This window comes from Pseudomonas sp. B21-028 (assembly GCF_024749045.1).
Lineage (GTDB): Bacteria > Pseudomonadota > Gammaproteobacteria > Pseudomonadales > Pseudomonadaceae > Aquipseudomonas.
This window is the reverse complement of the sequence record NZ_CP087184.1, coordinates 1-57,671: the sequence shown is the minus strand read 5'-3', so window position 1 is coordinate 57,671 and position 57,671 is coordinate 1. Positions and strand designations below refer to the sequence as shown.

Below are 57,671 nucleotides of genomic sequence, written 5' to 3'. Positions count from 1 at the left end.
CGGCGATCATCGTCGCCGTGCTGGTGATGATGCTGGCCTCGGGTACCATCAGCGAGTTCATCGACAAGCATCCATCGCTGAAGATGCTGGCGCTGTCGTTCCTGCTGGTGGTCGGTACCGTGCTGATCGCCGAGTCGTTCGACGTCCATGTACCCAAAGGCTATGTCTACTTCGCCATGGCGTTCTCCCTGGCCGTGGAGGCGATCAACATCAAGATGCGCACCGCGATTGCGCGCAAGCGCAAACAGCAGGACCCGGTGAAACTGCGCAAGGACGTTCCGGGTCAGTAACGGGACGGAGCAATGCACGAAGGGGCTCTCGGGAGCCCCTTTTTTCATGCCCGCAGGAAAGTGCCCTGGATCCCGAACCTGTGGGAGCCTGCTCGCGATAGCGTCCTTTCAGTCACAACAGTATCGATTGATAAACCGCTATCGCGAGCAGGCTCGCTCCCACAGGGCTTGCAATGTTTTTCATGACAGTTTTGTTTCAATCAATTCTTTAGCTGTGCAATGCTGGCGTTCGGACCGTTCGCCAACTACAGCTTAAGTACAAAGAAGAACGATGTGGCATCGACAACTTGTCTCTTTGAGACGCTAACAGGGGGCCTCTCATGCTGACCCTGCTGAATCTACTCTCTGCCGTGGCCCTGCTGATCTGGGGCACGCACATCGTCCGTACCGGCATCCTGCGGGTCTATGGCTCCAACCTGCGCCACGTCATCGGCCAGAACATGTCCCGGCGCTGGCTGGCATTTGTCGCCGGCATCATGGTTACCGCCATGGTCCAGAGCAGCAACGCCACGGCCATGCTGGTCACCTCGTTTGTCGGCCAGGGGCTGATGGCGCTAACCCCTGCCCTGGCGACCATGCTCGGCGCCGACGTCGGCACGGCGTTGATGGCCCGGGTGCTGACCCTCGATTTGTCGTGGTTGTCGCCGCTGCTGATTTTCCTCGGGGTGATTTTTTTCCTGTCGCGCAAGCAGACCCGCGTCGGGCAGATGGGCCGTGTCGCCATCGGCCTGGGCCTGATCATCCTCGCGCTGCAATTGATCGTCGAAGCCGCCGCACCCATCACCCAGGCCCAAGGCGTGAAGGTAATCTTCGCCTCGCTGACCGGCGACATCCTGCTCGATGCGTTGGTGGGTGCGCTGTTCGCCATGATTTCCTATTCGAGCCTGGCCGCCGTGCTGCTGACCGCAACCCTGGCCGGCGCGGCGGTGATCAGCCTGCCGGTGGCCATCGGCCTGGTGATCGGCGCCAACATCGGCAGCGGCGTGCTGGCGTTCCTCAGCACCAGCATGCAGAACGCGGCTGGACGTCAGGTGGCGCTGGGCAGCCTGCTGTACAAGCTGATCGGATTGTTGTTGATCATTCCAGCGCTCGACCCGCTGGTGGGGTGGCTGGACAGCCTGGACTTCAGCCCTCAGGAAACCGTCATCGGTTTTCACCTGCTCTACAACTCCGTGCGCTGCCTGGTGCTGCTGCCCAGCGTCGCACCGATGGCCAGGCTGTGTGCCTGGCTGCTGCCGGAGCGCGCGGAAACCAATGGCACGATCAAGCCCCGGCACCTGGATCCCACGGCCCTCGCCACACCGAGCCTGGCCCTGGCGAATGCGGCCCGGGAGACATTGCGCATCGGCGACCTGATCGAAAACATGCTCGAAGCCATGCTCGATGTGCTGCGCGGCCAGCAGACGGCGCTCACCCAGGAGGTGCGGCGCGTAAGCGATGACGTCGAAATACTGTGCAGCGCCATCAAGTTATACATGGCCCAAATGCCCCGCGAAGACCTCAGTGAGCAGGACAGCCGTCGGTGGGCGGAAATCATCGAGCTGGCGATCAACCTGAAGCTCGGCAGCGACCTCATCGAACGCATGCTGCGCAAGGTCCAGCAGCAGAAGACCTCGCAGCGCCTGTCCTTCTCCGAGGTGGGCCTGGAGGAGCTGGCGGGGCTGCACGGCCATTTGATCGCCAACCTGCGGCTGGGCTTGTCGGTGTTCCTCAGTGGCGATCGGGAAAGCGCCCGTCAGTTGCTGCGCGAGAAACGGCGCTTTCGTGCCCAGGAGAGACGGATGGCCCATGCCCATGTCAGCCGCTTGCAGCGCAAGATCGTCCAGAGCCTGGAAACCAGTTCCCTGCACCTGGAGCTGATTGCCGACATGCGGCGTCTCAACTCGCTGTTCTGCGGCAGCGCCTATGTGGTGCTGGAAACCGCCGAAATCGGTGCCCTGGCGGCGGATGAAATATCCGACATCACCCATTCGCCTTGAACATCTGGCGCATTGTTCAGTCAGTAGGGTTGGACTGTCAGTCGCCAGGAAGCCGTTTATGCGTGGTCTGTTATTCACTCTTTTCTTGTTCGGTGCGCTACCCGCGGTGGCCCTGGACCGGTTCCAGGTCGAAGGCTACACGCTGCCCAATGGCATGCAGCTGCTGCTCAAGCCCGGCAGCGAACGCGGTCACGTCGCCATCCGGCTGGTGGTCGGCGTAGGCCTGGACGACTTCAGCTGCGCCGACAAGGAACTGCCGCACCTGCTCGAGCATGCGCTATTCAGCGGCATCGATGAGGGCGGCGAAGGCGTCCTGGAAGAACGGATGCAGGCGCTGGGTGGCGAGTGGAATGCCTTCACCAGCAATGCCGACACCACCTTTGTCATCGAGGCACCGGCGAGCAATCAGCGCAAGATCCTCGACCTGCTGCTGGCGGTGCTGACCCGCACCCGCATCGACGAGAAGGCCCTGGAGGCGGCGAAACGGGTGGTCGAACGCGAGGACGGCGGCCACTACACCCACCTGCAACGCTGGCTCGACCGCCAGGACCTGGGACACAAGGCCAGTAACCAGTTGGCAGTGGAGTTGGGCTTGCGTTGCGCGGAACGGGCCGAAGTCGAGCACCACACCCTCGCCCGCCTCGAACAGGTTCGCAAAGCCTGGTATGCACCGAACAACATGACGCTGATCGTGGTCGGCGACCTCGATCGCTTGCTGCCGGCCTACCTGGAGCGCACCTACGGCAAACTCAAACCGGTCGAGCCCACCGCCCACGAGGCATTGCCACAGATCCGCTACAGCGCCGTGACCAAGCGCAACCTGATCCGCAGCCTGGTGGGCGATGGCGCCAAGCTGCACTGGTTGTTCCCCGAGCCAGTGCTGGAACAGCAACACGACGAAACCTTCGACCTGCTCAAGAATTATCTGGACTGGGCCCTCTATCGCCAGCTGCGCCTGGCCCGCGGCCTGTCCTATGGGCCGTGGGTGGAGCGGGAGGTGTTCGGCGGCGTCGGCTTCCTCAGCCTGAACGCGGACCTGGCCCGCGAAGACCTGCCGCAAGCCGAACAGGCCCTCGAAGAATTGCGCATGACGTTGCTCAAGGACGGGCTGGACCCCGACAGCTTCATGCGCATCAAACGCGCAGCCATTGCCCACCAGACCTGGGCGGTTCAAGGTAACAGTGCGCTGGCCGATTATTACTGGGGCGCCCTGGGCGACTACGAAGACGGCCGCTTCGCCAACCCGGCCGTGCGCTTGCAGGCAGTGAGCCTGGAACAGGCCAACCAGGCCCTGCGCGAACTGCTCAAGGACCCGGGCTACCTGCGCATCGAGAAACCGCTGCTCAGCGACGATGAGTTGGTGTGGGGGGGCGGCGGTTTGCTGGGGTTGTTGCTGTTGGGGTTGCTGGTGTGGCGGTTGCGTCGCAAGACCTGACCTGCCGGGCTCCTGTGGCGAGGGGATTCATCCCCGATGGGCTGCGGAGCGGCCCCAAATCAGACAACTCGATCAGTCAGGCACACCGAGGCGCCAGGTTTTAAGGGCTGCTTCGCAGCCCAGCGGGGATGAATCCCCTCGCCACAAGAGCCGATGCGAACCTCGCCATGCAGGTGTCCGGACGATACTCTGTCAGGGATATTTCCTACAACTTACTGTGAAACCGCCCAATGCAGACCCTGACCCATTACATCCAGCGCATCCTTGAATTGATGAAGCGCTACCCAGGGGTCATTGCGCTCGGCGGTTTCATCTCCGGCGCCGGCAGTTTCGTACTGGTGGACCGCCAACAGGGCCTGGCAACCTGGATCGCCATCCTGATGCTGGTGAGCTGGCTCTGGCTGATGCTGGAGAACAGCCTGACCCGGCTGTTCACGCGGATTTTCAAACGGGAAATACCGCAGCCGTTGCTGCGTTACGCCACGCAGATGATTCACCAGGAAAGCCTGTTTTTTGTCCTGCCGTTTTTCCTGGTCACCACCACCTGGAACAGCAGCCAGCTGATTTTCACCGGATTGCTAGGGGCCTCAGGGCTGATTTCGATCACCGATCCGCTGTATTACAAATGGTTGGCGCCCCGACGCTGGGCGTTCCTGGCGTTGCACACGCTGACGCTGTTCGCCGCCCTGCTCACCGCGCTGCCGATCATCATGCACCTGACCACCGACCAGAGCTTCAAACTGGCGCTGGGCATCTCCATGCTGTTGTCGTTTCCGAGCCTGGCCTCGATCTTTCCGATCCGCACCGTGCGCAACGCCCTGGCGATTCTGTGCATCACCCTGGGCATTGGCGCCGCCGGATGGCTGCTGCGCTCATGGGTACCACCGGCCACGCTGTGGATGAACGAAGTGGCGATCAGCACCCAGTTGGAGGATCGCACACCCGGCGACAGCCTTAAGGAAGTCAGCGCCGCGCAGATCCGCGGCAACGGCCTGTATGCCTATACCGCCATCAATGCACCGCGCGGGCTGGATGAGCGGATCTATCACGTCTGGCAATTCAACGGCAAAGAAGTGGACCGCATCGCTTTGGATATTCACGGTGGACGCAAGGAAGGCTACCGCGCCTGGACCCACAAGCAGAACTTCCCGGACAAGCCGGCGGGCAAATGGCAGGTACGGGTGCTGACGGAAAACGGGCAGATGATCGGGGTGCTGCGGTTCAACGTAACCGAATGAGCAAGGCAAGCCCTGATACCAGTCAGTTAAAGATCAAACGACGCAAAACCCGTGGGAGCAAAGCTTGCTCGCGATAGCGACAGACCCGTCACATGGTTGCTGACTGACTTACCGCAATCGCGAGCAAGCTTCGCTCCCACACCAGGTTTGTGGCTTGGCAGACTGGCATTAAGGCAAGCCCGCCCCCACAGAAACTCGTTGTCAGCCAAAGAACCAGTAGCAGACCCCGATGGCTCCCAGCACGCCGGCCAGCTCCGCCAGCAGCGCACAGCCCACCGCGTGCCGCGCTCGCTGGATGCCAACGGCACCGAAGTACACCGCCAGTACATAGAACGTAGTCTCGGTGCTGCCCTGGACGGTCGCCGCCACCAGGGCCGGGAAACTGTCCACGCCGGAAGTCTTCATGGTTTCGATCAGCATCGCCCGGGCGGCGCTGCCGGAGAACGGTTTGACCATGGCCGTCGGCAAGGCGTCGACGAAACGGGTGTCCCAGCCGGCCCACTGCACCAGATGCCGGAGACCGTCCAGACCGAAATCCAGTGCCCCCGAAGCCCGTAGCACGCCGACCGCACACAGCATCGCCACCAGGTACGGCAGCAGGCTCTTGGCAACGTCGAAGCCTTCCTTGGCACCCTCGACGAACGCTTCGTACACCTTGACCTTGCGCAGGGCGCCCACCACCAGGAACAGGATGATCAGACCGAACAGCGTCAGGTTGCCGAGGATCGAGGACAGGCCCGCCAGGGCAGTGGCCGAGAGCGTGGCCAGCAACGCCATGAACCCGCCCAGCGCCAGCGCACCGGGAATCAGGTAGGCCAGCACCACCGGATCCCACAGGCGCAGGCGCTGCATGAAGGCCACCGACAGCAGCCCTACCAGGGTCGAGCAACTGGTGGCGAGCAGGATCGGCAGGAACACCAGGGTCGGGTCCGGCGCGCCTTGCTGGGCGCGGTACATGAAGATCGTCACCGGCAGCAGCGTCAACGACGAGGCATTGAGCACCAGGAACAGGATCTGCGCGTTGCTGGCGATGGTCGGGCTGGGGTTCAGATCCTGCAGGGCGCGCATGGCCTTCAGGCCGATGGGGGTGGCGGCGTTGTCCAGGCCCAGGCCGTTAGCGGCGAAGTTGAGGGTGATCAGGCCAATGGCCGGATGGCCCGGCGGCACTTCCGGCATCAACCGCAGGAACAGCGGGCCGAGGGCCTTGGCCAGCCAGTCGACGATGCCGGCTTTTTCGGCGATCCGCAGGAATCCCAGCCACAGGGTCAAGGTGCCGAACAGCAGGACCATCACCTCCACCGACAGCTTGGCCATGGCGAAGATGCTTTCCACCATCGCAGCGAAGATGCCGGCGTTGCCACCCACCAGCCACTGCATCAGCGCCGAGACGGCCGCCACGATAAAGAAGCCAAGCCACAGGCCATTGAGCATCGGTTAAATCCCCCGGAAGATGCCGCGAATGATAGCGGGGCCGGCAGAAACGACAAACCCCGGATTTCTCCGGGGTTCGACAGGGTACACAGAGCATTCCCTGTGGGAGCCAAGCTTGCTCGCGATCAGCGAAAAAACTGCTGGCTCAATGTGGCTGACAGATTGCTATCGCGAGCAAGCTTTGCTCCCACAGGTATTTTTGCCCCTCACCAACATTTCGGATCAGCGACTGGAAGGTTCGCCGGCCGGCAGCGGCTCCTTGCTGCGCCAGTGCGGTAGGGAATTCCAGTAGCGCTGGCCCTTGGCGTCATCGTACATGCCTTCCCAGCGCGAGATTACCAGCACGGCCAGGGCGTTGCCGATCACGTTCAATGCGGTACGGGCCATGTCCATGACGCGGTCGACACCGGCGATGAAGGCCAGGCCTTCCAGCGGGATACCGACACTGCCCAGGGTCGCCAGCAGGACCACGAAGGACACGCCCGGCACGCCGGCGATGCCCTTGGAGGTGACCATCAGCGTCAGCACCAGCAGCAATTGCTGGCTGATGGACAGATCGATGCCATACAGCTGGGCAATGAAAATCGCCGCGATGCTCTGGTACAGCGTCGAACCATCGAGGTTGAACGAGTAACCGGTAGGCACCACGAAGCTGCAGATGGCTTTCGGAGCTCCGTAGGCCTCCATCTTCTCGATCACGCGTGGCAACACGGTTTCGGAGCTGGCGGTGGAGTAGGCCAGTACCAGTTCGTCCTTGAAGATGCGCATCAGCTTGAGCACCGAGAAGCCGAACAGGCGGGCGATCAGGCCCAGGACCACGAAAGCGAAGAAAGCGATGGCGACGTAAACCAGGATCACCAGTTTCGCCAACGGCAGCAGGGAAGCGAAGCCGAAGTTGGCCACGGTCACCGCGATCAGCGCGAAAACGCCGATCGGCGCGTACTGCATGATCATGTGGGTGACCTTGAACATGCTTTCGGACACGCCCTGGAACATCTTCACCAGCGGCTCGCGCAGGTCCGATTGCAGGCTGGAAAGACCCAGGCCGAACAATACGGAGAAGAAAATGATCGGCAGCATCTCGCCGCGGGTCAGCGCCGCGAAGATGTTCGACGGGATCAGGTTGAGAATGGTCTGGACAAAAGCATGCTCGTGCTGCACTTCGGCGGCCGTGGCCTGGTACTTGGAGATATCCACCGTGCCCAGGGTGCTCATGTCGATGCCGCTGCCCGGATGGAAGAAGTTTGCCAGCAGCAGCCCGACGACAATGGCGATGGTGGTGACGATTTCAAAGTAGAGGATCGTCTTGAGGCCGATCCGTCCGAGCTTCTTCGCGTCACCGACCCCGGCAATGCCGACGATCAGCGAGGAAATCACGATCGGGATCACGATCATCTTGATCAGACGGATAAAGATATCGCCCGCTGGTTGCAGCACGTTGCTGATCCACCAGGCCTTCTCGGCACTGAAGTGGTTGAGCAGCGCGCCCAGTGCAATACCGAGCACGAGACCGATGAGGATCTGCCAGGCGAGGCTTAACTTTGCCTTCTTCATATCATTACCCTTACTTCGTTTGGACTCGGACAGAAGCGCAAATCGAACCGCCATGGCGATATGAGTCGTGCTCCCGCCCCCGTATAAGGTCACCCCGAGCGCACGCTGGCGGCTTACTGGCGGGCGAAAAAAGGCGCAACTATTGCGATGCGAGGGGGGCTCGTCTAATGCCGTAAACGCCTACCCTATGCCGAATCGGCATGAGATTTTCAAAACAAAACCCGCGTCCCAAGCGGTTCAAATGCGACATTTCATCTGGCATAAATGCCGTGAACCGGCGGTTTCAGCGTAGCCTGGCGTTATTTCATCTGCCTGGAAAACCGATGAAACGGGTATCCACAGGTGAGCCGAGGGCAGCAGCGATGGCTGGAAGGCTCTCCGATATACGGTCAGACGTCAGTAAAAAGATCGAAGTGACGGGGCAACATGCCGCGTCGGGCTGGCGGTCATGCAGGCTGAAGAGTCGGCCGCTCTGGAATGGGCTTCTTGCTGGTTAAGCTCTACGCAGGTTCGCCAAGCCGTTGCGGTTTCGCGAACCTGCGTCGCAGCTTTTTCCTGACCCGGCCCTTTCGCAGGCACCCCTTGTGCCCGTAGGTCACTCCGACCCTGAACGGTCAGAACGTCCCGGCCCCCTGGTCATGCAACGGCCCTCCTCGGGCTGTGCAGAGGGAAAAACAAGGATTGTCTTTCCCGTTATCCAGATTCAGTACCAGTTGGGATCTTTCTTGAGTTGTTCCATTAACAGTTCTTGCATACCTTCATCGGGATTGCCGAGGAAGCGGTAGTTGGCATGACGGGTCGGCGACTTGTCGGCGGGCAACCCGGCGGGCACCTCGACCAGCAAGGCGTAGGCCTCATCCTTGTCGAAACTGAAAGCGACGAACAGGCGCTCGTTGCGGCACGTCGCGTGGGTTTCACACAGCGGGCCTACCAGATATTTGTCGCCATCTTCCTCGACAGCGTTCATTTGTTCCGCATCGCCCGTCAGATTCATGACCCATTCCGGCAGACGCTCTTCTTTCTTGACGACGTGCTGCCAGGTTTCACGGTATTGCGCGTCAGCCTGAAGCAATTGATTCACCCGCATCTGTCCGTCATTGGCAGCCATTGCCGTGGCACAGCCGCCCAGTAGCAGAGCGGCGGCCAGTCCTTTCAGTGCAGCGTTCATGGTCAGCCTCGGCCGCGACGGCCAAAGAAGAAGGAGGCGATGAACATCACCAGGAACACGACAAAGAGAATCTTGGCGATGCCCGTGGCGGTGCCGGCGATACCACCGAAGCCCAGGACTGCGGCGATGATGGCAATGATCAGGAAGGTAATTGCCCAGCTCAACATGGTGATTCTCCTTACGCTTTTCTATTTAGTGAGGGACTGGTTGGAATGGTTCCGGACGTGTCGGACGCACGGTCATCGCGTTAAAACACCCAGCGTTCCTGGCGGGGCATGTCGGTCACCGACTGAATCTGATCGACATCCATCATCCGCATCGAAGCGGATGCTTCCGCTACGCTGCTTACGGCGCTGAAGTGGGTTTGAGTAGCGTGATGAATCGATACCGGTGCTGGCTCGGGCTGCTGGCTGTAATGCCAAAGGAGCAGTTGCTGACCCACCACAAGGGTTATCAGCAATGCCAGAACAGCCCATAAGCCCTGCTGAATCTGCAGGGAGGTGATGGGTAATCGGGCGGCACGTTGCAAATTCATCCTGGAATTCCTCCCCACCCCGGGTGGTGATCTGGTTAGGCGCTCTAAACGCCACGATGACCAAACCATTGCAGACGGCATGCCAAAAATTTAACGATAAAAAACCTTTAACAATCAGTTACTTATGATTGATCAATCAAACAACGAAATCGCATCCTGCACGATGGCCCTGGGCGAAGTCGTGCGTATTGCACGAATGAAGGAAAGAAAGGCGAGCAGATTCTTTTTGAATTGCTGTTGGAAAACGGCGGTCGGAATGAGCAGGCCTGACCGCTCATCGCGAACGAGACGAAAAAAATACACGTAAATCAGGTCTTTAGGCTTCTACAGCTCACTGCGGTGTTTTCTATAGGTAATATTCCCTCAGAATCGACCATGCAACTTGCCCGATTTTTCTGACACTAACCAACATCATTCATTAAAGGAGCGTAGGAAAAATGGAATCAGCCACTGAGCATCAAGGCCGCATTCTGCTGGTAGACGATGAGTCCGCCATCCTGCGTACGTTCCGCTATTGCCTGGAAGACGAAGGCTATACCGTTGCCACCGCCAACAGCGCCGCACAGGCCGATACCTTGTTGCAGCGCCAGGTATTCGACCTGTGTTTTCTCGACCTTCGCCTGGGGGAGGACAACGGCCTCGATGTACTGGCCCAGATGCGCATCCAGGCACCTTGGATGCGCGTGGTGATCGTCACCGCCCACTCGGCGGTCGACACCGCGGTGGACGCGATCCAGGCCGGTGCCGCCGACTATCTGGTCAAGCCATGCAGCCCGGACCAGTTGCGCCTGGCGACCGCCAAGCAACTGGAAGTCCGCCAGTTATCGGCAAGGCTGGAGGCACTGGAAGGCGAAATGCGCAAACCCAAGGACGGCCTCGACTCCCACAGTCCGGCGATGAAGGTAGTCTTGGAAACCGCCCGCCAGGTGGCCAGCACCGATGCCAATATCCTGATCCTTGGCGAGTCCGGTACCGGTAAGGGGGAACTGGCCCGGGCGATCCATGGCTGGAGCAAACGCGCAAAAAAATCCTGCGTCACCATCAATTGTCCGTCGCTGACGACCGAGCTGATGGAAAGCGAGTTGTTCGGTCACAGCCGCGGCGCGTTCACCGGCGCCAGCGAGAGCACGCTGGGACGGGTCAACCAGGCGGACGGCGGAACGCTGTTTCTCGACGAAATCGGCGATTTTCCCTTGACGTTACAGCCGAAGTTGTTGCGTTTCATCCAAGACAAGGAATACGAACGGGTCGGCGACCCGGTCACCCGCCGAGCCGATGTACGAATCCTTGCCGCGACCAACCTGAACCTCGAAGACATGGTCCGCGACGGACGTTTTCGGGAGGACCTGCTGTACCGGTTGAACGTCATTACCCTGCACTTGCCGCCGCTGCGCGAGCGCGCCGAAGACATCCTGACCCTGGCAGACCGCTTCCTGGCCCGCTTCGTCAAGGAATATGCCCGTCCGGCCCGGGGATTCAGCGATGAGGCCCGTGAAGCGCTGCTAGGCTATCGCTGGCCGGGCAACATCCGGGAGCTGCGTAACGTGGTGGAGCGCGCCAGCATCATTTGTCCCCAGGAAAAAGTCGAGATCAGTCATTTGGGCATGGCCGAGCAACCGGTCAACAACGCACCAAGAATCGGCGCCGCGCTGAGCCTCGACGAACTGGAAAAGGCCCACATCGGCGCCGTGCTGGCCACGGCCGATACACTGGACCAGGCGGCCAAGACCCTGGGCATCGATGCTTCCACGCTGTATCGCAAACGCAAGCAATACAACCTGTGAGCGGCACCTTATGAAACTGGCGATGAAGCTGCGCACTCGACTGTTTCTCAGTATCTCGGCCCTGATAACCGTGGCTTTGCTGGGATTGCTGCTTGGTTTGGTCAGCGTGATGCAAATGGTCAATACCCAGGAACAATCGGTACGCGACAACTTCATCCTCCTGGACCTGGGCCTCAAGCTGCGCCAGACCCTGGGCGACCAGTTGATGATCATGCTCAATGACAAGCCCGACCTGGCCGCGCTGGAAGATTCCAAGCGGAAATATTTCGGCCTGCTGGAGGAGGGCATTGCGCACGAACAGGGCCTGGACGAGCCGACGGCCAACTTCACCCGGGCCAAGGCCGACTACCTTGGGTTTCTTGAGGCCTTTACAACCTCCCGCCAGCAGCCATCTCAACTCACGGGCATCCAGGACCTCACCGAGAAATTCAATGTATTGCGTAACGGCCTGATCGAAGGGTATCGGCACGCCTTGAACAACATCAGCGACACCCAGACCCACTCCCGTGACCGGGCATTACTGATCTCCGGCCTGCTGGGCCTGGTGGCGGTGGCGGTACTGGTCATCGGTTTCATCACGGCCCATGGCATCGCCCGGCGTTTCGGAACGCCGATCGAGGCGCTGGTTTCGGCTGCGGACGATATCGGCCAGGGCAATTTCGAAGTGACGCTGCCGATTTCCTCCTCCCCTGAACTGAACCTGCTGACGCGTCGTTTCGGAATCATGGCCCAGGCACTGCGAGAGCACCAGGCCACCAATGTCGATGAGCTGCTGGCCGGCCAGCAGCGCTTGCAAGCGGTACTGGACAGCATCGACGATGGCTTGCTGATGATCGACCGCCAGGGCCGGCTGGAGCACCTGAACCCGGTGGCTCAGCGACAACTGGGCTGGGACGAGGAGCGCCTGGGCCAGGGCTTGGGCGAGGCACTTGGACGCTCTGATCTGGATGAGGAATTGCACCTGGTACTGCGCGGCGGGACACTGGAGCGCGCACCGGACGATCTGAGCATTGACGTGGATGGCGAATCCCGACTGCTGACTTACAGCCTTACGCCTGTCAGCCATACCCAGGGGCATATTCTCGGGGCTGTGATGGTGCTGCACGACGTCACCGAACAACGTGCCTTCGAACGGGTACGCAGTGAGTTCGTGCTGCGGGCTTCCCACGAGCTGCGCACGCCGGTGACCGGCATGCACATGGCGTTCGGCCTGTTGCGCGAGCGCGTCCATTTCCCTGAAGACTCCCGCGAAGCGGACCTGCTCGACACCGTCAATGAAGAAATGCAGCGGTTGATGCAGCTCATCAATGACCTGCTGAACTTCTCGCGCTACCAGAACGGCTTGCAAAAGCTGACCCTGGCCCCTTGCTCCATCGAAGACCTGCTGGAAGCGGCCCGCTTGCGATTTGCCGCCCAGGCCCAAGCCAAGGGCATCGAGTTGCTCGTGGCGATCCAGGGCCCGCTGCCACGCCTGCACGCCGATGCGGCGCAGCTGGAGCGGGTGCTCGATAACCTGATCGACAATGCCATGCGCCACACCGGCGACAACGGCCAGATCCGCCTCCAGGGCCGGCGCCACGGCGAGCGAGTGATCATCAGCGTTGAGGACAATGGCGAAGGCATTGCCTATGGGCAACAGGGGCGGATCTTCGAGCCTTTCGTCCAGGTCGGACGCAAGAAAGGCGGCGCAGGCCTCGGGCTGGCCCTGTGCAAGGAGATCGTGCAGCTCCATGGCGGGCGCATGGGTGTTTATTCAAGACCGGGGCAGGGCACGCAGTTCTACATGGCACTGACGGTTTGAGGCCGTACGCGTCTAGGCTCTGTACGAAAAGTCTTGAGACGAAGGTCAGGCAAGGCGAAAACAGCCGAGGAAGCGCAGTGTACTGGAGTACATGAGCATTCCGAGGCTGTTTTCAACGCAGCATGAACGAGTCTCAAGGCTTTTCGTACAGAGGCTAAGCCTCGTCATCCAGGCGCCGTCCAAGCAGTCGCCGCCCGCGGGTAATCAGCTCAATGAGCTGCACGGCACTGAGGGCATGGGCAAACAGCCAACCCTGGCCGAACGTGACACCTTCGCTACGCAGGTATGACGCCTGAGCCTCGTGTTCGATACCTTCGGCAATCACCTTGAGCTCCAGCGCATGGGCCATGCGAATGATGTGCGGCGCCACGCCGCTGCTGGCGGCGTCGTGGCCGAGGGCATCGATAAAGGCCTTGTCGATCTTCAGGCAGTCCACCGGCAGGGTTTGCAGGTAAGCCAGGCTGCAATAACCAGTGCCGAAGTCGTCGATCAGCACCTGATGGCCCACATCACGTAGCGCTTGCAGGTTATCCCTGGCAACCAGCACATCGATCAGCCCGCGCTCCGTCACTTCAAAGGCAATCTGCCGCGCCGACACGCGATGCCGCGCCAGCAACCGGGCGATCACTTCGCCGATGCGCGGCACCATCACGTCGCATGCCGCCAGGTTCACCGAAATATAAAGCTGCGGATTGGCCCGCAGCAGCTGGCCCAACTGGTCAAACAGCCGCTGCAAGACGAAGTCGGTAATCTGGCGGATCTGCCCGGTATCTTCCGCCATCGGGATGAACAGATCCGGGCTGGTCAAGGTGCCGTCCGGTCGTCGCCAGCGCAACAAGGCTTCGGCACCGACACAGTTGCGGCTGCGCAGGTCGAAAATCGGCTGATACAGCACTTGGAACTCACCGCGCCGGATGGCCCCGTGCAACTCGACATCCATGGATTGGCGCTGGCGGGCCAGGAGAAATACCAGGAAGCCGATCCCCAGGCCCAATATCAGGCTGGTGGGCAGCATCCACCAGGCATTGGCCGGAATATGAAAGCTGTTGCGCTGGGCTATCAGCACCAGTTGATATTCCGGACTGTCGGTCTGCATGCGATAGATCAACCGGTTCGCTGTCACCTGCAAGGCATTGCGGTTTTTCGGCGGCCAAGGCTCGGTGGGCGGCCAATATTGATCGGTACCCAGCACGGGAATGGCGCGCTGGCCATGATCCAGGACCACCAGCAGGCTGCTGCCGGGCGACAGGTCCACCACGTCGGTCAGATGCCCTCTGGAGGTGGCGACCCGAAAATTGCCACGCCCCAACATCAATGCCGCGCGGTTTTCGTCGGGCTCAGTGGTGGTGTTCAGCCAGTAACTGTAGGTCGGCCCCCGCAAGTCGGGCGCACGGGCAAGGGACAATCCGCTCTGGCGTGGACGGCTGGAGCAGGCACCGCGACTGTCGATATACACCGCCTCGTAGACGAAGCGGTAGTTGAAGCTGACCTGTTGCAAGGTCGCGATCATCTCCTCGTCGCACCCGCGCAGCGGTTGGTTCTGCAGGTCATCGAGGCTTTCGCGCAATTGCCCGAAAAGCTGTTCCAGCCTTTGCAGGAAGCGTTCACCCTGGGCGTTCATCTGGTCGCTTTCGCGCTGCTGGGTCTGCTGCATGACAACGAACAGACTCCCCGCCAGCAACAGCAGCGTACTCAGGACAGCCGCCATCATCGCCAGGAAAAGAGGGCGATGGAGCCAGCTTTGCAGAGTTTCACGGGCAGCCTTCATCGATTGGTAATCCGAAAGTTACCAATGAGTTATAGCCGCTGATTTGGATTTGGCCCTTATCGTCAGACAAGCGTCATTATTTTGTCTGGTTGAGTACCTGCAGGATCGCCGCAGTTTGCGCGTCCGGCGTACCGTCGAACCGGGTCGGTCGATAACGCATCTGGAAGGCAGCGAGCACATGGTGGGTAGCCACGTCCCAGTCGCCGGTGCGGGGTGTCGGATAACCGAGGCGGGCCAACTCCGTCTGAAACCAGGTGGCGCTCGGCAGCTGCGTCATGAAAAAAGCCTGCTGGTTCGCGACTGCCTGTTCGTCCGGCCAGACCCCCAGACCCGCTTCCGCCAGGCGCTTCCAGGGGAACAACGGACCCGGATCAAGCTTGCGCAGGGGGGCGATGTCGCTGTGTCCGATGATGTTGATCGGGTTGATCGCGTTGCGCCGGGTGATGTCCTTGAGCAGTGCGATCAAGGATTGGACCTGGGCTTCGCTATAGGGATACCAGAGACGCCCGGTGAGGGTGTCGACGTACCCCGGGTTGACGATCTCGATGCCGATGGAGCTGGAGTTGAGCCAGGTTCGACCCTGCCATTCGCTATCCCCGGCGTGCCAGGCGCGTCGACTTTCATCCACCAGCTTGTAGATGGTCGCGTTCTTGTCGTCGCCGATCAGGTAATGGGCACTGACTTCGCCATGGGTCAGCAGCGCCAGGGACCGCTCCAGGGAAGCCGAGGTGTAATGCACCACGACGAACTGGATACGGCTGTCCTGGTTCGCCGACGGGTGGCTGGTATCGAGCCGCGGGCCGCTGGCGCAACCGGCCAGGGCCAGCAGAAAGATAATGATCGAGACAGTTTTCATGGCGCGAAGGCGTTTACGAATGACGAATAATGCAACAGTGTAACGTATCACTGTGCAAGGGTCCGGCTTGCTTTGCGCGATTAAACAAAATGGAACAATTGACCTCAGCCCAGTTCCACTCGGTTACGCCCGGCAGTTTTTGCCCGATATAGCGCCTGATCGGCTCTTTTAAGCACATGATCGCTGTACTCACCCGGCTTGAAGGCGGTCATGCCCATGGACACGGTAATCGTCACCGGTTCGCCCTTGAAGTGAAACGGGCAAGCTTCGATAGCCGCCCGCAGGCCCTCAGCCAGTTTGGCGCCCGATGCCAAAGGTGTGTCAGGCACGAGCAGGACGAACTCCTCTCCGCCAAAACGAGCGATGAAGTCGCTGCCCCGCAGGCGTTTACGCAGCACGGTAGCGATGATCTTCAACACCCGGTCGCCGGCCAGGTGACCGTAGTTGTCATTGATGCGTTTGAAGTGATCGAGGTCGAGCATCGCCAGCAGCAAGCTGTTGCCGTGTCGCTGCCACTGAGCGACCTCGTGTTCGAGACGCTCGGTCCAGGCAGCGCGGTTGGGCAAGCCGGTGAGCGGATCAATCAAGGCCTTTTGTCGTTGCTCTTCAAGGTTCTCGCGCACGACCTGGGCTTCCTGCTCCATCACCGCGACGCGCTCGGCCAGGCTCTTGAGGCGGCTGGAAACCTCCTGCTCGCGCTGATCACGCTGCTTCTGATGCTGGTCCATCGTCCCGAGCAGACCTTCCAGATGGTTCTCCAGCACCTGCTTGAGACCTTCCAGGTCGTCGGCTTCCTGCATGCTGCTTTGCAGACCATCGACCTGTTCGCGAATCTGGGTGTCCATCTCCCTGGCGGCCGAGAGATTGTCCGCATGGCCTGCACTGGCAGCGCGCAAGCTGCTCTGGAACGACTCCAGCCGATCATTGAGGCGTTGCAGATACGCTTCGAATTCAAGCTGGCCGCTGTCGGTGATAGCCAGCATGAGCGTTGCGAAATCGTCGAGAATCGGCAGCAATTCATACCAGTTCAAACCATTTCGAAGACGCTCGCCCATGGCCTCGGCTTGAGGGCGATGCCGCTCGGGCAGGGTCAGGTCACCCAGAAGGCCCAGCAGAGTGTCTTCGATGTGCTTCGCCACCGAACTGTAGGACGGTTCCGGGGAGTCGGGCAGGGCGTAATGGGCCTCATCCGGATCGGCGGGCAGTGGCTCGACGGTTGTCGAAGGCTCCTCAGGTTCTATCTCGAGAGACGGTGCTTCTTCCAGCACTGGTAGTGGCGCTTCGGGTACCAGCTCGTCGGGATTCTCCTGCGCGGCGGCGACCGCAGGCTCCGGGATAGTCGGTGCGGGCCCGTCGGCTTCCTCCGACTCGAGGAGCGGTGCCGCGTTATCGGCCGCTGACTTCGGCGCGAATTCAACCATGGGCGGAATGAAGGCAACCGGTTCGAGCGTTTCATCGACGGGCCGGGCCCGTTCCACCGTCGGCAAGACAGGGGCAGAAACGGTCGTCAGCTGCATCGACGCTGGCGGTGGCGCTTCGGTCGGGGGCGTCGGGGGCACGGGCGCACCGCTGTCCGGGGCGGGTACGTGGGGCCGAGGGGCCGTCTCTTCGTGACCATGACCACCAAACAGCCGTTGCAGCAGGCCGGGGCGGCTCTCCTCGACAGGCGTCTCCAATGCACTCAGCGCCTTGCCCTGCAAATCGCTCAACTCGCTGAGCAACAGGGGAATTTCCCGGGTCTGGTCGACCCGCGCCTCCAGATGCTTGGCAAACCTTTTCAGCGGCCGACGGACTTCTTTGGGCAGCGGCAGGGTCTGTAGCTGAGCGACCAGCGCGGTCAGTGCGGTGCTCATCTGTTCGACCCGGGTCTCGCGACGCTGCTCGGAATCCAGCACGGCTTTTTCCAGGCGTGGCAACAGGGCGGCGAGGGCGGCATCCATGTCATCGGTGCGCACCACTTCGCGCATCTCTTTCATGCACTGATCAACGGCCCGGTCCGTACCCTCGGCGGCCAGGGTACTGCGCACCAGGCCACGACGCAGCAAGTCGAGCCGGGCATCCCAGCGGCGCTCGAGCTTTTCCTGCTGTTCAATGCTCTTGAGGTACTTCTCTCTCCAGCGTTCGGCGTCGTCGCTCATTCATCGGGTCCGCAAGGGGCAGAACTCAGCACAGGAAATGCGTCGGCCGTGAGCGAACCCGGTAAACGAATTTCGACTGCAACCGGCAGGTGATCGGAAATGGGCTGGGCCAGGACCTCGACACGTTCGAGGGTCAGGGTCGGGCTCAGCAGAATATGGTCCAGGCAGCGCTGGGGGCGCCAGCTGGGGAATGTTGCTTCGAGTTGGGGCGCGAGCAGGCCGAGGTCGCGCAGGGGCGAGGTCTGCAACAGGTCGTTGGCGTGTGTGTTCATGTCGCCCATCAGCACCTGGTGCTTGTACCCACCAATCAACTCCCGGATATAGGCCAGTTGCATCGTCCGGGTACGCGCCCCGAGGGCCAGGTGCATCATGACCACGACCAGTGCCTCCGGACCTTCGCCGAAGCGCGCCAGGATCGCTCCGCGCCCTTTGGGGCCTGGCAGCGGATGGTCTTCGATCGCCCACGGGCGCAGGCGACTCAACACACCATTGCTGTGCTGGGCGAGACGGCCGAGGTTGCGATTGAGTTGTTGATACCAGTAGGGAAACGCACCCAGTTGGGCCAGGTGCTCCACCTGGTTGACGTAGCCCGACCTCAGACTGCCGCCATCGGCCTCTTGCAAGGCCACCAGGTCGAAGTCCTTCAGCAGATCACCGATTTTCTGCAGGTTACCGGCGCGTCCGGTGTGGGGCAGCAGATGTTGCCAGCCCCGGGTCAGGTAATGTCGGTAGCGTTCGGTGCTGATGCCTACCTGGATGTTGAAGCTGAGCAGTCGCAGACGATTGTCGGCGGGCAGGCCCGTGGACGCGACATGATGCTCGTTGACCCGCGGCTCATGCAGGCCAACGATGCGTTCGGTGCTCCAGCGAGCCATGGCGTGGGGCCGCGCTTAGTTGGCAGCAGCCTTGGTGGCTGCTCGCTCTTTGGCGATCAGCGTGTCAGCCAGTTGCAAGGCTTGGTCTGCGCCGCCGGCAGAGCCGATGTCAAAGCGGTATTTGCCGTTGACGATCATGGTCGGTACGCCAGTGATCTCGTACTTCTTCGCCAGCTCCTTGGCTTTGACGATTTGGCCCTTCACGGCGAAGGAGTCGAAGGTCGCCAGGAATTTCTCCTTGTCTACGCCCTGGGTTGCCAGGAAGTCTGCCATGTCATTTTTGTCGGTCAGCTTCTTATGTTCTTTCTGGATGGCGTTGAACACCGCCGCGTGAACCTTGTGCTCGACACCCATGGCCTCGAGAGTCAGGAACATCTGGCCATGGGCATCCCATGGGCCGCCGAACATGGCGGGGATGCGGACGAAGTTCACGTCCGAGGGCAGCTTATCGACCCATGGATTGATCACTGGCTCAAAAGCGTAGCAATGCGGGCAGCCATACCAGAACAGCTCCACCACTTCGATCTTGCCGGGCACGGCCACCGGAACCGGGTTGCTCAATTCGACGTAAGGGGCCTTCGATTCCTCGGCGTTGGCTTGAGCGCCGATGCCGAACAGGCTGGCGGCGACGAGCGCGGCGCTGATGATCAGATTACGCATGCTTTACTCCTGGACAAATAGGTGGCCTCGCGAGATGTGTCTTCAGACAGACCATGGCGGGTTCAAGTTCTTAGTGTAACGGCAGCGGCCACAAAAAAGGGCGGCCAAAGCCACCCTTTTGATGCTTGCATCGACAGATTAATCGAGCGTTAACGTTACAAGCGGTGTACACCCCTCGCAACGCCGCTCAAAGACCTCAGTGCAGGCCCTGGATATAGCTGGCGACGGCTGCGATGTCTTCGTCGCTCAACTTGCGAGCGATGGTGCGCATGGTCATCGCATCGCCGTCGTTGGCACGACCGCCTTCTTCCTTGCGGAAATCGGTCAGTTGCTTGGCCACGTACTGGGCGTGTTGACCGCCCAGATGCGGGAAGCCGGCAGCGGCGTTGCCGGCACCGTTCGGCGAATGGCAACCGGTGCAGGCCGGCAGGCCCTTGTCCAGGTCACCGCCACGGAACAGCTTCTCACCGCGGGCCACGAGTTTCTGGTCGGCGGCGCCGACGCTGCCCTTCTGGCTGGCGAAATAGGCGGCGATGTCCGACAGGTCCTGATCGCTCAGGTTGGTCAGCAGGCCGGTCATTTCCAGAACGGTACGCTTGCCCGACTTGATGTCGTGCAACTGCTTGGTCAGGTAGCGTTCGCCCTGACCCGCCAGTTTCGGAAAGTTTGGCGCTGCACTGTTGCCATCCGGCCCATGGCAGGCCCCGCATACGGCGGCTTTTGCCTGGCCGGCGGCGGCATCGCCAGCGGCGTGGGCTACGCCGGATATCCCCAAGGTCAACAGCAGACTCACGATCAGTTTGTTCATCAGCTAATCCAACTACGGCTAAGGGTTAAAGAGTTATGGACCGGGTTCACTCGCTCATCCACTGGATGATGGCTTGGTAATCCTCGGCACTGCAGTCCATGCACAAACCACGCGGCGGCATCGCCTTGAAACCCTGGGTCACGTGTTGCACCAGCGTCCCCATACCTTTCGCCAACCTCGGCGTCCAAGCTTCCTGATCGCCCTTGCGGGGCGCCGTTGGCAGTTGGCCGGAATGACAGGCACCACAAACACGGTTGTACACAGCTTCCGGATCCTGTGTAGCCTGAGCGCTGTAAAGCGGCATCAGGACGCCGGCAGCTAGCAGCCATTTCGTCATAAAACGACCTTTTCAGGGTTGAGAGCAAGCTGCGTTCTGATGCGCAATTTAGGTCGATCGCTCTCGTGAGCCTCATCCTTCGCTGGGACAAAGCGCACACAAAATCTGCGGCATTATATACTGGCGTCACTGAAACGGAAACGACACAGCTTGCCGCGTCCATTCCCGACGCCGCCCACATCGGAAATCCCATGCAACTGAAGAACCCCATCCTTGGCCTGTGCCAACAGTCCACCTTCATGCTCAGCGCCGCCAAAGTCGATCAATGCCCCGACGACGAAGGCTACGAAGTGGCGTTTGCCGGGCGTTCCAACGCCGGTAAATCCAGCGCATTGAACACCTTGACCCATGCAAGCCTGGCACGCACCTCGAAAACCCCAGGTCGCACGCAGCTGTTGAACTTCTTCAAGCTAGACGATGAACGCCGTTTGGTCGACCTGCCCGGCTACGGTTACGCCAAGGTGCCGATTCCGCTCAAGCAACACTGGCAGCGTCACCTGGAAGCCTATCTGGGTAGCCGCGAGAGTTTGAAAGGGCTGATCCTGATGATGGACATCCGCCATCCGATGACCGACTTCGACACGCTGATGCTCGACTGGGCGGTTGCCAGCGGCATGCCCATGCACATCCTGCTGACCAAGGCGGACAAGCTCACCTACGGTGCGGCCAAGAACACGTTGCTCAAAGTACAGTCGGAAATCCGCAAAGGCTGGGGCGAGGCGATCACCATCCAGCTGTTCTCGGCCCCCAAGCGTATGGGCCTGGAAGAAGCCTACACCGTGCTGGCCGACTGGATGGAACTGGCGGACAAGGGCAGCGAAGAGGCCGAATAAGCCAAATCGCAGGCAAAAAAAACCCCGGACTTCGTATGGGGAGGGGGAAGTTCGGGGTCCAAGTTCCGGACCGCTAGGGCGGGGTCCAGATATCTGCCAACACTTAACACAACATAGGAGCATTGAAGGGCTTCACCAGCCATTCAGAATCTCTGAGTGGCATTTCATGGGTTTAGTTCAGATTATTTTTGAAATGCCCTTAGGAAATTTCTTACCCGCCCCTCGCAGGCAATGACATTCAACTCTGGCGAGGGGATGTATCCCCCGCAGGGCTGCAAAGCAGCCCCCGGAAGTTCGTCACGCCTCAGTGCGCCTCATCCCAGTTGTTGCCCACACCCACTTCCACCAGCAGCGGCACGTCCAGCGCAGCGGCGGCGCTCATGTGCTGGCGAATGTCCTTGCTGACCTGTTCGACCAGATCTTCCCGCACTTCCAGCACCAGTTCGTCGTGCACCTGCAGAATGACCCGGGCATCCAGCCCTGAGGTCGACAACCAGCGATCCACGGCCACCATCGCTTTCTTGATGATGTCGGCAGCGGTGCCTTGCATCGGTGCGTTGATCGCCGTGCGTTCAGCTCCCTTGCGCAGCGCCGGGTTCTTCGCGTTGATGTCCGGCAGGTACAACCGGCGGCCGAAAATGGTTTCGACAAACCCCTGTTCGGCGGCCTGGGCGCGGGTGCGCTCCATGTACTCCAGCACACCCGGGTAGCGGGCGAAGTAGCGGTCGATGTAGGCCTGGGACTGCTTGCGATCGACACCGATCTGTTTGGCCAGACCAAAGGCGCTCATGCCGTAGATCAGACCGAAGTTGATCGCCTTGGCGCTGCGGCGCTGGTCATGGCTGACGGCCTCCAGCTCGACGCCGAAAACTTCGGCGGCAGTGGCCCGGTGCACGTCCAGGTCGTTGCGGAACGCATGGAGCAGACCTTCATCCTTGGCCAGGTGAGCCATGATCCTCAATTCGATCTGCGAATAGTCCGCCGCCAGCAGTTTGTAGCCTTTCGGCGCCACAAACGCCTGCCGGATCCGTCGACCCTCGGCGGTACGGATCGGAATGTTCTGCAGGTTCGGATCGATGGACGACAGCCGCCCGGTCGCGGCAACGGCTTGTTGATAATTGGTGTGGACGCGGCCGGTGCGGCTGTTGATCTGCTCCGGCAGGCGATCGGTGTAGGTACTCTTGAGCTTGCTCAGCGAGCGGTACTGCATCAGCACCTTGGGCAGCGGGTAATCCTGCTCGGCCAGTTCGGCGAGCACCGCTTCGGCGGTGGATGCCTGGCCCTTGGCGGTTTTGCTGAGCACCGGCAAACCGAGTTTTTCGTACAGGATGACGCCCAATTGCTTCGGCGAGCCGAGGTTGAATTCCTCGCCGGCGATGGCGAACGCCTCACGCTCCAAGGCCACCAGTTTCTCGCCCAGCTCGACGCTCTGCGCGCCCAGTAAGTTGGCATCCACCAACGCACCCTGGCGCTCGATGCGCGCCAGCACCGGCATCAGCGGCATTTCGATCTCATTGAGCACCTTGCCCAGGCTTGGGATCGCCGCGAGTTTTTCCTGCAGGGCCTGGTGCAGACGGAAGGCCACGTCGGCATCTTCGGCGGCGTACGGGCCGGCCAGTTCCAGGGAGATCTGGTCGAAGGTCAGCTGTTTGACCCCTTTGCCGGCGATGTCCTGGAAATCGGTCTTGCTCTGGCCCAGGTACTTGAGTGCCAGGCTGTCCATGTCGTGACGGGTCGCGGTGGAGTCCAGCACGTAGGATTCGAGCATGGTGTCGAAGGCAACGCCCTGGACCAGGATGCCGTTGTTCTGATCGCCACCAATGGCGCAGTTGGCCAGGATGTTGGTCTCAAACTTGGCGTGCTGGCCGACCTTGAGCTTGTCGGGGTTTTCCAGCAGGGGCTTGAGGGCCTTGAGCACCGTGTCGCGATCCAGCTGCTCCGGCACGCCCATGTAGGAATGGGTCAGCGGAATGTAGGCCGCTTCATGGGCCGCCACGGCAAACGACAACCCGACCAGTTGCGCATGCTGGGGATCGTCACCGTTGGTTTCCGTCACGAACGCAAACAACGGCGCTTGCTCGAGCTTGGCCAGCCAGGCATCGAAGCGCGCCTGATCAAGGATGACTTCGTACTTCGCCTCGGCGCCACCGGGCTGCTCGTCGGCCACTTCGACGATCTCCTGGCCGACCCGCTTGGCGTCCCGCTGGTTTTCTTCGAACCAGCTCTTGAACTCCAGCAGGGTGTACAGCTCGGCAAGTTTCTCGTGGTCCGGTGGACCCATTTGCAGGTCGTCGAGGCCAACATCCAGCGGCACATCGATCTTGATGGTTGCCAGTTCGTAGGAAAGAAATGCCATTTCCTTGTGTTCTTCGAGCTTGGCCGGCAGCGTCTTGGCGCCGCGAATCGGCAACGTGGGCACGATGTCCAGTTGCGCATACAGCTCGGTCAGGCCGCCGTTGACCCCCACCAGCAAACCGGAGGCAGTCTTTGGCCCGATCCCCGGAACGCCCGGGATGTTGTCGGAAGAATCGCCCATCAGTGCCAGATAATCGATGATCTGCTCCGGAGCGACACCAAATTTCTCCTTTACGCCAGCCACGTCCAGCGAGCTACCGGTCATGGTATTGACCAAGGTAATGTGCCCGTCGACCAATTGAGCCATGTCCTTGTCACCGGTGGAGATCACCACCGGACGGTCGGCTGCGGCGCTGCTGCGGGCCAGCGTGCCGATCACGTCGTCGGCTTCGACGTTGTCCACGCACAGCAGCGGGAAGCCCAGGGCCTTGACGCTGGCATGCAGCGGCTCGATTTGCACGCGCATGTCGTCGGGCATGCTCGGACGATTGGCCTTGTACTCGGCGTACAGCGTATCGCGAAACGTCCCACCCTTGGCGTCGAACACCACGGCAAACGGGCTGTCCGGATACTGCTTGCGTAGGCTCTTGAGCATGTTCAGTACGCCCTTGACCGCACCGGTCGGCAGGCCTTTGGACGTGGTCAGCGGTGGCAGCGCGTGAAATGCGCGGTACAGATAAGAAGAACCGTCCACCAGGACGAGGGGGGCTTGGCTCATGAGCAGGATCAACCTTTTCGGCGGGTCCGGGGCTAGAATAGCGGGACCGTTGACGACAAAGGGACAAGGTTATCATGCGCACACTAAATCGCCTGTTACTGGCTGGCTTGTTTGCGATCACCCCGCTTGCCGTCATGGCGGCGGACGACGCACCTTCGGCGGACCCGGACGTCACCATTCGCACGGAAGGCGACAACACCATCCAGGAGTACCGGCAAAACGGCTTCCTGTATGCGATCAAGGTCACGCCCAAGCACGGCAAGCCTTATTTCCTGGTACGCGCCGATGGCACTGATGCAAACTTCATCCGTTCGGACCAACCGGATATGCTGATCCCGTCATGGAAGATCTTTGAGTGGAAATAGTTTCCTAATTTCAACCGGCGCCCGCTCAAGGGCGCCCGTATTGGCAGTTTTAACCATGTCTGTGTTCACGCCCCTGGCTCGGCCCGAGCTGGAAACCTTTCTTGCCCCTTACGGGCTCGGCCGCCTGCTTGATTTCCAGGGGATCGCCGCTGGCAGCGAAAACACCAATTTCTTTATCAGCCTGGAGCAGGGCGAGTTCGTCCTGACTCTGGTGGAACGCGGTCCGGTGCAGGAAATGCCGTTCTTCATCGAACTGCTGGACGTGCTGCATGAGGCCGACCTGCCGGTGCCTTATGCCTTGCGCACCACCGACGGCGTTGCGCTCAGGGAGTTGGCCGGCAAACCTGCATTGCTGCAACCACGCCTGGCCGGCAAGCATATCAAGCAGGCCAATGCCCAGCATTGCGCCCAGGTCGGCGAGTTGCTGGCGCATCTGCACCTCGCCACCCGGGACAACATGATCAAGCGCAAGACCGATCGCGGCCTGGACTGGATGCAAGAGGAGGGCGCGAAGCTGCTGTCACACCTCGAGACCGAACCTCGTCGGCTGCTGCAGGAGGCGCTGGACGAAATCTCCCTGCAGAAGAACGACATCCTCGCGCTGCCCCGCGCCAACATCCACGCGGACCTGTTCCGTGATAACGCCATGTTCGAAGGCACGCACCTGACCGGGCTGATCGACTTCTACAACGCCTGCTCCGGGCCGATGCTGTATGACGTCGCCATTGCCCTGAACGACTGGTGTTCGGATGACGACGGTGTGCTCGATGGCCCAAGGGCGCGGGCGCTGTTGGGCGCCTATGCCGCTCTGCGGCCCTTCACCGCCGCCGAGGCCGAGCTATGGCCGACCCTGCTGCGCGTGGCGTGCGTGCGGTTCTGGCTGTCGCGCTTGATCGCCGCCGAATCCTTTGCCGGACAGGATGTGCTGATTCACGATCCGATGGAGTTTCAGCAGCGGTTGGCGCAGCGGCAGGACGTTCATACACCGCTGCCTTTTGCCCTGTAAAAGCATCGCGGGCAAGCCTTGCTCCCACAGGTCTGTGTTTACTCTGTGGGAGCAAGGCTTGCCCGCGATCGGGATCGTCGCCAATCAAGCGTTACAACGACTCCAGGCACCCCGCCAAATCATTCCCCAGTTTTTCCAACAACTGCTCATACCCCTGCGCCGTCGCCGGGGTGTAGCCGCCCAGCGCATCCAGCTCCGCCAGCTTCACTGGCAACCCGGCCACCAGGGTTTCCGCCAGGCGCGGGCGCAGGGGTGGTTCGCTGAACACGCACGTCTTGCCCACCGCCTGCAAACGCGTACGCATCGCCGCCACATGCTGGGCGCCGGGCTGGACTTCGGCGGCCACGGCAAACACCCCGGCGTGCTTGAGGCCATAGGTGTCCTCGAAATAATCGAACGCTTCGTGGAACACGAAGTAGGGCTTGCCCGCAATCCCGGCCAGGCGGGACTTGAGACGTGTGTCCAAGGCATCGAGCCGCTGGTTGAAGCCCTTGAGGTTGCTTTGATAGCGTTCGGCATTGGCCGGGTCGGCAGCGCTCAGGTCAGCGGCCATTCTGGCGGCGATCACCCGCGCATTGATCGGTGAAAGCCATAAATGGGCATCGATGGTGCCAGGACGATGGTCATGGTCATGCTCGTCGGCATCCTCGTCGATATGGGATTGGCTGTCCTCGGTAAAATGCCGCAACTTGAGCCCCGGCAGATCCTGTACCGCGACGGAAGGCAGCGTACGACCGTTCAACACTCGCGGCAGGAAACCTTCCATGTCCGGGCCGATCCAGTACAGCAGATCCACCGACTGCACCTTGCGTACGTCGGATGGGCGCAAGGCGTAGTGGTGAGGCGAAGCACCGGGAGGCAGCAATACCTCGGGAACGGCCACGCCGTCCTGCACCGCAGCGGCAATCAGCTGCAACGGCTTGATGCTGGTGAGGACCTTGACCTCGGCCTGGGCCGAACCGATCAGCAGAAAACTTGCGACAAAAGCGACAAAGAGCAAAAAAAATCGGGACACGATGACCACTCGAAGAGGCGAGAACGGGTAACATAATAACGTCTCTCACTGAACTCGTCGCTGCCCATGCCTATTACACCCCTCGCCAGTCGTCCCCACGATCACTCCCACTGCGTGCACAGCGCGCTGTCCGAGGCCGATGCCATCTGTGCACGGCAGGGGCTGCGCCTGACCGCCTTGCGGCGGCGCGTGCTGGAACTGGTCTGGCAAAGCCACAAGCCGTTGGGTGCCTACGACATTCTGGCGGTGCTCAGCGAACAGGATGGCCGCCGCGCCGCGCCGCCGACAGTCTATCGGGCGCTGGACTTCCTCCTGGAAAACGGCCTGGTGCATCGCATTTCCTCCCTGAACGCCTTCGTCGGCTGCAACCATCCCGAGCACGCCCATCAAGGCCAGTTCCTGATCTGCCGCGAATGCCACGCCGCCATCGAGCTGGAACAGAAGTCCATCAGCGATGCCATCGTCGCCAGTGCCAAGGAGGTCGGTTTCATGGTCGACAGCCAGACCGTCGAAGTGGTCGGTCTCTGCTCCGGTTGCCAGGGGGCCTGATGAGCAATGCCTTGATCCGCCTCGAGCAGGTGGCCGTGACGTTCGCCGGGCAGAACGTGCTGGACAACATCCACCTGAGCGTCGAGCCGGGGCAGATCGTCACCCTGATCGGTCCCAACGGCGCCGGCAAGACCACCCTGGTGCGCGCCGTGCTGGGTTTGCTCAAGCCGGACAGCGGCAGTGTCTGGCGCAAACCGAAGCTGCGGGTCGGCTATATGCCACAAAAACTCCATGTAGACCCGACGCTGCCCCTGTCGGTCCTGCGTTTCCTGCGCCTGGTGCCTGGCGTGGATCGCGGGCGGGCCCTGGCGGCACTCAACGAAGTCGGCGCCGAACACGTGATCGACAACCCGGTGCAAAGCATCTCCGGCGGTGAAATGCAGCGCGTGCTACTGGCCCGTGCCTTGCTGCGCGAGCCCGAGCTGCTGGTGCTCGACGAGCCGGTACAAGGGGTCGATGTGGCGGGACAGGCCGAGCTGTACAGCTTGATCACCCGCCTGCGCGACCGCCATGGCTGCGGCGTGCTGATGGTCTCCCATGATCTTCACCTGGTCATGAGTACCACCGACCAGGTGGTCTGCCTCAATCGGCATGTCTGCTGTTCCGGGCATCCCGAGCAGGTCAGCGGCGACCCGGCATTCGTCGAGCTGTTCGGCAAGAACGCACCCAGCCTGGCGATCTATCACCACCACCATGACCACGCCCATGACCTGCACGGTTCGGTGGTCATCGGTGCACCTGTTACCCCCCATGTTCATGGAGATGGCTGCAAGCATGGCTGATTTTCTGATGTACGCCCTGCTTGCAGGCCTGGCCCTCGCGCTGGTGGCCGGTCCCCTGGGCTCATTCGTGGTCTGGCGGCGCATGGCCTATTTCGGCGATACCTTGTCCCACGCCGCCTTGCTGGGTGTAGCGCTGGGGTTCCTGCTGGACGTCAGCCCAACGGTGGCGGTGACCGTCGGCTGTCTGTTGCTGGCGGTGGTACTGGTGACCTTGCAACAGCGCCAGCCGCTGGCGTCCGATACACTGCTGGGTATCCTCGCGCCCAGTACCCTGTCCCTTGGGCTGGTGGTGCTGAGTTTCATGCGTGAAGTGCGGATCGACTTGATGGCCTACCTGTTCGGTGACCTGCTGGCCATCAGTCCGACGGACCTGGCCTGGATCCTGGGTGGCAGCGCGGCTGTGCTGCTGTTGCTGGTGGCGCTCTGGCGACCGTTGCTGGCCGTCACCGTCCACGAAGAACTGGCCCGGGTCGAAGGCCTGCCCGTAACGGGGCTGCGGTTGGCGCTGATGCTGCTGATCGCGGTGGTGATTGCCGTGGCGATGAAAATTGTCGGTGTATTGCTGATTACTTCATTGCTGATCATCCCGGCGGCCGCGGCACAACGTCACGCCCGCTCGCCGGAGCAGATGGCCCTCGGCGCGAGCCTGCTGGGCATGCTTGCGGTGTGTGGCGGGCTGGCCTTGTCGTGGTTCAAGGACACCCCGGCCGGGCCGTCGATCGTGGTCAGCGCCGCGGCATTGTTTCTGCTGAGTTTTGTCCTGCCCCGCCGAGGGGTGTAGACTTGCTCGCTTTTTGCGCAAATAGAGAGTCGCAGGAAATGAAGCCGTTCGCCTCCCGTTATCTGCTCCTTGTCGCATTTTCCTTGCTGCTGGGGGCTTGCACCAGTTCGCCGCCAGTGACCGAAGCACCCGACACCCGGGGCCCGGCCATTGCGCAGTTGGAACAAAGCCTGGCCGGCAATGAGTTGGCCACCGCTGAAGATCAGCTGGCCGCACTGCAGGCCCAGACGCCGAACGACCCGACGCTGGAGCCCTATCAGCGGCAACTGGCCGAGGCGTATCTGCGCCGCAGCCAGATCGATCTGCAAAAAGGCGATGTAAACGCCGCCGCCACCGCCCTGAGCCGTGCCCGCGCCCTGATGCCCAAGGCACCAGCGCTGACCGGTGAATTCAATGACGCAATAGCCGAGGCTCGTAAGGTCGAGCTGGATAAAGCCGAAGCGGCTCTCCAGGCTGCCGAAACCAAACCGGCCGCCAAGGTGATCGATCCGAGCGCCGAGAGCACCACGATTCAGCTCAATATCAACGATATCCAGCAAATGCGTCGGCAACTGGATGCCATTGCCGCTGATGTGGTGAATTTTCAGTGTGATGTCACCGTCCAGGCGCCGCGTACCGACGATTATCCGTGGCTGGCGAACCTGCTGACCAAGCGGGTCAAGAAGCTGGATACGGGGTTTGATCTGAAGCTTCGCAAACAGATCCTGCGCAGCGTGCCGGCACAGCTGGTGCTGACTCCGCGTAAATCCTAAAAGCATCGCGAGCAGGCTCGCTCCCACATTGGATTGGGACTGTTCGCGATATTTGCATACGCCATCGGCCCTGTGGGAGCGAGCCTGCTCGCGATGGCGTCAGCACATCTAACATACCCGCAAGCTGACCCACCACTATCGCGAGCAGGCTCGCTCCCACATTGGATGTGTTGTGAATACAAATTTTGTATCCGACATAGAATCCTGTGGGAGCGTAGCTTGCTCGCGATAGCGTCCTGACAGGCAACAAGCCTTTTTCAGACGGTCATCAAGCCGGAATCCCCTTGGCCTTGGGCTCCCGCGCCCAAACCCGATGCTGGGCAATCGCCGCAAAGAAATCCGCGAACTTGCCGGCATCCGCATCCGGAATCAGCCCCGCGTCCACGTCCAGTTTCAACAGCGCCAGCAATTGCCTGGCTTCGCCGTTGAGGGCAATAGCCTTCAGGTGTTTGTAGGCCTCCAGCAGGTAATGCAGCGCAACGCCATCGCCGCTCAGGGCCTGGATCGATTGCGCGCCACCCGGTACGAACACTGCGTCAAACGCAATGGACGGCAACCCTTCCATGGACGCGTCCACCGGCAGCGTTTGCCCAGCGGCGGTCATGACTGGCGCCGAGGTCGGCCCGAGGATTTTTGCATGGGCGCCCTCGGCCTTCAGCGCCTGCTTGAGCGCATCGATGATCGCCCCATCGACACCGTTCGCCACCAGCACCGCGACTTTGCGCGTCTTGATATCGCCAGACAGCAGGTTCGCCTGGCTCAAGGCTGGAGATGTTTCCAGCGAAGGGGTCGGCACATCCACGGTGCACGCGGTGGGCGCTGGCAACCCAAGGTTTTTCGCCACCCGCGCCGCCAGCTCCAAATCGATGTTGGCGAGGATCTCGTTAACCTGCCGCGCCCTGATGTACTCCCGCTCGACCTTGCCCAACTCGAAACTGTAGGCCGCGATGATGTGCTCCTGTTCGTGGACACTCATGCTCTTGTAGAACAGCCGCGCCTGGGAAAAATGGTCGCTGAACGAGTCACTGCGCTGGCGGATCTTGTAGGCGTCGATACGCTCCGGATAGCTTTCAAAACCACCGTCTTGCGGACCGGGCGGGGTTTCCTTCGGCCAGCCACCGTCGATGGAGTTGGGCTCGTAGGAGGTCCGCCCCTTGTCGATGGTGGTGCGGTGCATGGCGTCGCGCTGGCCGTTGTGCACCGGGGTGATCGCCCGGTTGATCGGCAGCTCATGAAAATTCGGCCCACCAAGTCGGCTGATTTGCGTATCGGTGTAGGAAAAGAGCCGGCCTTGCAGCAACGGGTCGTTGGAAAAGTCGATGCCCGGCACGATATGCCCGGGGCAGAAGGCGACTTGCTCGACTTCGGCGAAGAAGTTATCCGGGTTGCGGTTCAGCACCATCTTGCCCAGGGGCGTGATGGGCACGAGTTCTTCAGGAATGATCTTGGTCGGGTCGAGCAGGTCGAAATCGAATTTGTGCTCGTCTTCCTCGGCGACGATCTGCACACCGAACTCCCACTCCGGGTAATCCCCCATCTCGATCGCTTCCCACAGATCGCGACGGTGGTAGTCCGTATCTTTACCGGCCAACTTCTGGGCTTCGTCCCACACCAATGAACACGTACCGACCTTGGGTCGCCAATGGAACTTGACGAAACTGCTGCGGCCTTCGGCGTTGATCATGCGGAACGTATGCACGCCGAAGCCTTGCATGCTCCGCAGGCTTTTTGGAATGGCCCGGTCGGACATCGCCCAGATCACCATGTGAGCCGATTCCGGCACCAGCGAGACAAAATCCCAGAAGGTATCGTGGGCCGAGCCGCCGGTAGGAATCTCGTTGTGGGGTTCGGGTTTTACCGCGTGGACAAAGTCCGGAAACTTCACCGCATCCTGTATGAAAAAGACCGGCATGTTGTTGCCTACCAGGTCGAAGTTGCCTTCGTCGGTAAAGAACTTCACCGCAAAACCACGCACGTCACGCACCGTGTCACCAGAACCCCGCGGCCCTTGCACGGTGGAAAAGCGCACGAACACCGGAGTCTTTTTGCTTGGGTCCTGTAGGAAGCCGGCCTTGGTCAGCGCCGAATGCGCTTCGTAACTTTGAAAGTAACCGTGGGCCCCGGTACCGCGGGCGTGCACGATGCGCTCAGGAATACGCTCATGGTCAAAATGCGTGATCTTTTCACGCATGATGAAGTCTTCCAGCAGCGAGGGCCCACGGGCGCCGGCGCGGAGAGTGTTCTGGTTGTCGGCGATCTTCACACCCTGATTGGTGCGCAGGGCCTGCTCGGTGGCATCGGAGCGAAACGGCTCCAGGCTCTCAAGCTTGGCGTTGGTGTTGCCGCGATCCAGGGTGTCGGTCCCGGCCAGTTGGCTCTTGCCGGTTGCAGGCTGCTTGGTATTCATCAGACATAAACTCCTCGTTTCGATCCCTTTTCACGCAGGGCTTGCGGACAAGCGCCGGGCGGTGGCGCCCAGGCATTTGGGAGTGGCTTATGTAGTGACTGATGAGGGTTCGAGCCGTTCCCTCGGAACGCGCCTGGAGTTTCCGGCCAGCGCCAACCCGGCAAAGATGAGCATCAACGTTGGGTTGGCAAAACTTCAGCGGTCAGATGCCATCGCGCAGGCTCTCGGTCCTCCATCTCTGGCGCGTATCCACGCCTTGATAACGGTCGACCCATTCCGGGCTGGTCTGAGGCGATGGGCCTTGGTGGTTAGGCATCACATCATGGATTGACGGTGCCCGTGGATAGCTGAAAGGACTTATTCGAAATGAAACCGAGTATGTGGATATATTTAACAACTAACTTTAAATGCTCTTGAGCAGGACCGATGAACGATCGTTTGCCTGTCAGGCCAGGCGACCGCTGCATGACCATCGGCCCCCGACGGTGGCTAGGATAGGCACCAAGGACTGACGGCCAGGCTTGCAGACCTTCGATCGCGTTATTGCCAAATGGCAACCAGATTGCGAAATAAATGCTAATGGCCTCTATACAGACAGGCTAAAATGCGCCCCGGCTAACCGCCCCCCTTTTCCAACGCGCCCCACAAGGTTCGCTACGTGATTGAGTTTCAAAACGTCCATAAAACCTACCGCGTCGCCGGTAAGGATATTCCCGCGCTGCACCCGACCAGCCTGACGATCGAGAACGGTCAGGTCTTCGGCCTGATCGGCCACTCCGGTGCAGGAAAAAGTACCCTGCTGCGTCTGATCAATCGACTGGAAGACGCCAGCGGCGGCAAGATCATCGTCGACGGTGAAGAAATCACCGCCCTGGACGCCACGGGCCTGCGACGCTTCCGTCAACAGGTCGGGATGATTTTCCAACACTTCAACCTGTTGGCCTCCAAGACCGTGGCCGACAACGTGGCCCTGCCTCTGACCTTGGCGGGCGAGTTGTCCCGCAACGACATTGACCGGCGGGTAGCCGAGTTGCTGGCCCGTGTAGGTCTGTCTGACCACGCCAGGAAGTACCCGGCGCAGTTGTCCGGCGGCCAGAAGCAGCGCGTCGGCATTGCCCGCGCCCTGGCAACCAAGCCCAAGATTTTGCTGTGTGACGAGGCCACCAGTGCGCTCGACCCGCAGACCACCGCATCGGTGCTGCAACTGCTGGCCGAAATCAACCGCGAGCTGAAGCTGACCATCGTGTTGATCACCCATGAAATGGACGTGATCCGCCGGGTCTGCGATGAAGTGGCGGTGATGGACGCCGGCGTCATCGTCGAGCAAGGTCCGGTGGCCGACGTGTTCCTGCATCCCAAGCACCCGACCACCAAGCGTTTCGTCCAGGAAGACGAGCAGATCGACGAGAGCGAACAGCGCGACGATTTTGCCCACGTACCCGGGCGCATCGTGCGTCTGACCTTCCAGGGCGATGCGACCTACGCACCCTTGCTCGGCACCGTCGCCCGGGAAACCGGTGTGGACTACAGCATCCTGGCCGGCCGTATCGACCGCATCAAAGACACCCCCTATGGGCAACTGACCCTCGCCATCACCGGCGGTGACATGGAGGCGGCGTTTGCCCGCTTCACCGCGGCCGATGTTCACATGGAGGTGCTGCGCTGATGGAACTGTTGAGTTCATTCTTCTCCAACATCGACTGGCTGGAAATCTGGCTGGCGACCGGCGACACCTTCCTGATGCTGTTCGGCTCGCTGTTGTTCACCGTGCTGCTCGGCCTGCCGCTGGGGGTGCTGCTGTTCCTGTGCAGCCCACGCCAGTTGCTCGAGGCCCGCGGCGTTTATGCGCTGTTGTCGCTGATCGTCAACATCCTGCGCTCGCTGCCGTTTATCATTCTGTTGATCGTGATGATTCCGTTCACGGTATTGATTACCGGCACCTCGTTGGGCGTGGCTGGCGCGATCCCACCGCTGGTGGTCGGCGCGACACCGTTCTTCGCCCGCCTGGTGGAAACCGCCCTGCGCGAAGTCGACCGCGGCATCATTGAAGCGACCCAGGCCATGGGCGCAACCACCCGACAGATCATCGTCAACGCCTTGCTGCCGGAAGCCCGTCCGGGCATCTTTGCAGCGATTACGGTGACAGCGATTACGCTGGTGTCCTACACGGCCATGGCCGGTGTGGTGGGCGCTGGTGGCTTGGGCGACCTGGCGATCCGGTTCGGTTACCAGCGTTTCCAGACCGATGTCATGGTGGTCACGGTGGTACTGCTGCTGGTGCTGGTCCAGGTCCTGCAAACCGTAGGCGACAAGCTGGTTGTGCATTTCTCTAGAAAATAAGGCCTCGTGCCCATAAACCATGAGCCAGCCATTCGCTGGCAGGCGCCGAGAGCGGGCGCCCCACAAGGAGTTAGCTGAATGAAGAAGTTACTGGTTGCCTTCGCTGCCGCCGCAGCATTTTCCGCCCACGCCGACACCCTGACCGTTGCGGCAACGCCGGTGCCTCACGCGGAGATCCTTGAGTTCGTCAAACCGGCCCTGGCCAAAGAAGGCGTGGACCTCAAGGTCAAAGTCTTCACCGACTATATCCAGCCGAACGTACAGGTCGCCGAAAAGCGCCTGGACGCCAACTTCTTCCAGCACCAGCCGTACCTGGATGAGTTCAACAAGGCCAAGGGCACTCATCTGGTGAGCGTCGCCGGCGTGCACCTGGAACCCCTGGGCGCCTACTCGAGCAAGTACAAGAAACTTGAAGAACTGCCAGGTGGTGCCACCGTGATCATCCCCAACGACGCTACCAATGGCGGCCGTGCGCTGTTGCTGCTGGCGAAGGCTGGGGTAATCAAGCTGAAGGATTCGAACAACATCTTGTCGACCACCAAGGACATTGTGGAGAACTCGAAGGATCTGAAATTCCGTGAACTGGAAGCGGCGACCATTCCGCGTGTGCTGACTCAGGTGGACCTGGCGCTGATCAACACCAACTATGCGCTGGAAGCCAAGCTGGATCCGTCCAAGGATGCCCTGGTGATCGAAGGCAGCGACTCGCCTTACGTGAACATTCTGGTAGCCCGTGAGGACGACAAGGAAAGCGAGGCGATGAAGAAGCTGGCGGCTGCGCTGCATAGCCCGGAAGTGAAGGCGTTTATTCTGGAGAAATACAAAGGCGCGGTTTTGCCGGCGTTTTGATCTGATCGGGTGATGAAAAAAACGGGACTGCGTGGGAATGCAGGCCCGTTTTTTTTGCACTCATGATAAATTCCCGCAGCGACCTCTAATGAATAGAGGGCATTCAGGGAGAGAAGTAAGTGATCAAGTCTTTGTTGGTTGGCGCATTGCTGGCAATGGCATCCGCATCGGCCTCTGCGATGAGTTGCGATAACCCTAGAAACGCCTATGACAGAACCTATTGCGCGTCGCTGAAAATGGTTCAGTCGGATCAGGAAATCAATGATCAATACAAGAAGACGATGAGTGCCCTGAACCCGGATCAAAAGAAAAAAGTGAAGGCCGCTCAAATCCAATGGATCAAAATTCGTGACAACGCTTGTTCCAACGATGGCCTGCTCTACCTGGACTGTGCCAACGAGAAGACCGAAGCGCGTATCGTCATACTCAAAGCTGTCGAGCGCGAGTGCCGTGCTGCCGGTTGCGACGATGCCAAGCTCTCGCAAGTCGAGTAACCCGTAAACCGGTAGCAGTCTTCCAAGAGCGGCAGACATCTATTGCTAAGAAGAAGCGATAGGACAAGCGAAAAGTCGTACCGAAAAACCCGACGTAAAGCGTCGGGTTTTTCTTTAACGGGTTCACCTGCTCAACGCTATCAACAGCCAATTTGCCAGCAACGAACTCAACTCGGTTGTTTGCGTTGCTGGCGAGGTGCCACAATCGTTCTTTTCAGTTGCGTCACGATCAGGTGAATCATATGGGTTGCCTAGGATCTCGGGATGACCAGGATTTGTTCATCGCCGAGCAGGTGCGAACCGACCGGCTGCAGCAACTCTTTCGCCAATCGGTTTCGGCGGTTTTTGGCAGCTACCTCGCGGCCATCATGCTCTGTTGGCTGTGCTGGGATCGCTTTGACCACAGTGTCATCTTCTGGTGGCTGGCTATCCTGAGTGGATCGACTCTGCTGCGCGTATCGTTATTCGTTGCCTATGTGCGTAGCGACGAAAGCAAACGCACGCCTCAACGCTGGGAACGCAAATACTGGGTCACGCTGGTGTTGTCCGCCAGCATCTGGGGAGGAGGCGCATTGGCGGTCATGCCGGCGGACGATCTCTTGGCTCAGGCATTGGTCATGCTCTTTACAGTCGGCATGTCCGTCAGCGCGGTGTCTTGCTACTCGGCCTACCGCGACATGACGCTCGTCTCCATTGGCCTGGTGCTGTTGCCGTGCACCGCCTGGCTGTTGTTCCAACCGTCCCCGATCCAGGTTGGCATGGCAGTCTCGATTCTGGTGTTCGCGGCCTTTGTCGCCCGCGCTACACACAAAATGTCCCAGGCACTGGAAACCGCTTTCCGACTGACCCGTGAAATGGAGCAGGCGAACAGTATTTCTACCCGCGCAGCCCAGACCGATGAACTGACCGGCCTGAAGAGTCGGCGGGCTTTTTTCGAACATGCCCAACGGCTCTACAACGACTGTAAAACCAACCGGCTGGGGTTATGTGCGGTGATGCTGGACATGGACCACTTCAAGCAGATCAACGACACCTATGGTCATCAGGTTGGGGATCAGGTGTTGCGCCAGATGGGTGTGGTCATCAGTTCGTCCTTCCGTGCGACTGACATTCACGGTCGGCTGGGTGGGGAGGAGTTCGCGATTTTGCTTCCGGATACTTCCATTGAGGTCGCCATCAGGATTGCAGAAGAACTGATCCAGACCATTGGCGGGTTGATGATCGAGCCTGTCCACGGGATAACGGCCAGCCTCGGCGTCGCGTCGACGGAGGCTGGGCATAAGGATCTGCATAGCTTGATGAATAATGCGGATAAGGCGTTGTATCGGGCGAAGGCGTTGGGGCGCAATCAGGTGGCGGTGGCCCTGTAGCGTTGGATTTGCCCGGCGCAGGAACCAGAACCGCCTAATCGGCGGTTTTTTTATGTCGACAGGCTCACCCTCCTTTCTCTAGTGCGTCTCTGGACGTCCTTCCTCGTCATCTGAAAATAAATTTTCTTACAGATCATAGGGTTATAAGTAATCGAGAAGAATTTTGAAAATTTGCATTGCGCGCAAACTATTTGAGCGTTAATTTTATCGCAACTGGTTAGCGCACAAACATTTAGTGCAAATCAAAATAGACAAATCAGATCATCAAGCTAAGAGGAAATACCATGAACGTTCTCTACACCGCAGTCGCAACCTCTACCGGTGGCCGTGATGGCCGTGCTGTTTCCAGCGACAAGATTCTCGACGTGAAACTGGCCACACCAAAGGCCTTGGGTGGAGCTGGCGGCGAAGCCACCAACCCAGAGCAACTGTTCGCAGCGGGCTACTCGGCTTGCTTCATTGGCGCACTGAAGTTTGTCGCCAGCCAAAGCAAACGCAGCATTCCTGCTGACGCTTCGATCACGGCACACGTTGGCATCGGCCAGATTCCTGGTGGTTTCGGTCTGGACATCGACTTGCACATCAGCCTGCCGGGCCTGGATCAAACCGATGCTCAAGCGCTGGTCGACGCCGCTCACCAAGTCTGCCCGTACTCCAAAGCGACCCGCGGCAACGTCGACGTCCGCTTGCACGTCGCCGTCTGACTCACTTCCCTACAAATAAAAGGATCAGAACATGAACACTTTCCGCAAAACACTCGTTGGCTCGCTTCTGGCACTGTCGCTCGGCAATGCGTTTGCTGCCTCTCTTGTTCAACCTACGGTTGCAGAGGGCGGTTCGGATCGATTGATCGAAAACCGGGTGGCCGAAGGGGGCTCGGATCGATTGATCGAAAACCGGGTGGCTGAAGGCGGCTCGGATCGGCTGATCGAAAACCGGGTGGCTGAAGGTGGCTCGGATCGGCTGATCGAAAACCGGGTGGCTGAAGGCGGTTCGGACCGACTGATCGAAAACCGCGTAGCCGAAGGGGGCTCGGACCGACTGATCGAAAACCGTGTGGCTGAAGGGGGCTCGGATCGGCTGCAAAACAGGACAGCCTGATTAAATCCCTCATCGCCCTGAAGGCCCGTTCGGATCAGCCAAATGTTGCTTTCAAGAAAACGCCGCTTGTCCCCAAGGAGCAAGCGGCGTTTGTCACTACGGCTCAATCGATCCTTGACGGGGAAAGTTATCCACAGGTTTACCGCTACACCCGCTAGACAATGCTGTCCACCACACCTCCATCGACCCGCAGCGCCGCACCCGTGGTCGCCGAGGCCTGCTCCGAGCTGGCATAGATGATCATGTTGGCCACTTCCTCGACCCGCGCCGCGCGCTGGATGATCGAGGTACTGCGATGCTCATTGACGAAATCCGCCGCCACCTTTTCCAGGCTTTCCCCTGTACGCTCGACGTCCGCTTGAAGCATCTGGGCGACACCTTCGGACAGCGTCGGCCCAGGCAGCACCGAATTCACCGTAACCCCCGTGCCGGCAAGGCGCTTGGCCAGGCCGCGAGCAATGGAGAGTTGGGCGGTCTTGGTGAAACCGTAATGAATCATGTCAGCAGGAATATTCACGCCAGATTCCGACGAGACAAACACAATCCGCCCCCAACCACGCTCGACCATGCCCTGCGCATAAGCCCTGGACACACGCACGCCGGACATCACGTTGGTTTCGAAGAAGCGTTGCCATTCGCTGTCCGGCGTATCGAAGAAATCTTCCAGCTTGAAGATGCCCAGGTTGTTGATGACCACATCAAAACGCGGGTACTTGGCGACCAATGCCTGGCAGCCTGACGCGTTGCTGAGGTCGCCCACAAAGCCTTCGGCTTTGGAAGCAAGCTCGCCCAAGCGCTGCAATGCGTCCTGCACGCCGCTCTCGCTGCGACCGTTGATGACCACGTGGGCGCCGGCTTCGAGAAAGCCTTTGGCTGTGGCAAAACCGATGCCGCTGGTGGAACCGGTGACTAAAACGTAACGGCCGGTGAAGTCGATTTTCATGGGAGGGACTCCTTGAGTTAATGGACCAGAGGGCTGTGCGATGTTGGCGAGGCGGTATTTACGAATTCTTCGTACAACGATTGAAGATAGCGACAATCCAGCAAAGTGATGCAAACCCGACATGCGGTGTCGGGTTCGCTTTTATTGATTGCGCGAATGTTTACCTGCTATCGCGACTCAACGTTATCCAGCACCCGATTTGCCAGCAACGAACCCAGCTCGATCAGTTGCTGAATACCGAGCGCCACATGACGGCGTGAGCCTTCCAGTTCGAAGGCGAGGTCGTTGACCATGGCGTCAGCCGAGGCCAGGGTTTCGCTGAGGTTGGCGAGCAGGGATTCGTTGTCGATGTCTTTTACGATTGTGAATATCTGGCCCGGTTGGGGATCGTCGGGTTTCGTCTCTTTGGGTGAGAGATAGAAATCCAGGGCGCGCTCTGCGGCTTCTTCGAGCTTTTTGGTCCTGGATTTTGTGCGCGGGGAGGCTTGCTCCGTTTCCGGAGGGTTTGGAGTTACTTTGAACATAAGCTGGAATCCTCAGTGAGGCCGCGACCTCTTCCCTACTAAAAGAAGGGTGGCGGCTGTACGCAGGTTAGTAGACCGGGGATTCCAGCATTGCCGGCGCGCCGAAGCGCCCTGCGCACAGCCACCATCAAGAACAGGGATGGGAAATACCTGCCTGAATGGAGCTCATGCATCTTGCGGGAAACCACGGGCTACTAAACCCGACCACTGATGAGCAGTGGCAGGAAGACGATAGAACCCGGGGGCAAGGCGCACAAGCGGGCGGATTCTGGCGTAGTTGTAGGTAAAGGCGCAAGGATGTGTGGGTTGGTGGAAGGGTTTGGGTGAAGGGATAAACACCGGGGCGTGGGTAGGGATTGTCCATAGGAAATGGTGACTTGGGCGGATTGGGACTGCTGCGCAGTCCAGCGGGGATAAATCCCCTCGCCACAAGGGTGAGCCTTGGGCCCATTTGGGGGCACCTCAGGTCAGATGGGATGACGTGGCGAGGGGCTTTGCTCGACAGAGTAATCAGGCAGCCGACCACACCGCCAGTTCATAGCCGTCCGGATCGATGAAGTGGAAACGTTGACCGCCTGGAAAGGCGAATACGTCACGACTGATGGTGGCGCCTGCGGTCTTGAGCCTGAGTTGGGTCGCTTCGAGATCATCGGCGTACAGGATGATCAACGGGCCGCCTGGGCGCACAGGTTCACCGGTGGTGAACCCGCCGGTCAGGCGACCGTCGCTGAATTCGGTATAGGTTGGGCCATAGTCGACGAAACGCCAGCCGAATACGCTTCCATAGAAGGCTTTGCTTCGGCCGATATCGCTGACATTGAACTCGATGTTATCGATCTGGCGGTCGTTACCTCGAATGCCCATTGGCGCTTCCTTGGCTGGTTGGAGATAGGGGAGGTTAGGCTATTGAGCTTTATTGTGCTTGGAGAATCGGTTGGCTGGGGGAGGGCTTCAGGCAATTGGGACTGCTGTGCAGTCCAGCGGGAGCAAGCTCCCTCGCCACAGGAGGTTGGGTCAGTCAGGTATGGGGGGCTTGTCAGTGCGCAATCGCGAGCAGGCTCGCTCCAACAGTTTTTCCGGGTTGTTCATAGACATTGCATCCATTACAAATCCCTGTGGGAGCTGAGCTTGCTCGCGATGGCGGTGGGTCTGCTTGCACCGATGTTGAATGTGTCGCCGTCATCGCGAGCAAACTCGGCTCCCACAGGGGTTCTTGAGTGTTCGCAGACTCTGCATTCACCATAAATCCCGGTGGGGCCGATCTTATGAAGTGGCGGGCCTTCAGTACCACCGCGCCTCGCCCGGCGGGCGTTTCTTGAAGCGTTTCATGCTCCACATGTATTGGCTCGGGTACGCCCGTACGTAACGCTCCACCACCTGGCTCATGGCGGCGCAGGCGGTTGCGGTGTCGGTGCTGTACATGGCCTCGGGGGCGGCTTCGAGGATGACTTTGTAGCCGGAGCCGTCCGGCAGGCGCAGGGCATGGAGGAAGACGCCGACGGCCTTGCCGCCGGCGAGCATGTTCGGTACGAACTTGCTGGTCAGGGCCTGGGTGGCGAAAAAGGGCACGAAGATGCCGGCGGATTCGGCCGGTTCCGGGTCGGCGGGTATACCCACTTGGCCGCCCTTGCGCACTTCCTTGATGACGCTGAGGATGCCTTCCTTGGTGGACGCCGCGACCTTGTTGCCCAGTTGCACCCGTTGCTTCTGCAGCAGTTCATCCACCGCCTTGAGCTTGGGCGGACGGTAGAAAATGATCGGTTTGCACTGGCTGCAATAGAAGTGGTTGAGCACTTCCCAGTTGCCCAGGTGGCTGGTGATGCCCACCACGCCTTTTCCGGACGCCAACGCTTCTTTCAATACTTCCAGGCCCTCGACTTCACGCACCAGTTCGATGGAGCGCTGGGCCGGCCAGATCCAGGCGCAGGCGCTTTCGGTCAGGGACTTGCCGATGTCCTTGAGGCTCTGGCCCACCAAGCGCTCGCGCTCGGCCGGGTCCATCTCGGGAAAGCACTTGGCGAGGTTGATCCGCACCACGTCGCGGGAGCGGTTGGGCAGTTTCCACATGAGCCAGCCGATGGCCGACCCCACCGCCTGCACCGCTCGCCAGGGCAGCAGCGCAAACAACCGCAGAGCGCCGACCAGCAAGGCGCCTTTCAACTTATCCACAGGTCACTCCTGAATTCATGGGCGTGTTGCGAGCCGGCTATTCTAACCGCCGTTTGCCAGCTCGGCGTAGCGGTCGCAGTCCTGGGTGTGGTCCATCACCATGCCCGAGGCCTGCATGAAGGCGTAGCAAATGGTCGGCCCGACGAAGGTGAAGCCGGCCTTTTTCAGGCCCTTGCTCATCTGCACGGCTTCGGGCGTGATGGCCGGCACTTCGGTGCGGTCCCTGAAATGGTTGATGATGGGTCTGTCGCCGACGAACGACCAGAGGAACGCCACCGGGTTTTCCAGCGCCAACCAGGCCTGGGCGTTGCGGCGCGCGGCCTTGAGCTTGAGGCGGTTGCGGATGATGCCGGGGTCCTGCATCAGGTCCTCGATTTCGGCATCGCTCATCTGCGCCAACCGCTGTACGTCGAAGTTGTACAGCACCTCGCGGTAATGGGCGCGTTTGCGCAGCACGGTGATCCAGGACAGCCCGGCCTGGAACCCTTCGAGCAAAAGCAACTCGAACAAACCCTGCGCATCGCGCAGCGGCGTCCCCCACTCCTGATCGTGATAGGCCATGTACAACGGATCTTCGGAACACCAAAAGCAGCGTGGCATAAGGCTCCAGGGGGCGTGCGCATGAACGAATCGGGTATACTCCCGCTCTTTAAATCGCAGCCCAAGAAACAGGTGAATTTCGTGAGCCAGCCTACGCCAGCCGTGCGTACCTTCCAAGACTTGATCCTCGCCCTCCAGCAATACTGGGCCGAGCAAGGTTGCGTGGTACTTCAGCCCTACGATATGGAAGTAGGCGCCGGCACTTTCCACACTGCCACGTTTCTGCGTGCCATCGGCCCGGAAACCTGGAACGCCGCCTACGTGCAGCCCAGCCGCCGCCCGACTGATGGCCGCTACGGCGAAAACCCGAACCGTCTGCAGCACTACTACCAGTTCCAGGTGGTCCTGAAACCGAACCCGGAAAACTTCCAGGAACTGTACCTGGGCTCCCTCAAGCGCGTGGGCCTCGACCCGCTGGTGCATGACATCCGTTTCGTCGAGGACAACTGGGAATCGCCGACCCTGGGCGCCTGGGGCCTGGGCTGGGAAGTCTGGCTCAACGGCATGGAAGTGACCCAGTTCACTTACTTCCAGCAGGCGGGCGGCATCGAGTGCTACCCGGTGACCGGCGAGATCACCTACGGCCTGGAACGCCTGGCCATGTACCTGCAAGGCGTGGATTCGGTCTACGACCTGGTGTGGGCAGACGGCCCGTTCGGCAAGGTGACCTACGGCGACGTGTTCCACCAGAACGAAGTGGAACAGTCGACCTACAACTTCGAACACGCCAACGTCGACAAGCTGTTCGAACTGTTCGACTTCTATGAAAGCGAAGCCAAGCGCCTGATCGAGCTGGACCAGCCGCTGCCGTTGCCGAGCTATGAAATGGTGTTGAAGGCGTCCCATACCTTCAACCTGCTGGACGCACGCCGGGCGATTTCCGTGACCGCGCGCCAGCAATACATCCTGCGTGTGCGCACCCTGGCGCGTTCCGTCGCGCAAGCCTACCTGATGGCCCGTGCCAAGCTGGGCTTCCCGATGGCGACCCCGGACCTGCGTGATGAAGTGTTGGCTAAGCTGGAGGCTGCACAATGAGTGCTCAAGATTTTCTGGTTGAACTGGGCACCGAAGAACTGCCACCCAAAGCCCTGAATACCCTGGCCGACGCGTTCCTGGCCGGTATCGAAAAAGGCCTGCAAACCGCCGGCCTGAACTTCGAAACCAAGCACGTCTACGCCGCGCCGCGCCGCCTGGCCGTGTTGATCACCGGCCTCGCGACCCAGCAGCCGGACCGCAGCATCAACCTCGACGGCCCGCCACGTCAGGCCGCGTTCGACGCCGACGGCAATCCGACCCAGGCCGCCCTGGGCTTCGCCAAGAAGTGTGGCGTGGACTTGAGCGAAATCGACCAGAGCGGCCCGAAGCTGCGCTATAGCCAGAGCATCAAGGGCAAGCCGACCGCCAGCCTGCTGCCGACCATCGTCGAAGACTCTCTCAATGACTTGCCGATTCCCAAGCGCATGCGCTGGGCCGCGCGCAAGGAAGAGTTCGTGCGTCCGACTCAATGGCTGGTCATGCTGCTCGGCGACCAGGTCATCGACTGCACGATCCTGGCCCAGAAGGCTGGCCGCGATTCCCGCGGTCACCGCTTCCACCACCCGGAAAGCGTGCGCATCACCTCGCCAGCCAACTACCTGGCCGACCTGCGTGCTGCCTACGTATTGGCCGACGCCAACGAGCGTCGCGAGCTGATCAGCAAGCGCACCGAAGAGCTGGCGACCCGCCAGGAAGGCACTGCCATCGTGCCGCCAAGCCTGCTGGACGAAGTGACCGCGCTGGTGGAATGGCCAGTGCCGCTGGTGTGCTCGTTCGAGGAACGTTTCCTTGAAGTGCCGCAGGAAGCGCTGATCACCACCATGCAGGACAACCAGAAGTATTTCTGCCTGCTGGACGCCGAAGGCAAGTTGCTGCCGCGTTTCATCACGGTCGCCAACATCGAAAGCAAGGACCCGCAGCAAATCATCGCCGGTAACGAAAAAGTCGTTCGCCCGCGCCTGACCGATGCCGAGTTCTTCTTCAAGCAAGACAAGAAGCAACCGCTGGAAAGCTTCAACGAGCGCCTGAAAAACGTGGTGTTCCAGGAAAAACTCGGCAGCGTCTATGACAAGGCCGAGCGTGTGTCGAAGCTGGCGGCGTTCATCGCCCCACGCATCGGCGGCGACCCCCAGCGCGCGGCCCGTGCCGGCATCCTGTCCAAGTGCGACTTGTCCACCGAGATGGTCGGTGAGTTCCCGGAGATGCAAGGTATCGCCGGTTACTACTACGCCCTCAACGACGGTGAGCCGCAAGACGTCGCCCTGGCGCTGAACGAGCAGTACATGCCCCGTGGCGCCGGCGCCGAGCTGCCGACCACCCTGACCGGTGCGGCCGTGGCGATCGCCGACAAGCTCGACACCCTGGTCGGTATCTTCGGGATCGGCATGCTGCCCACCGGCAGCAAAGACCCCTATGCCCTGCGTCGCGCGGCGCTGGGCGTGTTGCGGATCCTCATCGACAAGCAACTGGACCTGGACCTGAACGATGCGGTGGCCTTCGCCGTCAACGCGTTCGGCAGCAAGGTCAAGGCCGCCGGCCTGGCCGATGCGGTGCTGGAGTTCATCTTCGACCGTCTGCGTGCGCGCTATGAAGACGAAGGCGTCGACGTCGCCACCTACCTGTCGGTGCGTGCCCTGAAGCCAGGTTCGGCCCTGGACTTCGACCAGCGCGTGCAAGCCGTCCAGGCTTTCCGCAAACTGCCGGAAGCGGCAGCCCTGGCGGCGGTGAACAAACGTGTGTCGAACCTGTTGAGCAAGGCCGAAGGCAATATCGCGGCCACCGTAGAAGCCAAGTACTTCGACAACGCCAATGAGTTCTCCCTGTATTCGGCGATCCAGCAGGCAGACCAGGCCGTCCAGCCGATGGCCGCGGCACGCCAGTACAGCGAAACCCTGGCACGCCTGGCGGCACTGCGTGAACCGGTGGATGCGTTTTTCGAAGCGGTGATGGTCAATGCCGAAGACGCCAGCGTACGGGCCAACCGCTACGCGCTGCTGGCGCGCCTGCGTGGGCTGTTCCTCGGCGTCGCCGACATTTCGCTGCTGGGGTAAGCCTTGAAACTGCTGATTCTCGATCGGGACGGGGTGATCAATCACGACTCCGACGCTTACATCAAATCGGTGGAGGAGTGGTTGCCACTCCCCGGCTCGATCGAAGCCATCGCGCAGTTGAGCAAGGCCGGCTGGACGGTGGCGGTTGCCACCAACCAGTCGGGCATTGCTCGCGGTTACTATGACCTCGCGGTCCTCGACGCCATGCATGAGCGCTTGCGCGCCCTGGTGGCCGAGCAGGGCGGCGAAGTCGGACTGATCGTCTATTGCCCCCATGGGCCGGATGAAGGTTGCGATTGCCGCAAACCCAAACCGGGCATGTTGAAGGCCATAGCCGAGCATTATGCTGTGCCGCTGACGGGCGTCTGGTTCGTCGGCGACAGCCTCGGTGACCTGGAGGCGGCCAAGGCCGTCGATTGTCAGCCAGTTTTGGTAAAGACCGGGAAAGGCGAAAAGACTCTGGGCAAGACCCTACCGGTAGGCACCTTGATTTTTGACGACCTGGCGGCGATTGCCGCTGAACTTATCCACAATTAGAGCTCCCAAGACATCCTGACCAAGGATTGTTCGGGAAGCGCTTGAACAGGCGGGCATTGCCCGCAACGGTAAATGCCGCTATGTCGATATTGCAGGCCATCAGATCTTTTCTCTTTTACCTGCTGTTGGGCACCAGTTCCTTGCTGTGGTGCTCCTTGAGTTTCTTTGTCGCGCCTTTCATGCCGTTTAAGGCGCGCTACCGCTTCATCAATGTGTACTGGTGCCGTTGCGCACTGTGGTTGAGCAAAGTGTTCCTGGGCATTCGCTATGAAGTGAAGGGCGCCGAGAACGTGCCGGACCGGCCCTGCGTGATCCAGTCGAACCACCAGAGCACCTGGGAAACATTTTTCCTGTCGGCCTATTTCGAGCCGTTGAGCCAGGTGCTCAAGCGTGAACTTCTGTTCGTGCCGTTCTTCGGTTGGGCCATGGCGATGCTGCGTCCGATCGCCATCGATCGCGACAACCCCAAGGCTGCGCTCAAGCAGGTGGCCCAGAAGGGCGACGAATTGCTCAAGGACAACGTCTGGGTGCTGATCTTCCCTGAAGGCACCCGCGTTCCCTATGGCACGGTCGGCAAGTTTTCCCGCAGCGGTTCTGCGTTGGCGGTGAATGCCGATCTGCCTGTATTGCCGATTGCACACAATGCCGGGAAATTTTGGCCCAAAGCCGGCTGGATCCGGACCCCTGGGGTGATCACCGTGGTGATCGGTGAGCCGATGTATGCCCAAGGCAGCGGCCCCCGCGCCATTGCCGAGCTCAACGACCGGGTCCAGGCCTGGAACGAACAGACCCAGCGGGACATGGGCTCGCTGCCCCCGGCCCCCACAACGCCGGCGGCTACAGACCAACTTGCTGTCTGATATCTGTGGATAAGCTGTGTACCGTTTTCTCTAAAAACACAGCTTTTATCTTGTAACACCATGTTTTATATACATATTTCTTAAAAACATAAAACCGCCTGGAACGTGCATAAGTTTTTATAGCGCTCAATCGGTTTATTGCCCGCGGCATTTTTATAGAACGCTGTGATCTTTCGATTCTGCCCCCAGCAAGGGGAGCCGCAAACTGAACGTCGTGCCTTTACCGACCACGCTGTGACATTCAATGTGCCCGTCATGGCGATCAACCACGGCTTTGACCATCGACAATCCCAAGCCAATCCCGTCAACGCCGTGGGCCGACGAGAACCGCCGGTATTGGCTGAACAGATCGGGCAATTCCTCGGCACTGATGCCTTTACCCTGATCGCCGACCTCGCAGATCAACCAACCCTCCGCGCAACGAACCGCCAGTGAAATGCAGCTGTCAGGCGAGCTGTACTTGATGGCGTTTTCCAGAAGATTGAACAGCGCACGGGTCAGCAGGGACTGGTCCGCCCTCACCATCGCTTCTTCATCATCCACGGCATGACTCAGTTGGATGCGCTTGGCCTGGGCGATGGGCAATACCTGGTCCAGCACATCCAGGATCAGCATGGCGAACAGGGTCGGCTGGAATTGGTACGCCTCGGATTCCGCCTTGGCCAATTGCACGAAGCCTTCCGTCAAATCCAGGGCTCGACGGACCTGACGCTCAATCTGGTCGAACAGTCGCTCATTCCCACCGGCCTGGTGCCGCTGCACGTCGAGTAACGCCAGGATCGCCGAGTGAGGCGCACGCAGGTCATGAGAGAGAAAACGCAGCATCACGCTGCGCTGCTCTTCGGCTTCTCGCTCGGCGCTCAGGTCGATGAGGCTCAGCAACCAGCCAATGGGCGTATCGCCGTCCACCGGCATGAGCGGGGCACGCTCAAGACGCAGGCTGCGTTCGCGAGTATCGCGAAACTCCACCAAGGGCAATGTGGATAACCGGTGATGGGGCTCGCGCTCCAGCGCCGGATACCCCAGTTGCACGAGCTGTTCCAGCACATCGCCGCCTGCCAGGACATGGCCGAACAGATCCCGGGCCCTGCGGTTACCGAGCAGGATCCGGCCTTGCGGATCGCTGATCATGGTCGCGACAGGCAAGTATTCCAGGCCATCAGCAATGAAGCGGCGGGTGTCGCGGGTTCTACCCATGGCTTGTTCCAGGGCCATGATCTGACCCTGCAAGCGGTCACTGCCGGTGTAAGAGGTACGTCGGCGCTCCGGAAATACTTTCGGCTCCGCGTCCAGGCGCGCCAGTTCCCAGCCAAAATAGGCCAGTACCACACTCAGGCGTCGCCAGTTCCAGATCAGGTAGCCGAGCAGCATTCCTAGCACACTCGCCATCGGCGACCACCACCAGCCCTCTAACGCCAGCACCGCACTGATCGACAATGCCGCCGCCATGCCGCCCACCATTGTCCACAGGGCCAGGTGAGGGCGCAGCAGTAGCAATCCCAGTACGCAAGCCACCAGGCACACCGATAATACGGCGCTCGATCCATGGCGGGCCGATTGGGCACTGAACGACAGCAGCGCCGTCACCGGTAACAGCAGCAGACTTATCCACAACCACTCACGCACCAACTGTCGAAACAATCGCTGGGCCTGGGTGGGTTCACGGCTTTCATTGCGACGCGGATGACTCATAGATACCCTGACCGAACACGAGAGAGGATTGGCTTCATGGTTGATGCGAAGCCCAAGACTATAGCGGACTCGATGGGTGGCGCGCTGCTGCCTTTCCCTCTCCGCCGTGAGCCGGTATTGTCGCAGCCTGCGACAGGGGATCGGCAACGAAGCTGACAGTTTGCGTGCTCCCCCTGATGATGTCCGTTACCTTCGAGATCAAGGAATCGCGCCCATGCGTGTCGCCATACTGGATGACGAACCGGCCGAGTTGCGCCGGGTGGAACAGACACTGCAACAGATCCCCGGCAGGGGCGAGCAGGCCTGGACCCTGCACAGTTTCGAACGCGGCGAGGACCTGTTGCGGCAACTGCGTCGGGAGACCTTCGACCTGCTGATCCTCGATTGGCAACTGCCCGATATCAGTGGTCTGTCACTGTTGCGCTGGACCCGCGAGCACATGGACGCGCCACCGGCCGCCATCATGCTCACCAGCCGCGACGGCGAACACGACATCGTCCAGGCTCTCAACGCCGGGGCCGACGATTACGTCAGCAAACCCTTCAGGCCCAACGAGCTCAAGGCCAGGGTCACTGCAGTATTGCGTCGCCATAACCTGCAACGCGCGCCGGCCAGCGAAGTGCTGGTGTTCAACGACCTGGCCTTTGACGACGCCGAGCTGACCGTCACCCGCGCCGGTATCCCCATCAGCCTGACCGAACGGGAATACCGCTTGGCCCGCTGCCTGTTTGCCAACCTGGGTCGTCCATTGTCCCGGGAGTATTTCTACGAACGATTCTGGACCCACGAAGAAATGACGTCGTCCCGCCCGCTCGACACCCACATCTATCGACTGCGCAACAAGCTTGGCCTGACGGCGGATCGAGGCTGGCAGTTGTTGACGATTTATGGGTATGGGTATCGGTTGGAGAGTGTGGCGGCTGGAAGCGAAGCGTCGGAGGCGAGTTAAGTTGATTGTTCCCACGCAGAGCGTGGGAACAATCAATCAGCCGTGCGCCTGTACCAGGCTTCCTGCTTTTGCAATCCGGCGGCGCTGCACCAGCAGTCCGGACACCACCACCAGCAGGCTCAACAGCCCAGTTGCCAGGATCTCCACCCGGTGGGCCTCCTGGAACAGCATGATGGTCAAGGCCACGACGATGAAAATGATCACCGCGTAGGTCAAGCCCGGGAAAAGCCACATGCTGAAGGCAATTTTCTCCCCTCGCGCCATGCGTTGTTTGCGCATGCGCAACTGCGAGAACGCAATCACCAGATACACCAGCAATGCGATGGCACCGGAGCTGGCCAACAAAAATTCGAACACCGCCGCCGGCGCCACGTAGTTGGCGAACACCGCCAGGAACGCGGCAGCGGTCGAGAGCATCACTGCCCAGTAAGGTGTGCCGCTCTTGTTGGTGCGCTGGGAAACGGCCGGCGCATCGCCGCGCTTGCCCAACGAAAACATCATGCGCGAGGCCGTGTAGAGCGCCGAGTTCAGGCAACTGGTCACCGCCACCAGCACCACGATATCGACGATCAGCTTGGCATTCGGAATGCCCATGCGTTCCAGCACGGTCTGATAGGAGCCCACGCTGGCAAGCAGCGGGTCATTCCATGGCACCAGGGATACGACCATGAAAATCGACACGAGATAGAACAAGCCGATCCGCCAGATCACCGAGTTGGTGGCCTTGGAAATCTGCTGCCCCGGGTTCTTCGATTCGGCCGCCGCGATGGTCACGATCTCGGTGCCCATGAACGAGAACATGGTGGTCAGAATCGCCCCCAACACCGCGCCCATGCCATTTGGCAGGAAGCCTTGGGTGTCAAACAGATGCGAAACACCGCTGACCTGGCTGGTGGGCAACAGCCCAAAGATCGCCAACGTGCCAAGGATGACGAAGCCGATGATCGCTATGACCTTGACCAAGGCGAACCAGAACTCGAACTCCCCATAGTTCTTCACACTGAACAGGTTGGTGATGGTCAGCAGCAACGTGATGACCAGGGTGAACACCCAGATGGCCACGTTCGGAAACCAGGCATGCAGGATGGTCGCCGCGGCATTGGCCTCCAGGGGAATCACCAGCACCCAGAACCACCAGTAGAGCCAACCGATGGTGAAACCGGCCCAATGACCAATCGCACGATCAGCGTAAGTCGAGAACGAACCGGTGTCCGGCGAAGCCACCGCCATTTCGCCCAGCATCCGCATCACCAACACCACCAATGCCCCGGCGGCGGCATAGGCCAACAGCACTGCCGGCCCGGCTGCCGCGATAGCGTGACCGGAACCTACGAATAGTCCGGCACCAATCACGCCGGCGATGGAGAGCATCGTCACATGACGGGGCTTGAGCCCTTGCTCCAGATTGTTGGAAGTTTGCGTACCACTCATTGAGACTACCCTTGGTCTTGAATTTATTCGTACCGCCTCGTACCACCGTCTCTTTTTGTAAATTTAAAGAAACGAGGTGTTGTTTATTTAGCACGCAAGTTTTACGCCAGAAAACCTGAGGCCCCGTGGTGCCGGGGTCCAGGGGTGATATCCAAGTGATTGAGAATTAAAGGTTTGTTCCTAAGTGTTACTGCGTTACCCGATTTTCGACTGTGCAGTCTGAAGGCGGAACATTTTTCAAGCGTAAAAAAAAGCCAACGCGTGAGCGTTGGCTTTTTTGTGGCTGCACTGCGAGGGATCAGAAATCCAGGTTAGACACCGCCAACGCATTGCTCTCGATGAAGTCACGACGAGGCTCGACCGCATCACCCATCAGGGTGTTGAAGATCTGGTCCGCGCCAATGGCATCTTCGATGGTCACTTTCAGCATCCGGCGCGAGCCCGGGTCCATGGTGGTTTCCCACAACTGATCCGGGTTCATCTCACCCAACCCTTTGTATCGCTGGATGGTGTGGCGCTTGGTGCTTTCAGCCATCAGCCATTCAAGGGCTTCCTTGAACTCGGTCACGGCTTTCTTGCGCTCGCCACGCTGGATGTAGGCGCCATCGTCCAGCAGCGTGCTCAGTTGCGCGCCGAGGGATACGACAGTCTTGTAGTCATTGCTGCTAAAGAAGTCGCGGTTGAAGGTGACGTAGTTCGACAGGCCGTGGGAGATCAGCTCGACCTCCGGCAGCCAGACGTTACGCTCGCGGTCTTCACGCAGGCTGGCTTTGTAGACCAGGCCAGACTTCTCGACGGTGCGCAGGCGAACTTCATACTGGGCCAGCCAATCCTGCATCGCTGCGTGGTCGGACAGTTGGTCCATGCTGACGGCCGGCAGGTAGATGAAGTGCTCGGTCAGTTCCTGTGGGTACAGGCGCGACAGACGCTTGAGGGTCTTCATCACCAGGCGGAAGTCGTTGACCAGGCGCTCGAGGGCCTCGCCGGAAATGCCCGGGGCGTCTTCGTTCAGGTGCAGGCTCGCGTCTTCCAGGGCCGACTGCGTCATGTACTCTTCCATGGCGTCGTCGTCTTTGATGTATTGCTCTTGCTTGCCTTTCTTGACCTTGTACAACGGCGGCTGGGCGATGTAGATGTAGCCGCGCTCGATCAGCTCCGGCAACTGACGGAAGAAGAACGTCAGCAGCAGGGTACGGATGTGCGAACCGTCGACGTCGGCGTCGGTCATGATGATGATGTTGTGATAGCGCAGCTTGTCGATGTTGTACTCTTCGCGGCCGATGCCACAGCCCAGCGCGGTGATGAGCGTGCCGACTTCCTGCGAGGAGATCATCTTGTCGAAGCGCGCCTTCTCGACGTTCAGGATCTTGCCCTTGAGAGGCAGGATGGCCTGAGTCCGGCGGTTGCGTCCCTGCTTGGCGGAGCCGCCAGCAGAGTCACCTTCCACGAGGTACAGTTCGGACAGGGCAGGGTCCTTTTCCTGGCAGTCAGCCAGCTTGCCCGGCAGGCCGGCGATGTCCAGCGCACCTTTGCGGCGGGTCATCTCACGGGCCTTGCGCGCCGCTTCACGGGCACGCGCGGCGTCGATCATCTTGCCGACCACCAGCTTGGCTTCGTTCGGGTTCTCCAGCAGGAAGTCGGAGAAGTACTTGCCCATTTCCTGCTCGACCGCGGTCTTCACTTCGGAAGACACCAGCTTGTCCTTGGTCTGGGAACTGAACTTCGGATCCGGCACCTTCACCGAGATGATCGCCGTCAGGCCTTCGCGGGCATCGTCACCGGTGGTGGCGACTTTATGCTTCTTCGCCAGGCCTTCCTGTTCGATGTAGTTGTTCAGGTTACGCGTCAGCGCCGAACGGAAGCCCACCAGGTGGGTGCCGCCATCACGCTGCGGGATGTTGTTGGTGAAGCACAGCAGGTTCTCGTTGAAGCTGTCGTTCCACTGCAAGGCGATTTCCACGCCGATGCCGTCTTCGCGCTGGATGTTGAAGTGGAACACCTGGTTGACCGCAGTCTTGTTGGTGTTCAGGTATTCAACGAATGCACGCAGGCCACCTTCGTACTTGAACAGCTCTTCCTTGCCGCTGCGCTCATCCTTGAGGACGATGCCGACACCGGAGTTGAGGAAGGACAGCTCACGAATCCGCTTGGCCAGGATGTCCCAGCTGAAGTGGATGTTCTTGAAGGTTTCGCTGGAAGCCTTGAAGTGGATCTGGGTACCGGTGGTTTCGCTGTCGCCAACGATTGCCATCGGCGCCTGGGGTACACCATGGACGTAGGTCTGTTCCCAGATCTTGCCGCTACGGCGCACGGTCAGAACCAGTTCCTCGGACAGCGCGTTCACCACAGAGACACCTACGCCGTGCAGTCCGCCGGATACCTTGTAGGAGTTGTCATCGAACTTACCGCCGGCGTGCAGCACGGTCATGATGACCTCGGCTGCGGAAACGCCTTCTTCCTTGTGCACGTCTACCGGGATGCCTCGACCGTTGTCACGAACGGTGATGGATTCATCCGGGTGAATGATGATGCTGATGTCGTCGCAATAGCCAGCAAGGGCTTCGTCGATGGAGTTGTCGACCACCTCGAACACCATGTGGTGCAGACCGCTGCCATCGTCGGTGTCACCAATGTACATACCGGGACGTTTGCGTACGGCATCCAGGCCTTTCAGCACTTTAATGCTCGTTGAGTCGTACGTATTTTCTTCGCTCAATGCCTTCACTCCCGATGGTCGTGGGTCTGGGTGATACGGCCCTGTTCCACGTGGAACAGAGCGACTGGCGTTTCCGTCTGCCAGCCTTCCCTCAATAATTCGTGATCTACACAGGTGATGAACACCTGGCAGCGTAAGTCTTCCAGCAAACGGCAAAGCGCCCGACGGTGGGCCTCGTCCAGCTCGGACGGCAGGTCATCCACCAGATAAATACACTGACCGCGACGGGCCTGGCTGACCAGGTGCCCCTGGGCGATACGCAAGGCACACACCACCAACTTCTGCTGCCCCCGGGACAAAATGTCCGCGGCGTTATGGGCGCCCAATCTGAGGCGCAAGTCAGCGCGTTGAGGTCCAGCCTGGGTATGGCCCATCTGCTGGTCCCGTTGCAGCGAGCCAGCCAGTACGGCGCTCAATTCCCGGTCCTTGTCCCAGCCTCGGTAATAGCTGAGCGTCAGGCCCTCGAGCTCAACCAGTTCGCTCAAGGTCTGCTCGAAGACCGGTTTCAAGGCTTTGATGTAAGCGCGGCGGTATTCATCTATTTCAGCGCTGGCCTGGCACAGTTCCCTGTCCCAAACCGCTTGCGAAACGGCGTCAAGTGTACCATGCCGCAGCCAAGAGTTTCTCTGGCGCAGCGCCTTCTGCAAGCGCTGCCAGGTCGCCATGAAACGTGGCTCCACGTGGAAGACGCCCCAGTCCAGGAATTGCCGGCGAATCTTCGGTGCGCCTTCCAGCAGACGGAAGCTGTCCGGGTTGATCAACTGCAACGGCAGGATTTCCGCAAGTTGCGCGGCGCTGCGGGCGTTCTGGCCGTCGATGCGAATCTGGAACTCGCCTTGCCGGTCCCGTGAAATACCCAGCGCGCTATGACCCCCTTCCGCCAGTTCCACTTGCCCGAACACCGTACAGGCCAGTTGATCGTACTGGATGACCGGTAACAGACGGGTACTGCGAAACGAACGGGCAAGCCCCAGCAGGTGTACGGCTTCCAGGACGCTGGTTTTGCCGCTGCCGTTGGCGCCGTAAAGAATATTGATTCGGGGAGAGGGGGAGAAGGTCACCGGGTGCAGATTGCGCACCGCGGTGACCGAGACGCGACTTAAGGACATCTAGCTTCTGCTGATTATTACAGGCGCATCGGCATGACAACGTAGGCCGAATCGTCGTTATCGGATTCCTGCACCAAGGCACTGCTGTTGGAGTCCGACAGGATCAGGCGTACCTGCTCAGTGGTCATCACGCCCAGCACGTCGAGCAGGTAGCTGACGTTGAAACCGATCTCCAGGGAGCCGCCGTTGTAATCAACGCCTACTTCTTCTTCCGCTTCTTCCTGTTCAGGGTTGTTCGCCTGGATTTTCAACTGACCGCTGGCCAGTTGCAGGCGGATGCCGCGGTACTTCTCGTTGGACAGGATCGCGGTACGGCTGAAGGCCTCGCGCAGTGCCTGGCGGTCACCCAGTACCAGTTTGTCGCCACCTTTGGGCAGCACACGCTCATAGTCGGGGAACTTGCCGTCTACCAGCTTCGAGGTGAAGGTGAACTCCCCGGTGGTGGCGCGGATATGGTGCTGGCCCAACACGATGCTGACGTTGCCGTCCGGCTCGGTCAGCAGGCGCGCCAATTCCAGGATACCTTTACGGGGCACGATCACCTGATGGCGATCCGGCTGACCGATATCGGCCTGCATCGAGCACATCGCCAGGCGGTGACCGTCGGTGGCAACAGCACGGATAACGCCGGCGGACACTTCCAGCAGCATGCCGTTGAGGTAGTAACGCACGTCCTGCTGGGCCATGGCGAAGCTGGTGCGCTCAATCAAGCGGCGCAGCCTGCTTTGTTCGAGGCTGCAGGTCAGCGAGCCCGGGCCTTCTTCCACGGTCGGGAAGTCATTGGCGGGCAGGGTCGACAGGGTGAAACGGCTGCGCCCGGCCTTGACCACGAGCTTCTGCTCATCGACCTTGATGTCGATCAGCGCATCGTTGGGCAGGCTCTTGCAGATGTCCATCAGCTTGCGCGCCGGCACGGTGATAGAACCCGGATCGGCCGGCTCTTCAAGCTGCACACGACCGACCAGCTCGACTTCCAGGTCGGTACCGGTCAGCGACAGTTGCTGGCCTTCGACAACCAGCAGCACGTTGGAAAGTACCGGCAAGGTCTGGCGGCGTTCGACGACGCCTGCGACCAGTTGCAGGGGTTTCAACAGGGCTTCGCGTTGAATGGTGAAATGCATGGTCTAGTCCCTTGCCTTAATAAGCTGCGCTGGTGGTCATCAAGTGGTCAGTGTACGCAGCAGGTTCTTGTAGTCCTCGCGGATGTCCGCGTCGGATTCCTTAAGTTCGTTGATCTTTCGACAGGCGTGCAACACGGTGGTGTGGTCGCGTCCGCCAAACACATCGCCGATTTCCGGCAGGCTGTGGTTGGTCAGCTCCTTGGACAAGGCCATGGCCACCTGGCGCGGCCGGGCCACCGAACGCGAACGGCGTTTGGAGAGCAGGTCGGATATCTTGATTTTGTAGTATTCAGCAACAGTTCGCTGAATGTTATCCACAGAAACAAGCTTGTCCTGAAGCGCCAGGAGGTCCTTCAAGGACTCACGGATCAGCTCGATGGTGATATCGCGCCCCATGAAGTGGGAATGCGCGATCACCCGCTTGAGCGCACCTTCAAGCTCGCGCACGTTCGAACGGATACGCTGGGCGATGAAGAACGCGGCGTCGTGAGGCAGCTCGACCTTGGCCTGATCGGCTTTTTTCATCAGGATCGCCACCCGGGTTTCCAGCTCCGGCGGCTCGACGGCTACCGTCAGGCCCCAGCCGAAACGCGATTTCAGGCGCTCTTCCAGGCCTTCGATTTCCTTTGGATAACGGTCACTGGTGAGAATGACCTGCTGTCCGCCTTCAAGCAACGCGTTGAAGGTGTGGAAAAACTCTTCCTGGGAACGCTCCTTGCGGGCAAAGAACTGAATGTCGTCGATCAGCAGTGCGTCCACCGAACGGTAGAAACGCTTGAATTCATTGATGGCGTTCAGTTGCAGCGCCTTGACCATATCGGCCACGAAGCGCTCGGAATGCAGGTACACGACCTTGGCATTCGGGTTCTTCTTTAATAAGTGGTTACCCACAGCATGCATCAAGTGGGTTTTACCCAGGCCCACACCGCCATACAGGAACAGCGGGTTGTAGCCATGCTTGGGGTTGTCCGCCACCTGCCAGGCTGCTGCCCGGGCCAACTGGTTGGACTTGCCTTCGACGAAGTTCTCGAAGGTAAAGGTGCGGTTCAGATAGCTGGTGTGCTTGAGCGCACCTTCGACCTGCACGGTGCGTTGCTCCGCGCGTACCGGTGCCTGTTGGCTACTGGCGCCCGCCATGGGGTCGAAGCTGTCCCGGGAAGGCTCTTCACTGACCTCGGACACCTTTTGTGGGCTTCTTTTGCTTGGCGCGGGGGTCGAGACAACCGGATTCGCCGGCGCCACGGCAGCCTGGGCCTGGGAAGCCGCGGCAGCGAGCGGTGCATTCGGGGCCGCGCGCGGGGCCGAGCTGCGCTTGCTGCCTATTAATAAGGACAGCGCAGGCGCCATGCCATTGCCATGCTCGTCGAGCAGCTCCATGACCCGGCCCAGGTACTTTTCGTTGACCCAGTCGAGAACGAAACGGTTCGGTGCATAGACGCGCAACTCGTCGCCTTCGGCTTCGACCTGTAGTGGGCGGATCCAAGTGTTGAATTGTTGGGCAGGCAGCTCATCGCGCAAAAGCTCCACGCACTGCTGCCAAAGTTCCACTGACACGGACAT

The 57,671-nt window shown here is 60.3% G+C and carries 51 protein-coding genes (1 of these 51 running past the window's edge); 25 read left to right on the top strand and 26 right to left on the bottom strand.

What is annotated here, in order from left to right; translation table 11 throughout:
- The 4 genes from LOY35_RS00255 to LOY35_RS00240 form a co-directional block, all read left to right on the top strand.
- On the top strand, positions 1–290 hold the 3' portion of the coding sequence (locus LOY35_RS00255) for a TerC family protein (protein ID WP_024778426.1). It extends 478 nt beyond the left edge of the window; the window shows 290 of its 768 coding nt (coding positions 479–768); the start codon falls outside the window, past its left edge; it ends in the stop codon at positions 288–290.
- Positions 291–610: 320 nt separating this feature from the next.
- Positions 611–2,269 carry a Na/Pi cotransporter family protein gene (locus tag LOY35_RS00250; protein WP_258629529.1) on the top strand — a complete coding sequence of 553 codons (1,659 nt, stop codon included), beginning with the start codon at positions 611–613 and terminating at the stop codon, positions 2,267–2,269.
- Positions 2,270–2,327: 58 nt separating this feature from the next.
- Complete coding sequence (locus LOY35_RS00245; protein WP_258629527.1) at positions 2,328–3,704, top strand: pitrilysin family protein; 1,377 nt, start codon at positions 2,328–2,330, stop codon at positions 3,702–3,704.
- A 230-nt stretch (positions 3,705–3,934) separates the two neighbouring features.
- Complete coding sequence (locus tag LOY35_RS00240; RefSeq protein ID WP_258629525.1) at positions 3,935–4,942, top strand: DUF2914 domain-containing protein; 1,008 nt, start codon at positions 3,935–3,937, stop codon at positions 4,940–4,942.
- Between the two features lie 201 nt (positions 4,943–5,143).
- Here LOY35_RS00240 and LOY35_RS00235 read toward each other — a convergent pair whose 3' ends face one another.
- The 5 genes from LOY35_RS00235 to LOY35_RS00215 form a co-directional block, all read right to left on the bottom strand.
- Positions 5,144–6,373 carry a nucleoside recognition domain-containing protein gene (locus tag LOY35_RS00235; RefSeq protein ID WP_258629523.1) on the bottom strand — a complete coding sequence of 410 codons (1,230 nt, stop codon included), beginning with the start codon at positions 6,371–6,373 and terminating at the stop codon, positions 5,144–5,146.
- Between the two features lie 222 nt (positions 6,374–6,595).
- Complete coding sequence (gltP, locus tag LOY35_RS00230) at positions 6,596–7,927, bottom strand: glutamate/aspartate:proton symporter GltP (protein ID WP_258629522.1); 1,332 nt, start codon at positions 7,925–7,927, stop codon at positions 6,596–6,598.
- Between the two features lie 703 nt (positions 7,928–8,630).
- Positions 8,631–9,095: an inhibitor of vertebrate lysozyme family protein gene (locus LOY35_RS00225; RefSeq protein WP_258629520.1), complete on the bottom strand. Its 465-nt coding sequence runs from the start codon at positions 9,093–9,095 to the stop codon at positions 8,631–8,633.
- Positions 9,096–9,097: 2 nt separating this feature from the next.
- Positions 9,098–9,262, bottom strand: a complete 165-nt coding sequence (locus LOY35_RS00220) for a DUF1328 domain-containing protein (RefSeq protein WP_003177151.1) — start codon at positions 9,260–9,262, stop codon at positions 9,098–9,100.
- Between the two features lie 80 nt (positions 9,263–9,342).
- Positions 9,343–9,630, bottom strand: a complete 288-nt coding sequence (locus LOY35_RS00215) for a hypothetical protein (RefSeq protein WP_258629518.1) — start codon at positions 9,628–9,630, stop codon at positions 9,343–9,345.
- A 437-nt stretch (positions 9,631–10,067) separates the two neighbouring features.
- Between LOY35_RS00215 and algB the strand changes: the two genes are divergently transcribed.
- Positions 10,068–11,414, top strand: a complete 1,347-nt coding sequence (algB, locus tag LOY35_RS00210; protein WP_258629517.1) for a sigma-54-dependent response regulator transcription factor AlgB — start codon at positions 10,068–10,070, stop codon at positions 11,412–11,414.
- 10 nt (positions 11,415–11,424) lie between these two features.
- Positions 11,425–13,215: an ATP-binding protein gene (locus tag LOY35_RS00205; RefSeq protein ID WP_258629516.1), complete on the top strand. Its 1,791-nt coding sequence runs from the start codon at positions 11,425–11,427 to the stop codon at positions 13,213–13,215.
- Between the two features lie 154 nt (positions 13,216–13,369).
- Here LOY35_RS00205 and LOY35_RS00200 read toward each other — a convergent pair whose 3' ends face one another.
- The 7 genes from LOY35_RS00200 to LOY35_RS00170 form a co-directional block, all read right to left on the bottom strand.
- Complete coding sequence (locus LOY35_RS00200; protein ID WP_258629514.1) at positions 13,370–14,983, bottom strand: EAL domain-containing protein; 1,614 nt, start codon at positions 14,981–14,983, stop codon at positions 13,370–13,372.
- Positions 14,984–15,059: 76 nt separating this feature from the next.
- Complete coding sequence (locus LOY35_RS00195; RefSeq protein ID WP_258629512.1) at positions 15,060–15,839, bottom strand: N-acetylmuramoyl-L-alanine amidase; 780 nt, start codon at positions 15,837–15,839, stop codon at positions 15,060–15,062.
- 104 nt (positions 15,840–15,943) lie between these two features.
- Positions 15,944–17,977: a diguanylate cyclase gene (locus LOY35_RS00190; protein ID WP_258629510.1), complete on the bottom strand. Its 2,034-nt coding sequence runs from the start codon at positions 17,975–17,977 to the stop codon at positions 15,944–15,946.
- Entirely contained in the window at positions 17,974–18,852 is an 879-nt protein-coding gene (locus LOY35_RS00185) for an endonuclease/exonuclease/phosphatase family protein (protein WP_258629509.1), read from the bottom strand. Before LOY35_RS00185 ends, LOY35_RS00190 begins: the two co-directional genes overlap by 4 nt.
- A 15-nt stretch (positions 18,853–18,867) precedes the next feature.
- Positions 18,868–19,512, bottom strand: a complete 645-nt coding sequence (locus LOY35_RS00180; protein WP_258629507.1) for a thiol:disulfide interchange protein DsbA/DsbL — start codon at positions 19,510–19,512, stop codon at positions 18,868–18,870.
- A 196-nt stretch (positions 19,513–19,708) separates the two neighbouring features.
- Positions 19,709–20,320: a cytochrome c gene (locus tag LOY35_RS00175; RefSeq protein WP_258629505.1), complete on the bottom strand. Its 612-nt coding sequence runs from the start codon at positions 20,318–20,320 to the stop codon at positions 19,709–19,711.
- A 46-nt stretch (positions 20,321–20,366) separates the two neighbouring features.
- Entirely contained in the window at positions 20,367–20,657 is a 291-nt protein-coding gene (locus tag LOY35_RS00170; RefSeq protein WP_024778410.1) for a cytochrome c5 family protein, read from the bottom strand.
- Positions 20,658–20,848: 191 nt separating this feature from the next.
- On the opposite strand from LOY35_RS00170, the gene yihA reads away from it, so the two are divergent.
- Positions 20,849–21,490: a ribosome biogenesis GTP-binding protein YihA/YsxC gene (gene yihA / locus LOY35_RS00165; RefSeq protein ID WP_055127069.1), complete on the top strand. Its 642-nt coding sequence runs from the start codon at positions 20,849–20,851 to the stop codon at positions 21,488–21,490.
- 304 nt (positions 21,491–21,794) lie between these two features.
- Here the strand turns inward: yihA and polA are convergent, their stop codons facing one another.
- Positions 21,795–24,563 carry a DNA polymerase I gene (polA, locus tag LOY35_RS00160; protein ID WP_258629504.1) on the bottom strand — a complete coding sequence of 923 codons (2,769 nt, stop codon included), beginning with the start codon at positions 24,561–24,563 and terminating at the stop codon, positions 21,795–21,797.
- A 74-nt stretch (positions 24,564–24,637) separates the two neighbouring features.
- On the opposite strand from polA, the gene LOY35_RS00155 reads away from it, so the two are divergent.
- Positions 24,638–24,928 carry a DUF2782 domain-containing protein gene (locus LOY35_RS00155; RefSeq protein WP_258629503.1) on the top strand — a complete coding sequence of 97 codons (291 nt, stop codon included), beginning with the start codon at positions 24,638–24,640 and terminating at the stop codon, positions 24,926–24,928.
- Positions 24,929–24,983: 55 nt separating this feature from the next.
- Positions 24,984–25,934 (top strand): homoserine kinase, encoded by a 951-nt coding sequence (locus LOY35_RS00150; protein WP_258629502.1) that lies wholly within the window; start codon positions 24,984–24,986, stop codon positions 25,932–25,934.
- 91 nt (positions 25,935–26,025) lie between these two features.
- Here the strand turns inward: LOY35_RS00150 and LOY35_RS00145 are convergent, their stop codons facing one another.
- A complete protein-coding gene (locus tag LOY35_RS00145; protein ID WP_258629501.1) occupies positions 26,026–26,949 on the bottom strand; it encodes a zinc ABC transporter substrate-binding protein in 924 nt (307 codons plus the stop codon).
- A gap of 66 nt (positions 26,950–27,015) precedes the next feature.
- Here LOY35_RS00145 and zur point away from each other — a divergent pair, with 66 nt between their 5' ends.
- From zur to LOY35_RS00125, 4 genes are read left to right on the top strand one after another with little or no spacing between them, the layout of a single operon-like run.
- Complete coding sequence (gene zur / locus LOY35_RS00140) at positions 27,016–27,498, top strand: zinc uptake transcriptional repressor Zur (RefSeq protein ID WP_258629499.1); 483 nt, start codon at positions 27,016–27,018, stop codon at positions 27,496–27,498.
- A complete protein-coding gene (gene znuC, locus LOY35_RS00135) occupies positions 27,498–28,280 on the top strand; it encodes a zinc ABC transporter ATP-binding protein ZnuC (protein ID WP_258629497.1) in 783 nt (260 codons plus the stop codon). Before zur ends, znuC begins: the two co-directional genes overlap by 1 nt.
- Positions 28,273–29,061: a zinc ABC transporter permease subunit ZnuB gene (gene znuB / locus LOY35_RS00130; protein WP_041024684.1), complete on the top strand. Its 789-nt coding sequence runs from the start codon at positions 28,273–28,275 to the stop codon at positions 29,059–29,061. The genes znuC and znuB overlap by 8 nt, the downstream gene beginning before the upstream one ends.
- A 38-nt stretch (positions 29,062–29,099) precedes the next feature.
- Positions 29,100–29,813 (top strand): PA5502 family lipoprotein, encoded by a 714-nt coding sequence (locus LOY35_RS00125; RefSeq protein WP_258629495.1) that lies wholly within the window; start codon positions 29,100–29,102, stop codon positions 29,811–29,813.
- A 268-nt stretch (positions 29,814–30,081) separates the two neighbouring features.
- Here the strand turns inward: LOY35_RS00125 and katE are convergent, their stop codons facing one another.
- Positions 30,082–32,220: a catalase HPII gene (gene katE, locus LOY35_RS00120; RefSeq protein WP_258629492.1), complete on the bottom strand. Its 2,139-nt coding sequence runs from the start codon at positions 32,218–32,220 to the stop codon at positions 30,082–30,084.
- Between the two features lie 658 nt (positions 32,221–32,878).
- Between katE and LOY35_RS00115 the strand changes: the two genes are divergently transcribed.
- The 7 genes from LOY35_RS00115 to LOY35_RS00085 all read left to right on the top strand — a co-directional run bounded on the left by LOY35_RS00115 (position 32,879) and on the right by LOY35_RS00085 (position 38,374).
- Positions 32,879–33,886 (top strand): methionine ABC transporter ATP-binding protein, encoded by a 1,008-nt coding sequence (locus tag LOY35_RS00115; protein WP_258629489.1) that lies wholly within the window; start codon positions 32,879–32,881, stop codon positions 33,884–33,886.
- Positions 33,886–34,560, top strand: a complete 675-nt coding sequence (locus LOY35_RS00110) for a methionine ABC transporter permease (protein WP_003196204.1) — start codon at positions 33,886–33,888, stop codon at positions 34,558–34,560. Before LOY35_RS00115 ends, LOY35_RS00110 begins: the two co-directional genes overlap by 1 nt.
- Before the next feature lie 78 nt (positions 34,561–34,638).
- Entirely contained in the window at positions 34,639–35,409 is a 771-nt protein-coding gene (locus LOY35_RS00105) for a MetQ/NlpA family ABC transporter substrate-binding protein (protein ID WP_258629486.1), read from the top strand.
- A gap of 119 nt (positions 35,410–35,528) precedes the next feature.
- On the top strand, positions 35,529–35,903 hold the full coding sequence (locus LOY35_RS00100; protein WP_081993370.1) for a lysozyme inhibitor LprI family protein: 375 nt from the start codon (positions 35,529–35,531) through the stop codon (positions 35,901–35,903).
- A 242-nt stretch (positions 35,904–36,145) separates the two neighbouring features.
- Positions 36,146–37,273 carry a diguanylate cyclase gene (locus LOY35_RS00095; RefSeq protein WP_258633770.1) on the top strand — a complete coding sequence of 376 codons (1,128 nt, stop codon included), beginning with the start codon at positions 36,146–36,148 and terminating at the stop codon, positions 37,271–37,273.
- A gap of 284 nt (positions 37,274–37,557) precedes the next feature.
- Positions 37,558–37,977, top strand: a complete 420-nt coding sequence (locus LOY35_RS00090) for an organic hydroperoxide resistance protein (protein WP_258629483.1) — start codon at positions 37,558–37,560, stop codon at positions 37,975–37,977.
- Between the two features lie 31 nt (positions 37,978–38,008).
- The gene (locus LOY35_RS00085; RefSeq protein WP_258629481.1) at positions 38,009–38,374 is read left to right on the top strand and encodes a hypothetical protein; all 366 of its coding nucleotides are present in this window, start codon (positions 38,009–38,011) and stop codon (positions 38,372–38,374) included.
- Positions 38,375–38,528: 154 nt separating this feature from the next.
- Here LOY35_RS00085 and LOY35_RS00080 read toward each other — a convergent pair whose 3' ends face one another.
- The 5 genes from LOY35_RS00080 to LOY35_RS00060 form a co-directional block, all read right to left on the bottom strand.
- Positions 38,529–39,317 carry an SDR family NAD(P)-dependent oxidoreductase gene (locus LOY35_RS00080; RefSeq protein ID WP_258629479.1) on the bottom strand — a complete coding sequence of 263 codons (789 nt, stop codon included), beginning with the start codon at positions 39,315–39,317 and terminating at the stop codon, positions 38,529–38,531.
- Positions 39,318–39,484: 167 nt separating this feature from the next.
- A complete protein-coding gene (locus LOY35_RS00075; RefSeq protein ID WP_258629476.1) occupies positions 39,485–39,841 on the bottom strand; it encodes a DUF6124 family protein in 357 nt (118 codons plus the stop codon).
- Between the two features lie 510 nt (positions 39,842–40,351).
- Positions 40,352–40,705 (bottom strand): VOC family protein, encoded by a 354-nt coding sequence (locus LOY35_RS00070; RefSeq protein WP_258629474.1) that lies wholly within the window; start codon positions 40,703–40,705, stop codon positions 40,352–40,354.
- Positions 40,706–41,122: 417 nt separating this feature from the next.
- Positions 41,123–42,010, bottom strand: a complete 888-nt coding sequence (locus LOY35_RS00065; RefSeq protein WP_024777765.1) for a lysophospholipid acyltransferase — start codon at positions 42,008–42,010, stop codon at positions 41,123–41,125.
- Between the two features lie 42 nt (positions 42,011–42,052).
- Positions 42,053–42,610: a DNA-3-methyladenine glycosylase I gene (locus LOY35_RS00060; protein WP_258629471.1), complete on the bottom strand. Its 558-nt coding sequence runs from the start codon at positions 42,608–42,610 to the stop codon at positions 42,053–42,055.
- 81 nt (positions 42,611–42,691) lie between these two features.
- Here LOY35_RS00060 and glyQ point away from each other — a divergent pair, with 81 nt between their 5' ends.
- From glyQ to LOY35_RS00040, 4 genes are all read left to right on the top strand, one after another.
- Entirely contained in the window at positions 42,692–43,645 is a 954-nt protein-coding gene (gene glyQ, locus LOY35_RS00055; protein WP_024777767.1) for a glycine--tRNA ligase subunit alpha, read from the top strand.
- Positions 43,642–45,696: a glycine--tRNA ligase subunit beta gene (gene glyS / locus LOY35_RS00050; RefSeq protein ID WP_258629468.1), complete on the top strand. Its 2,055-nt coding sequence runs from the start codon at positions 43,642–43,644 to the stop codon at positions 45,694–45,696. Before glyQ ends, glyS begins: the two co-directional genes overlap by 4 nt.
- Before the next feature lie 3 nt (positions 45,697–45,699).
- Entirely contained in the window at positions 45,700–46,233 is a 534-nt protein-coding gene (gene gmhB, locus LOY35_RS00045) for a D-glycero-beta-D-manno-heptose 1,7-bisphosphate 7-phosphatase (RefSeq protein WP_258629464.1), read from the top strand.
- 80 nt (positions 46,234–46,313) lie between these two features.
- Positions 46,314–47,093: a 1-acyl-sn-glycerol-3-phosphate acyltransferase gene (locus LOY35_RS00040; RefSeq protein WP_258629463.1), complete on the top strand. Its 780-nt coding sequence runs from the start codon at positions 46,314–46,316 to the stop codon at positions 47,091–47,093.
- 153 nt (positions 47,094–47,246) lie between these two features.
- Here LOY35_RS00040 and LOY35_RS00035 read toward each other — a convergent pair whose 3' ends face one another.
- Positions 47,247–48,785 (bottom strand): HAMP domain-containing sensor histidine kinase, encoded by a 1,539-nt coding sequence (locus LOY35_RS00035; protein ID WP_258629461.1) that lies wholly within the window; start codon positions 48,783–48,785, stop codon positions 47,247–47,249.
- 214 nt (positions 48,786–48,999) lie between these two features.
- Here LOY35_RS00035 and LOY35_RS00030 point away from each other — a divergent pair, with 214 nt between their 5' ends.
- Entirely contained in the window at positions 49,000–49,734 is a 735-nt protein-coding gene (locus LOY35_RS00030) for a response regulator transcription factor (RefSeq protein WP_258629459.1), read from the top strand.
- 36 nt (positions 49,735–49,770) lie between these two features.
- Here the strand turns inward: LOY35_RS00030 and gabP are convergent, their stop codons facing one another.
- The 5 genes from gabP to dnaA form a co-directional block, all read right to left on the bottom strand.
- Positions 49,771–51,165: a GABA permease gene (gene gabP, locus LOY35_RS00025; RefSeq protein WP_258629457.1), complete on the bottom strand. Its 1,395-nt coding sequence runs from the start codon at positions 51,163–51,165 to the stop codon at positions 49,771–49,773.
- A gap of 298 nt (positions 51,166–51,463) precedes the next feature.
- Complete coding sequence (gene gyrB, locus LOY35_RS00020; protein WP_258629455.1) at positions 51,464–53,881, bottom strand: DNA topoisomerase (ATP-hydrolyzing) subunit B; 2,418 nt, start codon at positions 53,879–53,881, stop codon at positions 51,464–51,466.
- Positions 53,882–53,886: 5 nt separating this feature from the next.
- Positions 53,887–54,990, bottom strand: a complete 1,104-nt coding sequence (recF, locus tag LOY35_RS00015) for a DNA replication/repair protein RecF (protein WP_030139022.1) — start codon at positions 54,988–54,990, stop codon at positions 53,887–53,889.
- A 17-nt stretch (positions 54,991–55,007) separates the two neighbouring features.
- Positions 55,008–56,111 carry a DNA polymerase III subunit beta gene (gene dnaN, locus LOY35_RS00010; RefSeq protein ID WP_041023027.1) on the bottom strand — a complete coding sequence of 368 codons (1,104 nt, stop codon included), beginning with the start codon at positions 56,109–56,111 and terminating at the stop codon, positions 55,008–55,010.
- Positions 56,112–56,150: 39 nt separating this feature from the next.
- Positions 56,151–57,665 carry a chromosomal replication initiator protein DnaA gene (dnaA, locus tag LOY35_RS00005; RefSeq protein ID WP_258629453.1) on the bottom strand — a complete coding sequence of 505 codons (1,515 nt, stop codon included), beginning with the start codon at positions 57,663–57,665 and terminating at the stop codon, positions 56,151–56,153.
- Positions 57,666–57,671 lie beyond the last annotated feature (6 nt).

Excerpts from the sequence above, each read along its gene's own strand:
- LOY35_RS00185 (WP_258629509.1), bottom strand. The coding sequence starts at position 18,852 with ATGGCTCGCTGGAGCACCGAACGCATCGTTGGCCTGCATGAGCCGCGG.
- LOY35_RS00215 (WP_258629518.1), bottom strand. The coding sequence starts at position 9,630 with ATGAATTTGCAACGTGCCGCCCGATTACCCATCACCTCCCTGCAGATT.
- LOY35_RS00075 (WP_258629476.1), bottom strand. The coding sequence starts at position 39,841 with ATGTTCAAAGTAACTCCAAACCCTCCGGAAACGGAGCAAGCCTCCCCG.
- LOY35_RS00220 (WP_003177151.1), bottom strand. The coding sequence starts at position 9,262 with ATGTTGAGCTGGGCAATTACCTTCCTGATCATTGCCATCATCGCCGCA.
- LOY35_RS00105 (WP_258629486.1), top strand. The coding sequence starts at position 34,639 with ATGAAGAAGTTACTGGTTGCCTTCGCTGCCGCCGCAGCATTTTCCGCC.
- recF (WP_030139022.1), bottom strand. The coding sequence starts at position 54,990 with ATGTCCTTAAGTCGCGTCTCGGTCACCGCGGTGCGCAATCTGCACCCG.
- LOY35_RS00080 (WP_258629479.1), bottom strand. The coding sequence starts at position 39,317 with ATGAAAATCGACTTCACCGGCCGTTACGTTTTAGTCACCGGTTCCACC.
- glyS (WP_258629468.1), top strand. The coding sequence starts at position 43,642 with ATGAGTGCTCAAGATTTTCTGGTTGAACTGGGCACCGAAGAACTGCCA.
- LOY35_RS00110 (WP_003196204.1), top strand. The coding sequence starts at position 33,886 with ATGGAACTGTTGAGTTCATTCTTCTCCAACATCGACTGGCTGGAAATC.
- LOY35_RS00085 (WP_258629481.1), top strand. The coding sequence starts at position 38,009 with ATGAACACTTTCCGCAAAACACTCGTTGGCTCGCTTCTGGCACTGTCG.
- LOY35_RS00060 (WP_258629471.1), bottom strand. The coding sequence starts at position 42,610 with ATGCCACGCTGCTTTTGGTGTTCCGAAGATCCGTTGTACATGGCCTAT.
- polA (WP_258629504.1), bottom strand. The coding sequence starts at position 24,563 with ATGAGCCAAGCCCCCCTCGTCCTGGTGGACGGTTCTTCTTATCTGTAC.
- LOY35_RS00240 (WP_258629525.1), top strand. The coding sequence starts at position 3,935 with ATGCAGACCCTGACCCATTACATCCAGCGCATCCTTGAATTGATGAAG.
- LOY35_RS00035 (WP_258629461.1), bottom strand. The coding sequence starts at position 48,785 with ATGAGTCATCCGCGTCGCAATGAAAGCCGTGAACCCACCCAGGCCCAG.
- gltP (WP_258629522.1), bottom strand. The coding sequence starts at position 7,927 with ATGAAGAAGGCAAAGTTAAGCCTCGCCTGGCAGATCCTCATCGGTCTC.
- LOY35_RS00155 (WP_258629503.1), top strand. The coding sequence starts at position 24,638 with ATGCGCACACTAAATCGCCTGTTACTGGCTGGCTTGTTTGCGATCACC.
- LOY35_RS00195 (WP_258629512.1), bottom strand. The coding sequence starts at position 15,839 with ATGAAAACTGTCTCGATCATTATCTTTCTGCTGGCCCTGGCCGGTTGC.
- LOY35_RS00125 (WP_258629495.1), top strand. The coding sequence starts at position 29,100 with ATGAAGCCGTTCGCCTCCCGTTATCTGCTCCTTGTCGCATTTTCCTTG.
- LOY35_RS00095 (WP_258633770.1), top strand. The coding sequence starts at position 36,146 with ATGGGTTGCCTAGGATCTCGGGATGACCAGGATTTGTTCATCGCCGAG.
- znuB (WP_041024684.1), top strand. The coding sequence starts at position 28,273 with ATGGCTGATTTTCTGATGTACGCCCTGCTTGCAGGCCTGGCCCTCGCG.
- LOY35_RS00070 (WP_258629474.1), bottom strand. The coding sequence starts at position 40,705 with ATGGGCATTCGAGGTAACGACCGCCAGATCGATAACATCGAGTTCAAT.
- yihA (WP_055127069.1), top strand. The coding sequence starts at position 20,849 with ATGCAACTGAAGAACCCCATCCTTGGCCTGTGCCAACAGTCCACCTTC.
- LOY35_RS00190 (WP_258629510.1), bottom strand. The coding sequence starts at position 17,977 with ATGAGCGACGACGCCGAACGCTGGAGAGAGAAGTACCTCAAGAGCATT.
- zur (WP_258629499.1), top strand. The coding sequence starts at position 27,016 with ATGCCTATTACACCCCTCGCCAGTCGTCCCCACGATCACTCCCACTGC.
- LOY35_RS00175 (WP_258629505.1), bottom strand. The coding sequence starts at position 20,320 with ATGAACAAACTGATCGTGAGTCTGCTGTTGACCTTGGGGATATCCGGC.
- LOY35_RS00205 (WP_258629516.1), top strand. The coding sequence starts at position 11,425 with ATGAAACTGGCGATGAAGCTGCGCACTCGACTGTTTCTCAGTATCTCG.
- dnaN (WP_041023027.1), bottom strand. The coding sequence starts at position 56,111 with ATGCATTTCACCATTCAACGCGAAGCCCTGTTGAAACCCCTGCAACTG.
- LOY35_RS00030 (WP_258629459.1), top strand. The coding sequence starts at position 49,000 with ATGCGTGTCGCCATACTGGATGACGAACCGGCCGAGTTGCGCCGGGTG.
- LOY35_RS00235 (WP_258629523.1), bottom strand. The coding sequence starts at position 6,373 with ATGCTCAATGGCCTGTGGCTTGGCTTCTTTATCGTGGCGGCCGTCTCG.
- LOY35_RS00090 (WP_258629483.1), top strand. The coding sequence starts at position 37,558 with ATGAACGTTCTCTACACCGCAGTCGCAACCTCTACCGGTGGCCGTGAT.
- LOY35_RS00150 (WP_258629502.1), top strand. The coding sequence starts at position 24,984 with ATGTCTGTGTTCACGCCCCTGGCTCGGCCCGAGCTGGAAACCTTTCTT.
- LOY35_RS00170 (WP_024778410.1), bottom strand. The coding sequence starts at position 20,657 with ATGACGAAATGGCTGCTAGCTGCCGGCGTCCTGATGCCGCTTTACAGC.
- LOY35_RS00250 (WP_258629529.1), top strand. The coding sequence starts at position 611 with ATGCTGACCCTGCTGAATCTACTCTCTGCCGTGGCCCTGCTGATCTGG.
- katE (WP_258629492.1), bottom strand. The coding sequence starts at position 32,220 with ATGAATACCAAGCAGCCTGCAACCGGCAAGAGCCAACTGGCCGGGACC.
- algB (WP_258629517.1), top strand. The coding sequence starts at position 10,068 with ATGGAATCAGCCACTGAGCATCAAGGCCGCATTCTGCTGGTAGACGAT.
- LOY35_RS00180 (WP_258629507.1), bottom strand. The coding sequence starts at position 19,512 with ATGCGTAATCTGATCATCAGCGCCGCGCTCGTCGCCGCCAGCCTGTTC.
- LOY35_RS00200 (WP_258629514.1), bottom strand. The coding sequence starts at position 14,983 with ATGAAGGCTGCCCGTGAAACTCTGCAAAGCTGGCTCCATCGCCCTCTT.
- LOY35_RS00225 (WP_258629520.1), bottom strand. The coding sequence starts at position 9,095 with ATGAACGCTGCACTGAAAGGACTGGCCGCCGCTCTGCTACTGGGCGGC.
- LOY35_RS00245 (WP_258629527.1), top strand. The coding sequence starts at position 2,328 with ATGCGTGGTCTGTTATTCACTCTTTTCTTGTTCGGTGCGCTACCCGCG.
- LOY35_RS00040 (WP_258629463.1), top strand. The coding sequence starts at position 46,314 with ATGTCGATATTGCAGGCCATCAGATCTTTTCTCTTTTACCTGCTGTTG.
- gabP (WP_258629457.1), bottom strand. The coding sequence starts at position 51,165 with ATGAGTGGTACGCAAACTTCCAACAATCTGGAGCAAGGGCTCAAGCCC.
- znuC (WP_258629497.1), top strand. The coding sequence starts at position 27,498 with ATGAGCAATGCCTTGATCCGCCTCGAGCAGGTGGCCGTGACGTTCGCC.